This is a genomic window from Pseudomonas sp. LS2P72, from assembly GCF_054897865.1.
This window is the reverse complement of record NZ_CM142708.1, coordinates 1,020,906-1,078,576: the sequence shown is the minus strand read 5'-3', so window position 1 is coordinate 1,078,576 and position 57,671 is coordinate 1,020,906. Positions and strand designations below refer to the sequence as shown.

General features: G+C 59.7%; 50 protein-coding genes (2 of these 50 cut by a window edge). 24 read left to right on the top strand and 26 right to left on the bottom strand.

Features of this window, described 5'->3' with window-relative positions:
- The 4 genes from creD to rloA2 form a co-directional block, all read right to left on the bottom strand.
- Positions 1 to 921, bottom strand: partial view of a cell envelope integrity protein CreD gene (gene creD / locus ACYZUA_RS04895; protein WP_461962279.1) — the 5' portion only. Its footprint begins 450 nt before the window's first position; the window shows 921 of its 1,371 coding nt (coding positions 1–921); the start codon lies at positions 919 to 921; its stop codon lies beyond the left edge, outside the window.
- Positions 922 to 1,192: 271 nt separating this feature from the next.
- Positions 1,193 to 2,614 (bottom strand): two-component system sensor histidine kinase CreC, encoded by a 1,422-nt coding sequence (gene creC / locus ACYZUA_RS04890; RefSeq protein ID WP_461962278.1) that lies wholly within the window; start codon positions 2,612 to 2,614, stop codon positions 1,193 to 1,195.
- Complete coding sequence (gene creB / locus ACYZUA_RS04885) at positions 2,614 to 3,294, bottom strand: two-component system response regulator CreB (RefSeq protein WP_461962277.1); 681 nt, start codon at positions 3,292 to 3,294, stop codon at positions 2,614 to 2,616. The genes creC and creB overlap by 1 nt, the downstream gene beginning before the upstream one ends.
- Positions 3,295 to 3,368: 74 nt before the next feature.
- Entirely contained in the window at positions 3,369 to 3,875 is a 507-nt protein-coding gene (gene rloA2 / locus ACYZUA_RS04880; RefSeq protein ID WP_461962276.1) for a retropepsin-like aspartic peptidase RloA2, read from the bottom strand.
- Positions 3,876 to 4,168: 293 nt separating this feature from the next.
- Between rloA2 and ACYZUA_RS04875 the strand changes: the two genes are divergently transcribed.
- Positions 4,169 to 5,056 carry an acyltransferase gene (locus ACYZUA_RS04875; RefSeq protein WP_461962275.1) on the top strand — a complete coding sequence of 296 codons (888 nt, stop codon included), beginning with the start codon at positions 4,169 to 4,171 and terminating at the stop codon, positions 5,054 to 5,056.
- 1 nt (position 5,057) lies between these two features.
- On the opposite strand, the gene ACYZUA_RS04870 is transcribed toward ACYZUA_RS04875, so the two are convergent.
- Positions 5,058 to 5,618, bottom strand: a complete 561-nt coding sequence (locus ACYZUA_RS04870; protein WP_461962274.1) for a DUF2780 domain-containing protein — start codon at positions 5,616 to 5,618, stop codon at positions 5,058 to 5,060.
- A 215-nt stretch (positions 5,619 to 5,833) separates the two neighbouring features.
- Here ACYZUA_RS04870 and ACYZUA_RS04865 point away from each other — a divergent pair, with 215 nt between their 5' ends.
- Genes ACYZUA_RS04865 through ACYZUA_RS04855 form a run of 3 tightly spaced genes read left to right on the top strand, consistent with a single transcriptional unit; the run spans position 5,834 to position 7,783 of the window.
- A complete protein-coding gene (locus ACYZUA_RS04865) occupies positions 5,834 to 6,424 on the top strand; it encodes a fasciclin domain-containing protein (RefSeq protein ID WP_461962273.1) in 591 nt (196 codons plus the stop codon).
- A 52-nt stretch (positions 6,425 to 6,476) separates the two neighbouring features.
- Positions 6,477 to 7,112 (top strand): RNA polymerase sigma factor, encoded by a 636-nt coding sequence (locus ACYZUA_RS04860; RefSeq protein WP_461962272.1) that lies wholly within the window; start codon positions 6,477 to 6,479, stop codon positions 7,110 to 7,112.
- Entirely contained in the window at positions 7,109 to 7,783 is a 675-nt protein-coding gene (locus tag ACYZUA_RS04855; RefSeq protein WP_461962271.1) for an anti-sigma factor, read from the top strand. The genes ACYZUA_RS04860 and ACYZUA_RS04855 overlap by 4 nt, the downstream gene beginning before the upstream one ends.
- A gap of 266 nt (positions 7,784 to 8,049) precedes the next feature.
- Here the strand turns inward: ACYZUA_RS04855 and fdhA are convergent, their stop codons facing one another.
- The 8 genes from fdhA to ACYZUA_RS04815 form a co-directional block, all read right to left on the bottom strand.
- Complete coding sequence (gene fdhA / locus ACYZUA_RS04850; protein ID WP_007947729.1) at positions 8,050 to 9,249, bottom strand: formaldehyde dehydrogenase, glutathione-independent; 1,200 nt, start codon at positions 9,247 to 9,249, stop codon at positions 8,050 to 8,052.
- Positions 9,250 to 9,471: 222 nt separating this feature from the next.
- Complete coding sequence (gene purU, locus ACYZUA_RS04845) at positions 9,472 to 10,329, bottom strand: formyltetrahydrofolate deformylase (protein ID WP_283181956.1); 858 nt, start codon at positions 10,327 to 10,329, stop codon at positions 9,472 to 9,474.
- Positions 10,330 to 10,539: 210 nt separating this feature from the next.
- Entirely contained in the window at positions 10,540 to 11,172 is a 633-nt protein-coding gene (locus ACYZUA_RS04840; RefSeq protein WP_095127165.1) for a sarcosine oxidase subunit gamma, read from the bottom strand.
- Positions 11,173 to 11,322: 150 nt separating this feature from the next.
- On the bottom strand, positions 11,323 to 14,340 hold the full coding sequence (locus tag ACYZUA_RS04835; RefSeq protein ID WP_461962270.1) for a sarcosine oxidase subunit alpha: 3,018 nt from the start codon (positions 14,338 to 14,340) through the stop codon (positions 11,323 to 11,325).
- Entirely contained in the window at positions 14,337 to 14,666 is a 330-nt protein-coding gene (locus tag ACYZUA_RS04830; protein WP_123368610.1) for a sarcosine oxidase subunit delta, read from the bottom strand. Before ACYZUA_RS04830 ends, ACYZUA_RS04835 begins: the two co-directional genes overlap by 4 nt.
- Positions 14,667 to 14,680: 14 nt before the next feature.
- A complete protein-coding gene (locus ACYZUA_RS04825) occupies positions 14,681 to 15,931 on the bottom strand; it encodes a sarcosine oxidase subunit beta (RefSeq protein ID WP_007947735.1) in 1,251 nt (416 codons plus the stop codon).
- Between the two features lie 23 nt (positions 15,932 to 15,954).
- Positions 15,955 to 17,208 (bottom strand): serine hydroxymethyltransferase, encoded by a 1,254-nt coding sequence (gene glyA / locus ACYZUA_RS04820; protein ID WP_084318448.1) that lies wholly within the window; start codon positions 17,206 to 17,208, stop codon positions 15,955 to 15,957.
- Positions 17,209 to 17,493: 285 nt separating this feature from the next.
- Positions 17,494 to 18,213, bottom strand: a complete 720-nt coding sequence (locus tag ACYZUA_RS04815; RefSeq protein WP_461962269.1) for a TraX family protein — start codon at positions 18,211 to 18,213, stop codon at positions 17,494 to 17,496.
- Between the two features lie 132 nt (positions 18,214 to 18,345).
- On the opposite strand from ACYZUA_RS04815, the gene ACYZUA_RS04810 reads away from it, so the two are divergent.
- Both ACYZUA_RS04810 and ACYZUA_RS04805 read left to right on the top strand, forming a co-directional pair.
- Positions 18,346 to 19,386, top strand: a complete 1,041-nt coding sequence (locus ACYZUA_RS04810; RefSeq protein ID WP_461962268.1) for a threonine aldolase family protein — start codon at positions 18,346 to 18,348, stop codon at positions 19,384 to 19,386.
- 247 nt (positions 19,387 to 19,633) lie between these two features.
- The gene (locus ACYZUA_RS04805) at positions 19,634 to 20,458 is read left to right on the top strand and encodes an SDR family oxidoreductase (RefSeq protein ID WP_461962267.1); all 825 of its coding nucleotides are present in this window, start codon (positions 19,634 to 19,636) and stop codon (positions 20,456 to 20,458) included.
- A 221-nt stretch (positions 20,459 to 20,679) separates the two neighbouring features.
- Here the strand turns inward: ACYZUA_RS04805 and gbcB are convergent, their stop codons facing one another.
- Positions 20,680 to 21,780 carry a glycine-betaine demethylase subunit GbcB gene (gene gbcB, locus ACYZUA_RS04800; protein WP_461962266.1) on the bottom strand — a complete coding sequence of 367 codons (1,101 nt, stop codon included), beginning with the start codon at positions 21,778 to 21,780 and terminating at the stop codon, positions 20,680 to 20,682.
- 295 nt (positions 21,781 to 22,075) lie between these two features.
- Between gbcB and gbcA the strand changes: the two genes are divergently transcribed.
- Positions 22,076 to 23,371 carry a glycine-betaine demethylase subunit GbcA gene (gene gbcA, locus ACYZUA_RS04795; RefSeq protein WP_056739087.1) on the top strand — a complete coding sequence of 432 codons (1,296 nt, stop codon included), beginning with the start codon at positions 22,076 to 22,078 and terminating at the stop codon, positions 23,369 to 23,371.
- 957 nt (positions 23,372 to 24,328) lie between these two features.
- Here the strand turns inward: gbcA and ACYZUA_RS04790 are convergent.
- The 7 genes from ACYZUA_RS04790 to ACYZUA_RS04760 form a co-directional block, all read right to left on the bottom strand.
- A complete protein-coding gene (locus ACYZUA_RS04790) occupies positions 24,329 to 24,895 on the bottom strand; it encodes a GNAT family N-acetyltransferase (protein ID WP_461962265.1) in 567 nt (188 codons plus the stop codon).
- A gap of 145 nt (positions 24,896 to 25,040) precedes the next feature.
- Entirely contained in the window at positions 25,041 to 25,811 is a 771-nt protein-coding gene (etfB, locus tag ACYZUA_RS04785; RefSeq protein WP_461962264.1) for an electron transfer flavoprotein subunit beta, read from the bottom strand.
- Positions 25,812 to 25,826: 15 nt separating this feature from the next.
- A complete protein-coding gene (etfA, locus tag ACYZUA_RS04780; RefSeq protein WP_461962263.1) occupies positions 25,827 to 27,047 on the bottom strand; it encodes an electron transfer flavoprotein subunit alpha in 1,221 nt (406 codons plus the stop codon).
- Positions 27,047 to 28,996, bottom strand: a complete 1,950-nt coding sequence (dgcB, locus tag ACYZUA_RS04775; RefSeq protein WP_461962262.1) for a dimethylglycine demethylation protein DgcB — start codon at positions 28,994 to 28,996, stop codon at positions 27,047 to 27,049. Before dgcB ends, etfA begins: the two co-directional genes overlap by 1 nt.
- Before the next feature lie 175 nt (positions 28,997 to 29,171).
- Entirely contained in the window at positions 29,172 to 31,232 is a 2,061-nt protein-coding gene (gene dgcA, locus ACYZUA_RS04770; RefSeq protein WP_461962261.1) for a dimethylglycine demethylation protein DgcA, read from the bottom strand.
- Between the two features lie 15 nt (positions 31,233 to 31,247).
- On the bottom strand, positions 31,248 to 31,778 hold the full coding sequence (locus ACYZUA_RS04765; RefSeq protein ID WP_008033249.1) for a DUF5943 domain-containing protein: 531 nt from the start codon (positions 31,776 to 31,778) through the stop codon (positions 31,248 to 31,250).
- 214 nt (positions 31,779 to 31,992) lie between these two features.
- Positions 31,993 to 32,970: a dipeptidase gene (locus tag ACYZUA_RS04760; RefSeq protein WP_128874053.1), complete on the bottom strand. Its 978-nt coding sequence runs from the start codon at positions 32,968 to 32,970 to the stop codon at positions 31,993 to 31,995.
- A gap of 236 nt (positions 32,971 to 33,206) precedes the next feature.
- On the opposite strand from ACYZUA_RS04760, the gene ACYZUA_RS04755 reads away from it, so the two are divergent.
- The gene (locus tag ACYZUA_RS04755) at positions 33,207 to 33,608 is read left to right on the top strand and encodes a lysozyme inhibitor LprI family protein (RefSeq protein ID WP_461962260.1); all 402 of its coding nucleotides are present in this window, start codon (positions 33,207 to 33,209) and stop codon (positions 33,606 to 33,608) included.
- A 4-nt stretch (positions 33,609 to 33,612) separates the two neighbouring features.
- On the opposite strand, the gene ACYZUA_RS04750 is transcribed toward ACYZUA_RS04755, so the two are convergent.
- Entirely contained in the window at positions 33,613 to 34,851 is a 1,239-nt protein-coding gene (locus ACYZUA_RS04750) for a type II toxin-antitoxin system HipA family toxin (protein WP_461962259.1), read from the bottom strand.
- Between the two features lie 618 nt (positions 34,852 to 35,469).
- On the opposite strand from ACYZUA_RS04750, the gene ACYZUA_RS04745 reads away from it, so the two are divergent.
- The 3 genes from ACYZUA_RS04745 to ACYZUA_RS04735 are packed head-to-tail and all read left to right on the top strand — an operon-like array spanning position 35,470 to position 36,480.
- Entirely contained in the window at positions 35,470 to 35,724 is a 255-nt protein-coding gene (locus ACYZUA_RS04745; RefSeq protein ID WP_461962258.1) for a type II toxin-antitoxin system RelE family toxin, read from the top strand.
- Positions 35,708 to 36,031 carry a helix-turn-helix domain-containing protein gene (locus tag ACYZUA_RS04740; protein ID WP_033060738.1) on the top strand — a complete coding sequence of 108 codons (324 nt, stop codon included), beginning with the start codon at positions 35,708 to 35,710 and terminating at the stop codon, positions 36,029 to 36,031. Before ACYZUA_RS04745 ends, ACYZUA_RS04740 begins: the two co-directional genes overlap by 17 nt.
- Before the next feature lie 32 nt (positions 36,032 to 36,063).
- On the top strand, positions 36,064 to 36,480 hold the full coding sequence (locus tag ACYZUA_RS04735; protein WP_461962257.1) for a DUF3010 family protein: 417 nt from the start codon (positions 36,064 to 36,066) through the stop codon (positions 36,478 to 36,480).
- Between the two features lie 138 nt (positions 36,481 to 36,618).
- On the opposite strand, the gene ACYZUA_RS04730 is transcribed toward ACYZUA_RS04735, so the two are convergent.
- A complete protein-coding gene (locus ACYZUA_RS04730; RefSeq protein ID WP_461962256.1) occupies positions 36,619 to 37,578 on the bottom strand; it encodes a GlxA family transcriptional regulator in 960 nt (319 codons plus the stop codon).
- 207 nt (positions 37,579 to 37,785) lie between these two features.
- On the opposite strand from ACYZUA_RS04730, the gene choX reads away from it, so the two are divergent.
- The 6 genes from choX to ACYZUA_RS04700 all read left to right on the top strand — a co-directional run bounded on the left by choX (position 37,786) and on the right by ACYZUA_RS04700 (position 43,250).
- Positions 37,786 to 38,730 carry a choline ABC transporter substrate-binding protein gene (gene choX, locus ACYZUA_RS04725; RefSeq protein WP_461962255.1) on the top strand — a complete coding sequence of 315 codons (945 nt, stop codon included), beginning with the start codon at positions 37,786 to 37,788 and terminating at the stop codon, positions 38,728 to 38,730.
- A gap of 74 nt (positions 38,731 to 38,804) precedes the next feature.
- Complete coding sequence (locus ACYZUA_RS04720; RefSeq protein WP_140674841.1) at positions 38,805 to 39,692, top strand: 3-dehydrocarnitine:acetyl-CoA trimethylamine transferase CdhC; 888 nt, start codon at positions 38,805 to 38,807, stop codon at positions 39,690 to 39,692.
- 144 nt (positions 39,693 to 39,836) lie between these two features.
- Positions 39,837 to 40,802 carry an L-carnitine dehydrogenase gene (locus ACYZUA_RS04715; RefSeq protein WP_461962254.1) on the top strand — a complete coding sequence of 322 codons (966 nt, stop codon included), beginning with the start codon at positions 39,837 to 39,839 and terminating at the stop codon, positions 40,800 to 40,802.
- A gap of 153 nt (positions 40,803 to 40,955) precedes the next feature.
- Complete coding sequence (locus ACYZUA_RS04710; RefSeq protein ID WP_461962253.1) at positions 40,956 to 41,432, top strand: thioesterase family protein; 477 nt, start codon at positions 40,956 to 40,958, stop codon at positions 41,430 to 41,432.
- Positions 41,433 to 41,446: 14 nt separating this feature from the next.
- On the top strand, positions 41,447 to 42,610 hold the full coding sequence (locus ACYZUA_RS04705; RefSeq protein ID WP_461962252.1) for a gamma-butyrobetaine dioxygenase: 1,164 nt from the start codon (positions 41,447 to 41,449) through the stop codon (positions 42,608 to 42,610).
- Positions 42,611 to 42,986: 376 nt separating this feature from the next.
- Positions 42,987 to 43,250 carry a hypothetical protein gene (locus tag ACYZUA_RS04700; protein WP_461962251.1) on the top strand — a complete coding sequence of 88 codons (264 nt, stop codon included), beginning with the start codon at positions 42,987 to 42,989 and terminating at the stop codon, positions 43,248 to 43,250.
- Between the two features lie 106 nt (positions 43,251 to 43,356).
- Here the strand turns inward: ACYZUA_RS04700 and gbdR are convergent, their stop codons facing one another.
- A complete protein-coding gene (gene gbdR / locus ACYZUA_RS04695; protein WP_046029844.1) occupies positions 43,357 to 44,460 on the bottom strand; it encodes a choline metabolism transcriptional regulator GbdR in 1,104 nt (367 codons plus the stop codon).
- Positions 44,461 to 45,018: 558 nt separating this feature from the next.
- Entirely contained in the window at positions 45,019 to 46,395 is a 1,377-nt protein-coding gene (locus ACYZUA_RS04690; protein ID WP_461962250.1) for an L-serine ammonia-lyase, read from the bottom strand.
- A gap of 437 nt (positions 46,396 to 46,832) precedes the next feature.
- On the opposite strand from ACYZUA_RS04690, the gene ACYZUA_RS04685 reads away from it, so the two are divergent.
- From ACYZUA_RS04685 to choV, 3 genes are all read left to right on the top strand, one after another.
- The gene (locus ACYZUA_RS04685; RefSeq protein WP_461962249.1) at positions 46,833 to 47,783 is read left to right on the top strand and encodes a choline ABC transporter substrate-binding protein; all 951 of its coding nucleotides are present in this window, start codon (positions 46,833 to 46,835) and stop codon (positions 47,781 to 47,783) included.
- A gap of 77 nt (positions 47,784 to 47,860) precedes the next feature.
- Positions 47,861 to 48,706 (top strand): choline ABC transporter permease subunit, encoded by an 846-nt coding sequence (choW, locus tag ACYZUA_RS04680; protein WP_461962248.1) that lies wholly within the window; start codon positions 47,861 to 47,863, stop codon positions 48,704 to 48,706.
- Entirely contained in the window at positions 48,703 to 49,881 is a 1,179-nt protein-coding gene (gene choV, locus ACYZUA_RS04675; RefSeq protein ID WP_309677858.1) for a choline ABC transporter ATP-binding protein, read from the top strand. Before choW ends, choV begins: the two co-directional genes overlap by 4 nt.
- 198 nt (positions 49,882 to 50,079) lie before the next feature.
- On the opposite strand, the gene ACYZUA_RS04670 is transcribed toward choV, so the two are convergent.
- Positions 50,080 to 52,029: a BCCT family transporter gene (locus ACYZUA_RS04670; protein ID WP_461963876.1), complete on the bottom strand. Its 1,950-nt coding sequence runs from the start codon at positions 52,027 to 52,029 to the stop codon at positions 50,080 to 50,082.
- A 379-nt stretch (positions 52,030 to 52,408) separates the two neighbouring features.
- Here ACYZUA_RS04670 and betI point away from each other — a divergent pair, with 379 nt between their 5' ends.
- The 4 genes from betI to ACYZUA_RS04650 all read left to right on the top strand — a co-directional run.
- Positions 52,409 to 53,002 (top strand): transcriptional regulator BetI, encoded by a 594-nt coding sequence (gene betI, locus ACYZUA_RS04665; protein ID WP_461962247.1) that lies wholly within the window; start codon positions 52,409 to 52,411, stop codon positions 53,000 to 53,002.
- Between the two features lie 108 nt (positions 53,003 to 53,110).
- The gene (gene betB, locus ACYZUA_RS04660) at positions 53,111 to 54,583 is read left to right on the top strand and encodes a betaine-aldehyde dehydrogenase (RefSeq protein ID WP_461962246.1); all 1,473 of its coding nucleotides are present in this window, start codon (positions 53,111 to 53,113) and stop codon (positions 54,581 to 54,583) included.
- 150 nt (positions 54,584 to 54,733) lie between these two features.
- Entirely contained in the window at positions 54,734 to 56,437 is a 1,704-nt protein-coding gene (betA, locus tag ACYZUA_RS04655; protein WP_461962245.1) for a choline dehydrogenase, read from the top strand.
- A gap of 291 nt (positions 56,438 to 56,728) precedes the next feature.
- On the top strand, positions 56,729 to 57,671 hold the 5' portion of the coding sequence (locus ACYZUA_RS04650) for a TldD/PmbA family protein (protein ID WP_461962244.1). Its footprint extends 500 nt past the window's final position; 943 of the gene's 1,443 nt are visible here — the first part of the coding sequence; its start codon is at positions 56,729 to 56,731; its stop codon lies beyond the right edge, outside the window.

Sequence of the window (57,671 nt, the reverse complement as noted above, 5' to 3'; positions counted from 1 at the left end):
GATCGCCCGATCGCTCTTCAGGTACTGATCCACCGGATCGATGAAACTCACGCCGAAACTGCGGCCGGTGTAGGCGTCGCAGTCGCCGCCGGACACGCAGCTGCTCAAGGCTTCTTGCAGGTTGGTGGAGAAAAACGAGGTCTGCCAATTGGCGGTGAAACCCTGATCGCTGACCTCACGCTGGGCCGGCAGGTAGTTACCGATGAAGCTCGGATGCGGCCAATTGGCGGCCAGCGATACTTTGCTGGTTTTGCCCACCGGAAGAATCTGCAACTGGCCAGTGCCTTGCAGACGCAGATCGAAACCAAAGGCCAGTTCCGTGGCTTGCTTCGCGTCGAGGGCCGGCAAGGTGACATGCACACCCTCCCCCAACCAGCCCACCTGGCTACCGGGAACGAAGTCGAGTTTCTGGCCATTGAGCTCAAGTTTCAGGGCGTTTTCGATGCCGCGAATGTCGCTGATTCCGACCGCCAAAAACGGTTGGTCGAATTGGTAATCGGCGAAGTCCTCCTTGATACCCAATTGAGCCGGAAGCGAGAAATGCCCGCTGATGCGGTTGTCCGCATGAAACAGACGCGCCTCATAAATGCCCCGGGAACGCAGTTCAGTCTGGACCTGGCCGTCGAGTTCGAAGCGCTCCGGGAGGAAATACAAACGGCCGCGTTCTTCACCCACTTCCTGGTAACGCTCGTTGGTTTTTTCGTTGAGTTTCCAGGTGCGCACCACTTTGCGATAGGGCACCACCATCAGCGGCCCGCTCAGTTGTTGGCTGTAGCTGGAACTGCGGGCGATGTCTTCGAGGACGCCGTCGCGCAGTTGCTGGCGGTCCTGGATCACGCCGTTAATCATCAGGAGCGGGATCAGCAACAACAGAATCAGAAGGGCAATTGCCCCGAGTTTTAGGGTCAGGCTGCGGTTCATGGGACTCTCCCTGTTTGGATGGGGCGAGTCTGGGATTTGTATGTGGAGGGTGTGTGGGAGGAATGTGGAGACTTTGTGGAGAGTGTTTTCGGCAGGGAATACCACCCCTCACCCTAACCCTCTCCCCAGGGGGTAGAGGGGACTGACCGAGGTGTTCCTGAGAAATTTTGCGACCGGGGAAATAGCGTCGAACTCAGGTTTTGAAAAGCTTGAAGATCGGCTCCCTTTCCCCCTCTCCCCTCTGGGGAGAGGGTTGGGGTGAGGGGTGGTTCTAAGCAGGTATACGCAATTTGACTTGAACACCACCGTCAACATTGCCGATGTTCAATGACCCACCATGCAACTTGACCACCTCTTCAACAAAGTTAAGCCCCAACCCCGTGCTCTTGCGCCCGCTGTCCGGGCGAGGCAATGAGTAAAACCGCTCGCTCAGTCGCGGCAACGCATAGTCGGGAATCGCCTCAGCCTGGTTGAACAGCCTGAACTCTATTTGCTCCCCAATACGTTCGGCACTGAATCGCAACAAACCCTGAGCCGCGGTGAAATCCAACGCATTCTCCAGCAAATTACCCAGCGCCTGACGCAACAGGAACGGTTCACCGATCAGCACCAGATCCGCTGCAATGGTTTGTTCCACGCGCAACTGCTTGCCTTCGATGCGCGCCGCCTGAGCGCTCAGTAATTCATCGACCAACTTCGCCAGTGGCACCGCCACCCGTTCCTCCAGCCCTTGGCGTTGCTCGACCAGGGCCAGGTTCAACAGGCGTTCGATCAACTGCTGCATCCGCGCACTTTCGCTGTCGATGTTGCTGACAAAACGCTGCTGCTGAGCCAGCGGCATCTCACCTTGCAGCAACTCCGCCGCGCCGCGAATCGCCGCCAATGGGCTTTTCAGTTCGTGGGTCAATGTGTGCACGTAACGCTCGACGTAGGCTTTGCCTTCGAGCTGTGTGCGCATCTGCTCCACCGCCGTCGCCAGTTGTTCCAGTTCGCCGCCACGGTAGTGTGGAACCTCCACCCGCCGGCCTTCACTGACGGCCTGCGCATAAGCCGTCAATCGTCGCAACGCCGCGCTCAGCCACCACGACAGCAACGCGCCAAACAGTAGACCGAGGCCGATCAACCCGGCCCCCCAGGCAAGCAATCGCCGCTCAGTGCGATCGACGTATGGCTGCAACGAGCTGTTGGGTTTGGCGACGGTAACCACGCCGATAATGTGGCCGTTATCGCGAATCGGGGCGCCGACGTGCATCACTGAGGAGTTCGGATCGTTCGGATCGCTGCGGCTGGAACGAGCGCCGTATTCGCCCCGCAGGGTCAGTAAAACGTCGTTCCAGCGCGAGTAATCCTGCCCCACTGCCACACCGCTGGAGTCCAGCACCACAACGCCCTTGGCATCGGTAACGTAGATCCGGTGGTTGACCTGGTTCTTCGGCAATCCCCAGATGCTCGCCTTCGGTTGCCGTTCGCCATAAGCCTTGAGCAGCTCGGGCCAGCGGTTCTGATTCAGGGTGCCGGCCTTGAAGTCGTCGCGCAGGATTTCGGCCATGAGATTAGCGGTGTCGACCAGCGTTTCTTCGGTGGACTGGCGCACGCCGGGACGAATTTCTTCCATCACGGTGTTCAGCACGAAGTAACCGGTCAGGCCGATAAACAGCACGTAGACCAGGAATATCCGGATCCCCAGAGGCATCAGCTACGCCCCGGGCTGTAGCTGTATCCGAGGCCGCGATGGGTCTGGATCGGTTCTGCGTCGGCTTCCACCTGGCGCAGTTTGGCGCGCACGCTCTTGATGTGGCTGTCGATGCTGCGCTCGTACCCGGCATCGGCGGCGACGCCCAGCGCATCGAGTAGTTGCTCGCGGCTGAAGACGCGTTCGGGTTGGTCCAGCAGGCATTGCAGCAGACGGAACTCATGGCGGGTCAGGGTCAGAAGCTGACCGCGATAGCTGATTTGCACCCGTTCACTGTCAATGCGAAACAGCGCCGATGCCACCTCGGCGGTCGCTCGCGGTGCCATCCGTTTGAGAATCGCCCGGACCCGCGCCGCCACTTCCCGTGGGCTGAACGGCTTGACCACGTAATCGTCGGCACCGATTTCCAGGCCCACGACGCGATCGATTTCGGCATCACGGGCGCTGAGGAAGATCACCGGCACTTCGCTGAAACGGCGCAATTGCTTGCAGGTCTCAAAGCCGCTGATGTCCGGCAGACCGATGTCGAGAATGATCAGGTCGGCCGGGGTCTGGCGCTGATGCTCAAGCGCAGCGGCGCCAAGGCTCAGCCAGGTGGTGGTGAAGCCCTCGCCCTGCAAGGCGAAAATCAGGGTGTCGGCAATCGCCGCTTCGTCTTCGACAATCAGGATATGAGGCATGGCGTCCGAGCCCAGGAGTTAAGTGGGCGAACGGTGCCCCAAGGCTCACGTCACGTCAATGAGACCACTTGAAATCAGCAATCGGGTTTGTCCGCGGTAAAGCGCCGTGCCGGGTTCACCGCCGCGCCGAACTCACGCAAGGCTTTGGCACCGATCAACAATGGGTAGTTGAAGCTGCTGCGGTCGGTGAGGTTGACCTCAACGGTGCGCTTGACGTTGCCCAGGCACAGTTCCAGATCGACCACCGGACGCTTGGTGGGTTCGACCGCTTCGCTGTCGTCCTCGTCTTCTTCGGTACGGGTCTTGATCTTGCTGATCCGCGCGACCTTGTGTTCGTAGACCTTGTTGCTCGCGCCTTTGGTGGCGAGGCGGAAACGCACCCACTCGTCGCCATCGCGGGTGAAGGTTTCAATGTCTTTGGCCGACAGCGACGCGGTCAGGGCGCCAGTGTCCATTTTGGCCTTGAGGACTTCGCCACCGATTTCCGGTAGCGCGATGTATTCGTAACGCCCGTACAGGGTCGGCTCAGCGGCCAGGACCGGCAGGGCTATGAGGGAAAGCAGTGCAAGGAGGGATTTCACGTAATGGGCTTCCTTGAAGAGTGGGCAGCGGGATTTTAGACCGTCAGTGAGCAATTCGTTCGTTCTTGAAATCGCTTCGCGGGCAAGCCACGCTCCCACAGGGATCTCTATTGTTCACAGTTCATGTGTTCAACACACAAATCCTGTGGGAGCGAGCCTGCTCGCGATGGGGCCGGAATGATCACGACAGGACCAGCATAACCACGTAAAGGTGAAACATTTGTCGTCACCGATTTGGCCTGCCGTCCGAAGCTGCTTATCATTGCGCGCCCAAAGGCTTTCAAGAGTTATTTATGCGCCGCCTGCTCACCGGCTGTTTCGTTACCCTGCTGCTGTTGCTCAACACCCTGGTCCTGTTCGGGCCGCTGATGGTGTTCGCCTTGCTCAAACTGGTCCTGCCCGGGCGCTTGCGTGATTACGCCTCATGGACGGTGATGGGGATCGCCGAAACCTGGGCCGAAATCGACAAGCTGATTTTCCACCTGTGCATCCCCACGCAATGGGACATCCGTGGCGGCGATGACCTGCGGGTCGACACGTCGTATCTGGTGATCAGCAACCATCAATCCTGGGTCGATATCCCGGCGCTGATCCAGACGCTGAACCGACGCACGCCGTTCTTCAAGTTCTTCCTAAAGAAAGAGCTTATCTGGGTGCCGTTCCTCGGGCTGGCGTGGTGGGCGCTGGATTACCCGTTCATGAAACGCTACACCAAGGCATTCCTGGCGAAGCACCCTGAGCTGGCGGGCAAAGATCTGGAGATCACCCAAGCGGCGTGCGAGTTGTACAAGCGTCAGCCGGTGACGGTGGTCAATTACCTGGAAGGCACCCGCTTTACCGCCGCGAAACGTGCCCGGCAGCCATCACCCTTTACCCACCTGCTCAGGCCCAAGGCTGGCGGCGTGGCGTTTGTTCTGGCGGCAATGGGCGAACAGCTGGACGCCGTCCTGGATGTGACGGTGGTGTATCCGCAGCAGACGATTCCGGGGTTCTGGGATTTGCTCAGCGGCAACGTGCCGAGAGTCATCATCGACATCAAGACCCGCGAACTCGACCCGGCGCTGTGGCAGGGCGATTACGAAAACGATCCGCAGTTTCGCGAGACCATCCAGAACTGGGTCAACCAGCTCTGGATCGAGAAGGACCTGCGCATCGACGCGTTGCGCGCCGAGCGCCGCTGAATCAGGTGCCCGTGCCTGCGCCCCAGATCCCGCCCAGGTTTGTCAGCAGCGACCCGCCGACGCCCTGCTGACCGAAAAATTGCAGAAGCACGGGGGCAAACAGGCCGATCATGCCAGTGTCCATGCCCAATGCGCTGAAGGCACTGTTCAGGTCGTTGGTGTTACTCACGTTGCCCAAGACGTTGCCCAGACCTGCCGCTTGACCGGACGAGCCCAGCAAGCCGCTGAGGAGGCCCAGTTCACCGCCACCGGACAACAAGTCGATTCCGGGCACGCTTTTGGACAACTCCGAGTAGTCGGTCGAACTCAATTGATTCTTCGCCAGACCGAGCATCGCCCCGGCACCGCCAATGGCTTGTTCTGGCGTCACGTTTAACTGGCTGAGGGCACTCAGCAGACCGGCCGTCTGCGCGGTCGTCGCAGTCGGCGCGGACGCGGCGGCGTCATCGCCCTGCGTGCCGGAGAGGGCATTGGCCGCATCGAACAGGCTGAACTGAGCAAAGACCGGACTGGCCGCCAGACACATCAGCGAAGCCAGTGCAAAACCGCGTGAAATCTTCATCCAGACATCCTCATGTGCCATGAAAACCGCCCGGCAATGGACGGCGAAAAACCGTGTGTTGGACTGGCATGCAGGGGGATTGTTCCGAGTCTTGGCGAGCCTCCGACGAACAGTCGAAAAAGAATTGAGCGGCGCTGCATCCAGTCTGGCCTCGCCCGCGTATATCAAGCACGGACAGACATCCCTGGCCGATTCCCTGCACGAGGATCATTACCATGAAACGCACTTCGATCAAAACGCCGTTGATTGCCAGCCTGCTGAGCCTGGCCCTTGGCGGCGGATTCGTCCTGAACACTGTGCAAGCGGCAGACACGAGCCAGGCGGTCATCGTCGGCGGCCAAAGCATGTTGCCGAGCAAAGACATCATCGATAACGCGGTGAACTCCGCCGACCACACCACCCTGGTCGCCGCCGTGAAAGCCGCTGGTTTAGTGGACACCCTCAAGGGCAAAGGCCCGTTCACCGTGTTCGCCCCGGTCAACTCGGCCTTCGCTGCGCTGCCGGCCGGCACTGTCGATACCTTGCTCAAACCCGCCAACAAGGCGACCCTGACTCACGTCCTCACCTACCACGTGGTCGCCGGGAAACTCGACATGATGACCCTGGCCGAGAAGATCAAGGCCGGTGGCGGCAAAGCCGAACTGACCACCGTCGCAGGCGGCAAGCTGTGGGCAATGATGAATGGCCCGCACAACATCACCATCAAGGATGAAAAAGGAGACGTCGCTGACATCACCACCTATGACGTGTACCAGTCCAACGGTGTGATTCAGGTCATCGACAAAGTACTGATGCCGAAAAGCTGAGGCGTGCCGCCGACCCTGCGCATCAGGGTCGGCGTTTCCGAGGTGGCCGCCCATGAATGGAACTACCGCGCACCGTGAACTAACCTCTGCCTGCAACCGTTGCCTCACCCAGCCCACTTCGATTGCCCGGAGAACTGCCATTCCCATCGCCGACGCCGATCAGCTCAGGCAGCTTCTGGCCCAGTGTTCACTGGGCGACCGCCGCGCTTTCGAGACGCTTTACCGCAGCGTCGGCCCACGGCTGCATGGCGTAGCGCTGCGCTTCATGGGGCGGCCGGATCTGGCTGAAGAAGTGTTGCAGGAAACCTTCGTGCGCATCTGGAACAACGCCTCGCGCTATGAGGCGCACCTGTCGGCGCCGCTAACCTGGATGATCAACATCACCCGTCATCAGGCCATCGACCAGTTGCGCAAACACCGCGACCGGCCGTTGAGCGACCTTGAAGAACAAGCGCTGGTGGATGAAAGCCCATCGGCCCACGAACAGCTAAGCAGTGCTCGTGAGGCCAAGGCCTTGAACCGCTACCTGGAAAGCCTCGACGGCATGCAGCGCCAATCGATCACTGTGGCTTACTTTCAGGGGTTGTCCTGCTCTGAGCTCGCCGAACACCTGGCCGCGCCGCTGGGCTCGGTGAAATCCTGGATCCGCCGCGGTATGGAGCGACTGCGCAGGTGCCTTGAATCATGAACTATCAAACCCCGACCCTGCGCCGCGCCCTCGCCGCCGATTACGCCATTGGTTTGATGCCTTCTGCCGCTCGTCGGCGTTTCGAACAGCTGTTGCTGGAAGACGCGGCGCTTCGTGCGGAATTGGCGCAGTGGCAGGAAAGCCTGGTCAGTTTGACCGAGGCGCTGCCCGAGCAGTCGGTGCCGGAGCGGGTGTGGCAGGGCATTACGGCGCGGATTGAGCCGCAAGTGCTGCACATGCCGGAAAAACGTCCATTCTGGAGCTGGTTGCGAGTGACGGCTGCGGTTTGCTCGCTGGTGATCGCCGTGACGTTGGGTGTGATCTATAACCGCGACAACGCGCGTTACAGCGCCACGTTGCTGACGGCAGACGCGCAGCCTGCGCTGAAGGTTGAAGCGCATGAGGATTATTTGAACGTTGAGCCGCTGACGCTGGCGGCGGTTGATCCGGGGCGAAGTCTGGAGTTGTGGGCGATTCCGGCGGATGGCAAACCGATTTCCCTTGGGGTGATTCCGGCGGGCGGCAAGGGGCGCGTAGAGCTGAGCGATACGCAGAAGACGTTGATCGGCAAGGCGATTGCGTTGGCAGTGAGTCTTGAACCGAAGGGTGGTTCGCCGACGGGACAACCGACGGGGCCGGTGTTGTATCAAGGGGCGTTGGCAGCGTTGTGATCAGTTGAAAACCGCCCCCTCACCCTAACCCTCTCCCCAGAGGGGCGAGGGGACTGACCGAGTTGTTCTTTCGATGTACATCGACCTGAAAATCCGAGTCGAACTCAGGATTTGAAAGGCCTGGAGATCGGCTCCCTTTCCCCTCTCCCCCCTGGGGAGAGGGCTGGGGTGAGGGGTGGATTTCGAATACGACAAACATCTCGATCTGCCAACATCAAAAACACAAAAAAGGCGACCCGAAGGTCGCCTTTGTTTTGCCTGAAGCCTTACGCCGCACTAAACAGTTTGTGCGGATCGATCACAAACTTCTTCGGCACGCCCGCATCGAACTCGCCATAACCACGTGGCGCGTCATCCAGGCTGATCACCTCGACACCAACGATGTCGGCAATGTGGATACGGTCCCACATGATCGCCTGCATCAGCTGGCGGTTGTACTTCATGACTGGCGTCTGGCCAGTGTGGAAGCTGTGGGATTTGGCCCAGCCCAGACCGAAGCGGATGCTCAGGCTGCCCATTTTCGCGGCTGCGTCGACTGCACCTGGATCTTCAGTTACGTACAGGCCAGGGATACCGATTTTGCCAGCAACCCGAACCACGCCCATCAGCGAGTTGAGCACTGTGGCCGGAGCCTCGTGTTTCACGCCGTCATGGCCATGACCGCGCGCTTCGAAGCCCACGGCGTCGACGGCGCAATCCACTTCTGGCTCGCCCAGCAGTGCAGCGATCTGTTCGTGCAGCGGGGTGTCCAGGGACAGGTCGGCGATTTCGAAACCCTGAGCCTTGGCGTGCGCCAGGCGGACGGTGTTGACGTCACCGATGATCACCACCGCTGCGCCCAACAGGCGAGCGGAAGCGGCAGCAGCCAGACCGACAGGACCGGCACCAGCGATGTACACGGTGCTGCCCGGGCCAACGCCGGCCGTCACTGCGCCGTGGTAACCGGTCGGCAGGATGTCGGAGAGGCAGGTCAGGTCGCGGATCTTTTCCATCGCGCGATCGCGATCCGGCAGTTTCAGCAGGTTGAAGTCGGCATACGGCACCATCGCGTATTCAGCCTGACCGCCGGTCCAGTCGCCCATGTCGACATAACCGTAAGCACCGCCCGGACGCGCCGGGTTAACGCTGAGGCAAACACCGGTGTGCATTTCCTTGCAGGAACGGCAGCGCCCGCAAGCCACGTTGAATGGCACGGACACCAGGTCGCCGATTTGCAGGTTTTCGACGTCGCTGCCCTTCTCGATCACTTCACCGGTGATCTCGTGGCCCAGTACCAGGCCGGTTTGAGCGGTAGTACGGCCACGCACCATGTGCTGGTCGGAACCACAGATGTTGGTGGAAACCACACGCAGGATGACAGCGTGGTTAATCTTCCTGCCGCGCGGGTCCTGCATTTTTGGATAGTCGATTTTCTGTATTTCGACTTTGCCATTGCCGAGATACACCACACCACGATTGCCAGACATGCTTTCACCTCGCTGTTGTTTTTATGTAGCGGTCGCGTCGCCATGGAACGGCGGCGCGTTGATTGCTCGGGTTATTGCTTGTGTGTCTTGTGTTGTCTGAGAGGGCCTCTTCGCGGGCAAGCCTTGCTCCTACAGGATTGAGGTTGTCTCCATTTCCGCGATCGACCTCGATCCCGTAGGAGCAAGGCTTGCCCGCGATGGGCTGCGAAGCGGCCCCAAAATCTAAAGAACGACCGTGCGATTGGCGTTCAAAAACACGCGTCGTTCAATGTGATAACCCACCGCCCGCGCCAACGTCAGCCCTTCAATATCCCGCCCCTTGGCGATCAGATCTTCCGGGTAATGACTGTGGTCCACAGCCTCTACGCCCTGGGCGATGATCGGGCCTTCGTCCAGGTCGTTGTTGATGTAGTGCGCCGTGGCGCCGACCAGTTTCACGCCCTTGTTGTAGGCCTGGTGATAGGGCTTGGCGCCCTTGAAACCGGGCAACAGGGAGTGATGGATATTGATCGCCTTGCCGTCGAGTTTGCGGCACAGCTCTGGCGACAGGACTTGCATGTAGCGGGCAAGGATCACCAGTTCGGCACCAGACTCTTCGATCACCTGCCAGACCTGACGCTCCTGGGACGGTTTGTCGTTCGGGTCCAGCGGGAAGTGGTAATACGGAATCTGATGCCAGTCCGCCAACGGCTTGAGGTCCGGGTGGTTCGAAACCACGGCGGCCACGTCCATCGACAATTGGCCGATGCGCTGGCGGTAGAGCAAATCGTTGAGGCAGTGATCGGCCTTGGAGACCATGATCACCACTTTTGGTCGATGGTGCGGCGGTGTCAGTTCGAAGATCATGCCGAAGGCTTGGCCGCGTTCTTCGAGGCCAGCGCGGAAGGCTTGTTCGTCGAAGCCGTCGGGCTGACGGAATTCCACGCGAATGAAGAAACGGCCCGAAAGCCGATCATCGAAGGAATGGTGTTCGGTGACGTAGCAGCCCTGCTCGAACAGAAAGCGGGTCACCGCGTCCACGGTGCCGAGAACGCTTGGGCAGTCGGCGGTCAGAATCCATGTGTCTGGGGCGCGGCTCATAGTGCGGTGACTCCTGTTCATTGTGCTGGGTGTCAGGGAAATCCACCCCTCACCCTAGCCCTCTCCCAGAGGTAGAGGGGACTGACCGAGTTGTTCTTGGAGCTACATCGACCTGAAACATCAAGGTGAACTCAGGTTTTGAAAACGATAGAGATCGGCTCCCTTTCCCCCTCTCCCCCTTGGGGAGAGGGCTGGGGTGAGGGGTCGATCTCAAGCCTGAACACTAAGCCCATACTCAGCCGCCGCATCCTGCAACCACAACCACCAGTAATCCGAGAAGCTGCGACGAATCAGCAGTTCCCAAGTGTCTTCGGCGGTGTGGCGGATCACCAGTTGCGACTTCGCAAACACGGTGCCCACAGCCTTGCCGACCGGGAAGCTGTTCGGGTGCACGTCGTAGCTGGTGGACTTCATCAGCACTTGGCGCACGTTCGGGCCGCTCAGTTCGAGGAGCTGTTGGCCGCCGCTGACGTTGGTGATCGCGATGTGCAAATCACCCAACGCTTCGCGCAGTTTTTTCTCGGCGGCGAATTCTTCACCGGTCGGCACGATCAGCAGCCATTCATCCGGCCCCATCCATTGCAGGCTGGTTTCGCCTTTGACGATTACGGTCAGCGCACCCGGCAATTCGATACCGAGGGCTTTGTGCACCCCGGCAGCGAACGCAGCATCATGGCCATCTCCACGAATGGTCAGATGGCCGAGGAGTTTTTTCTCACGCACGATCACGCCGGCGCTTTTGCGGCCCTTGCCCACCAGGCTGGCGAGGTCGGCGTGATGCAACGACGACTCGGCCTTGGCCCCAGTGGTTGGGCGTTGTTGGTAAACATTGGCTGCGGTCATAAAGCACCTGTTCCTGAATTCTGTTGGTTCCTGTGGTGGCTGCACTGCCGCCATCGCTAGCAGGCTAGCTCCCACATTCGACCGCGTTCCCCTGTGGGAGCTAGCCTGCTAGCGATAGCGGTAGCAGACTCTCCACAGGACCCGAGGCCACTAGACGTTCTGGCGATCACCCTTTGGATCGAAGAACACCGAAGAAACGATTTCCGCCTCGATCACGCTGCCATCGGCCAGCGGTGCGAACACACGCTCACCCATGCGCTTCAAGCCGCCCTTGACCACACCCATGGCAAACGAATAACCGAGGGAGTTGTGCAAGTAGCTGGAAGTGACGTGACCGACCATGGTCATCGGGATCGTCTGCTTGGTGTTGAACACCAGTTGCGCACCTTCCGGCAGCCATTTGGTCGGATCGATCGGCTTCAGGCCGACCAACTGTTTGCGTTGATCACGCACGCAGTCTTCGCGGTTCATGCCACGCTGGCCGATCCACGAGAACGGTTTGGTGCGACCGACGCACCAGCCCATGTTCAGGTCGTCCGGGGTCATCGAGCTGTCAGTGTCCTGACCGACGATGATGAAGCCCTTCTCTGCACGCAATACGTGCATGGTTTCGGTGCCATATGGCGTCAGGTTGTACTGCTTGCCGGCCTCGACGATTTTCTCCAGCACGCCCATGGCGTAGTCGGCTTGCACGTTGACTTCGTACGACAGCTCACCGGTAAACGAAATCCGGAACACCCGCGCTGGCACACCGCCGACCAGGCCTTCTTTCCAGGTCATGAACGGGAAGGCTTCATTGCTCAGGTCGATGTCGGTGACTTCGCTGAGCAGCTTGCGGCTGTTCGGCCCGGACAGGGTCATGGTTGCCCAGTGATCCGTCACGGAAGTGAAGTACACCTTCAGGTCTGGCCATTCGGTCTGGTGGTAGATTTCCAGCCATTGCAGCACGCGTGCAGCGCCGCCGGTGGTGGTGGTCATCACAAAATGGTTGTCGGCGAGACAGGCGGTTACGCCGTCGTCGAAGACCATGCCGTCTTCTTTGCACATCAGGCCGTAACGGGCCTTGCCCACGTCGAGCTTGGTCCAGGCGTTGGTGTAGATGCGGTTGAGGAACTCACGCGAATCCGGGCCCTGGATGTCGATCTTGCCCAGGGTCGAAGCATCCAGCAGGCCAACGCTGTCGCGCACGGCTTTGCATTCGCGTTTCACGGCGGTATGCAGGTCTTCACCGTTTTTCGGGAAGTACCAAGGACGCTTCCACTGACCGACGTCTTCGAACTCGGCGCCGTTCTTCACGTGCCAGTGATGCAGCGCGGTGAAACGCACCGGCTCGAAGATGTGCCCACAGTGACGGCCGGCTACAGCACCGAAAGTCACCGGCGTGTAGTTCGGACGGAACATGGTGGTGCCCATCTGCGGGATGGTCACGTTCAGCGAACGGGCGGCGATGGCCAGACCATTGACGTTGCCGAGCTTGCCCTGGTCAGTGCCGAAGCCCAGTGCGGTGTAGCGTTTGACGTGCTCGACCGACTCGAAGCCTTCGCGAGTTGCCAGTTCGATGGCGGCCGCGGTGACGTCGTTTTGCAGGTCGACGAATTGCTTCGGCGCACGTGCGGTGTTCTTTTCGTGCGGCACCTGGAACAGCGCCAGTGTTGGCTCTTCCAGACGGCTCAGGGCTTTAGGCAGTACGCCTTCGACCGTTTGGAACCCGGCTTCGGCTGCGGCGCGAGCACCGCCTTCAAAACCATCGGCCAGGGAATCGCCGAGACCGTACACACCGTTGATGCCACCGACGCACACGCGTTTCTGCGGTGCCTCGCCCGGTACGAAACCGAGAATGTCTTCACGCCAGATCGGCTTGCCACCCAAGTGCGACGCCAGGTGAACCACCGGGCTGTAACCGCCGGAACTGGCAACCAGGTCGCAATCAAGCCACTCACCCGGGCTGGTCACGGTGTGCGCTTTGACATCGATCGCGGCAACGCGAGCGGCGGTCACGTGCTTGCTGCCACGCGCCTCGATCACGGCGCTGCCGGTCAGGATGCGGATGCCTTTGGCGCGCGCTTCTTCAACCAGCGCACCGCGCGGATTGCTGCGGGCATCGGCGATGGCGACGACTTGCAGGCTGGCGTCGAGCCAATCCAGCGCCACGCGGTAGGCGTGATCGTTGTTGGTCGACAGCACCAGTTTTTTGCCCGGTGCCACGCCGTAACGACGCACGTAAGTCGACACAGCGCCGGCGAGCATGTTGCCCGGCACGTCGTTGTTGCCGTAAACCAGCGGACGCTCGTGAGCACCGGTCGCCAGCACTACACGCTTGGCGCGAACCCGGTGGATGCGCTGACGCACCTGGCCAATCGGGGCGCGGTCGCCGAGGTGATCGGTCAGGCGCTCGTGAATGGTCAGGAAGTTATGGTCGTGGTAACCGTTGACCGTGGCGCGCGGCAACAGCAGCACGTCCGGGGTGTCCTTGAGCTCGGCGATGACGCTGGCGACCCATTCGGCGGCCGGTTTGCCGTCGAGGCTTTCGCGGGAATCGAGCAGGCTGCCGCCGAACTCTTCCTGTTCATCGGCGAGGATTACACGCGCACCGCTGCGGGCAGCCGCCAGTGCAGCGGCCAGGCCAGCAGGGCCACCGCCGACGATCAGCACGTCGCAGTGCTGGTTCATGTAGTCGTAGGTGTCCGGATCGTTCTCGGTCGGCGAGCGGCCAAGACCGGCGGCTTTACGAATGTACTTCTCGTAAGTCATCCAGAACGATTGCGGGTACATGAAGGTTTTGTAGTAGAAGCCCGGCGGCATCAGCTTGCCGCCGACCTTGCCGAGAATCCCCATCATGTCGTTGTTCACGCTCGGCCAGCCGTTGGTGCTGGTGGCGACCAGACCTTGATACAGCGCTTGTTGCGTGGCGCGTACGTTCGGGATCTGCGTGGCTTCGGTCGCGCCGATCTGCAGCACGGCGTTCGGTTCTTCGGCACCGGCAGCAAAGATGCCGCGCGGACGGGAATACTTGAAGCTGCGACCGATGATGTCCACACCATTGGCCAGTAAGGCAGCGGCCAGGGAATCGCCCTCAAAGCCTTTGTACGTCTGGCCGTTGAAGGTGAAGTTCAGCACTTTGTTGCGGTCGATCCGTCCACCGTTGGACAGGCGATTGATCTGGCTCATACCTTCTCTCCCAGAGCCGTGGCGGCCGCTTTCGGGCTATCGGTCTTGTCGGTGAACTGCGGCTTGGCGCCGATCTTGTAAGTTTCGAGAATCTCGTAGGTCACGGTGTCACGGGTGGCATTGAAGTACTGACGGCAACCGGCGACGTGATCCCACAGCTCGTGGTGCAGACCGCGAGGGTTATCGCGGAAGAACATGTAGTCGCCCCACTCCTCGTCGGTGCAGTTGGTCGGATCCAGTGGACGCGGGATGTGCGCCTGGCCGGATGCGTGGAATTCCTCTTCGGAGCGCAGTTCGCCGCAGTGAGGACAGAAGATATGCAACATGGGGATTTCTCCTGTTAGTGGGCAACCGCAGCAGCGCCGTGTTCATCGATCAACGCACCGTTGTGGAAACGGTCGATGGAGAAAGGTGCAGCCAATGGGTGCATTTCACCCTTGGCCAGACTCGCGGCAAACACGTTGCCCGAGCCAGGTGTTGCCTTGAAGCCACCAGTGCCCCAACCGCAGTTGAAGAACATGTTCGGGACCGGGGTTTTCGAGATGATCGGGCACGCATCCGGCGTGGTGTCGACGATGCCGCCCCACTGACGGTTCATGCGTACGCGGGACAACACCGGGAACATCTCGACGATGGCCTGAATGGTGTGCTCGATCACCGGGTACGAACCACGCTGGCCGTAGCCGTTGTAGCCGTCGATACCGGCACCGATCACCAGGTCGCCCTTGTCGGACTGGCTGATGTAACCGTGAACGGCGTTGGACATGATCACGCTGTCGATAATCGGCTTGATCGGCTCGGACACCAGCGCTTGCAGCGGGTGCGATTCGATCGGCAGACGGAAACCGGCGAGTTTGGCCATGTGCCCGGAGTTACCGGCGGTCACCACACCGACGCGCTTGGCGCCGATGAAGCCCTTGTTGGTTTCAACACCGATGCACACGCCGTTTTCCTTGCGGAAGCCGATCACTTCGGTCTGCTGGATCAGGTCCACGCCCAGTGCGTCAGCGGCACGGGCAAAACCCCACGCCACGGCATCGTGACGGGCCACGCCGCCGCGACGCTGGACCGTAGCGCCCATCACCGGGTAGCGAGTGTTTTTCGAGCAGTCGAGGTACGGAATCTCGTCGGCTACTTGTTTGGCATCGAGCAGTTCGCCATCGACGCCGTTGAGGCGGTTGGCGCTAACCCGACGCTCGGAATCACGGATGTCTTGCAGGGTGTGGCACAGGTTGTAAACGCCGCGCTGGGAGAACATCACGTTGTAGTTCAGGTCCTGGGACAGGCCTTCCCACAATTTCATTGCGTGTTCGTACAGGTGCGCCGACTCGTCCCACAGGTAGTTGGAGCGAACGATGGTGGTGTTGCGCGCGGTGTTACCGCCGCCCAGCCAGCCTTTCTCGACTACGGCCACGTTAGTGATGCCGTGCTCTTTGGCGAGGTAGTAGGCGGTCGCCAGACCATGCCCGCCACCGCCGACGATGACCACGTCATAGACCTTTTTAGGGGTCGGCGTGCGCCACATCTTCTGCCAGTTTTCGTGATGGCTGAGGGAGTGTTTGAAGAGGCCGAAGCCCGAGTAGCGTTGCATAGTCATTTACTCCAAAACCGCGCTCAGCGATAAACCGGGAAGTCCGCGCACAGGGCCGAAACTTGCTGCGCAACATTGGCCTCGACATCGGCGTCGCCGAGGTTGTCGAGGATGTCGCAGATCCAGCCGGCAAGCGTGACGCACTGGGTAACCTTGAAGCCGCGAGTGGTCACCGCCGGGGTGCCGATGCGCAGGCCGGAGGTCACGAACGGCGACTGTGGATCGTTCGGGACAGCGTTCTTGTTCACGGTGATGTGGGCGCGACCGAGTGCTGCATCCGCCTCTTTGCCGGTGAGGCCCTGACGGATCAGGCTGACCAGGAACAGGTGGTTATCGGTACCGCCGGACACTACATCGTAGCCGCGTTTGATAAATACGCCGGCCATGGCCTGGGCGTTGTCGATCACTTGTTGCTGGTAGGCTTTGAAACCTGGCTCCAGCGCTTCCTTGAAGCACACCGCTTTGCCAGCGATCACGTGCATCAACGGGCCGCCCTGGGCACCCGGAAACACTGCGGCGTTGAGCTTTTTCTCGATCTCTTCGTTGGCCTTGCACAAGATCAGGCCGCCACGTGGACCGCGCAGGGTCTTGTGGGTGGTGGTGGTCACCACGTCGGCGTACGGCAGCGGGTTCGGGTACAAACCAGCAGCGACCAGACCGGCGACGTGGGCCATGTCGACGAACAACAGCGCACCGACCTTGTCGGCAATCTGACGGAAGCGTGGGAAGTCGAGGGTCTTGGAGTAGGCCGAGAACCCGGCAACGATCATCTTCGGCTTGCATTCGACGGCCAGGCGCTCGACTTCGTCGTAGTCGATCAGGCCGGTTTTGGTGTCGATGCCGTACTGCACGGCGTTGTACAGCTTGCCCGAGGACGACACTTTGGCGCCGTGGGTCAGGTGACCGCCGTGGGCCAGGCTCATGCCCAGAATGGTGTCGCCGGCTTGCAGCAAAGCCAGGTACACGGCGCTGTTGGCCGAGGAACCGGAGTGCGGCTGCACGTTGGCGTAATCAGCACCGAACAGCTGCTTGGCGCGTTCGATGGCCAGCGCTTCAACTTTATCGACGTGCTCGCAGCCACCGTAGTAGCGCTTGCCCGGATAGCCTTCGGCGTATTTGTTGGTCAGGCCACTGCCTTGCGCTTCCATGACGCGTTTGCTGGTGTAGTTCTCTGACGCGATCAGCTCGATGTGATCTTCCTGGCGTTGCTCCTCGGCATTCATCGCCGCCAGCAGTGCATCGTCGTAACCCTTGATCTGGTCTTGCTTGCTGAACATCGCGTCTCTCCCAGCGGCATCTATGCGCCATTCGTCTCGGTAAGGCACTGGTGTTTCGACAGTGCCCTTTGAATGCGATGGTATGACCGGCGCAGACAGGCCAAATGCCTACGGACGCCACGCAAAGGTGCGTTTACGACATGGCGGGAAATGGCATGCCGAACACACTCTCCAAACCAGCAGAGATCCCCTGTGGGAGCGAGCCTGCTCGCGATGACGGTGAGTCAAGCAACATTGATATCGCCTGACACTTCCTCATCGCGAGCAGGCTCGCTCCCACAGGGGTTAGGCGATGATCTGTCGCACTGCGAGCAGAAGTAAAAAATGCAGCGGATAGAGCGCGTACGCCCAGCGACGCATCGGTGGCGGAGGTTTGAACCGGCCGGCGTGACGCAACAAAAGCAGGCCGGCCAGTGGCGCGATCAGACAAGTGGCGATGCCGAGGATGGCTTCACTGTTATGAAACTGCGCGGAGGAATACAGCACTTGCCATTGATTGGCTGCCAGACAGACCAATCCCGGCAACAGGCTGAAATACCAGGGCTGCCCGATCACCAGCAACATCGCCAGCGGCAACAGCACGCCGAAGAAGCCGAACATCAGTCGCTCCGAAAACAGCGCCGCCAGCAGCAAGGCGCCTGCCGCCAACAGTCGCGCTTGCAGGATTCGGTTCTGCCAGCCACGGGCCACCAGCAACCCGAGCGCCAACGTGGGCAGCACGTTCAAGGTGCCGGGATCAGGAATGAACATGCGATACGGAATTTCACTGATGGCGCTAAACAGCAGCAACCAGCCCAGATAACGCCACTGGCCGTCGATCGTCACGACGCGAGTCCGCGCCAGGTTTGCCGCCATCGCCAGACAGAACCACGGGAAGGCCAGCCTACCCGGTACATACAGAATATCGACGGAATAACCGACATATCGCAGGTGATCGAGCACCATGCTCAACAGCGCCAGCCACTTGAGCAGATCCAGTGCCCCATCCCTTTGCGTCATGTGCATAATCGCCCGTCGTCTTTGTATTTTTCTGACAGCATCATCCCGTGTGCGCTCCTGACAATCTTGGGTAAAGTGCGCACCATCATTGACCACGGAACTCTTCACCATAAGAGCCCCCGAACACGGAAGCCGGCCATGACCGATAAGAGCCAACAATTCGCCAGCGACAACTATTCCGGTATCTGCCCTGAAGCCTGGGCCGCCATGGAACAGGCCAACCACGGCCACCAACGCGCCTATGGCGACGACGAATGGACCGCACGCGCGTCCGACGATTTCCGCAAACTGTTCGAAACCGACTGCGAAGTATTCTTCGCCTTCAACGGCACCGCGGCCAACTCCCTGGCCCTGTCGTCGCTGTGCCAGAGTTACCACAGCGTGATCTGCTCGGAAACCGCCCACGTCGAAACTGACGAATGCGGCGCACCGGAATTCTTTTCCAACGGCTCCAAGTTGCTCGTCGCCCGCACTGAAAACGGCAAGCTGACCCCGGAGTCGATCCGCGAAATCGCGCTCAAGCGCCAGGACATCCACTACCCGAAACCGCGCGTCGTGACCCTGACCCAAGCCACCGAAGTCGGCAGCGTCTATACCCCGGAAGAAATCCGCGCCATCAGCGCCACCTGCAAAGAGCTGGGCCTGAACCTGCACATGGACGGCGCGCGGTTCTCCAACGCCTGCGCTTTCCTCGGCTGCACGCCGGCCGACCTGACCTGGAAGGCCGGCGTCGACGTGTTGTGCTTCGGCGGCACGAAAAACGGCATGGCGGTGGGTGAAGCGATTCTGTTCTTCAATCACAAGCTGGCCGAAGACTTCGACTACCGCTGCAAACAGGCCGGGCAACTGGCCTCGAAAATGCGTTTCCTGTCGGCGCCGTGGGTCGGGATTCTCGAAAACGACGCCTGGCTCAAATACGCCCGCCACGCCAACCACTGCGCGCAGCTGCTGGCGGAACTGGTGTGCGACATTCCAGGTGTGGAACTGATGTTCCCGGTGCAGGCCAACGGCGTGTTCCTGCAACTCTCGGAACCAGCCATCGCTGCACTGACGGCCAAGGGCTGGCGCTTCTACACCTTCATCGGCAACGGCGGCGCACGCTTCATGTGCTCCTGGGACACCGAAGAAGAACGCGTACGGGAATTGGCGGCGGATATTCGCGAAGTCATGTCCCGCTAAGCAGCAACCCGATCCCCTGTGGTGAGGGGATTTATCGGAACGCCGCACCGCCCCGTTCGGCTGCGAAGCAGCCGTAAATCCAGACAACTTAGTCTGTCTGAAAGGACGCTGGGGCCGCTTCGCGGCCCAACGGGGATAAATCCCCTCGCCACAAGGTTCACGTCCACCCCACCCTCCTGCGTTTGCTCCATCGTCTACATTGTTTGTCGAGCCCTCCGCTCAGACAATAACAATCAGGAGCGTACGCATGTCACTGAAAGGCAAAACCCTGTTCATCACCGGCGCCAGCCGTGGGATTGGTCGTGAGATCGCGCTGCGGGCCGCACGCGATGGTGCCAACATCGTGATTGCCGCTAAAAGCGCCGAGCCGCACCCCAAGCTACCGGGCACGATTTTCAGCGTGGCCAAGGAAGTCGAAGCCGCGGGCGGCAGGGCGTTGGCCTTGCAGGTGGATGTGCGTGATGAAGTCGCGGTGCGCGAGGCACTGGCCAAGGCCAACGAGCATTTCGGCGGCATTGATGCGCTGATCAACAACGCCGGGGCGATCAAACTGACCGGGGTTCAACACATCGAACTCAAGCGCTTCGACCTGATGCACCAGATCAACACCCGCGCCGTGCTCCTGTGCAGCCAGGCTGCCCTGCCTTATCTGAAGAAAAGCGGCGGACATATCCTCAGCCTTTCCCCGCCACTGAATCTGGCGACCAGGTGGTTTGCTCAGTACAGCCCTTACACGGTGACCAAATACGGCATGAGTATGCTGACATTGGGCATGAGTGAAGAGTTTTCGGCCTATGGCATCAGCGTCAATTCGTTATGGCCGCAGACTATGATTGCGACCGCAGCGATCGAATTTCAACTCGGATCACGCGAGTCGTTCAAGCATGCGCGCACGCCCGCGATCATGGCCGATGCCGCCCATGTGATTCTGAGCAGCAGCGGTCGCAGCATTACCGGGCGGCTGCTGATTGATGAGGAAATTCTGGGTGAACACGGGGTGACAGATTTTGAACGGTATCGGTTTGCGCCTGACACAACCGACCCGCTGATGCCGGATTTGTTTGTCGACTGAGTGGGTTAGGGTGTCAGTAAAATCCGCCCCTCACCCTAACCCTCTCCCCAAGGGGGCGAGGGGACTGACCGAGTTGTTCTTGGAGTTACATCGACCTGAATTTCCGAGTCGAACTCAGGTTTGAAAAGCTTGAAGATCTGCCCCCTTTCCCCCTCTCCCCACTGGGGAGAGGGCTGGGGTGAGGGGTGGATCTTGAAGTTAATTAACCTTCCAGCCTCACATCAAAACTCAATCCGCACGTCACCCTTCGGCACGCTGCAGCACGAAAGAATGAACCCTTCCGCTTCGTCTTCCTCGGTGATCCCGCCGTTGTGGTCCATCTCGACCTCGCCACCCAGCTTCATAACCTTGCACGTCCCGCAGATCCCCATCCCGCAAGCCTTCGGAATCAACAGCCCCAACTTGGCAGCCGCCGCATGAACGGTTTCCCCCGGCGCCACACGAATGCTTTTCCCGGACGCGGTGAATTCCACCTGGTGCAGGTCCGCTGCGTCGATGTCCGGTGCGTCTGCGGCGATTTCGGCTTGCTCCACCGCATCGGCACGGGCTTCCGGTGGTGTAGCACCGAAGGATTCCTCGTGATAACGCGCCATGTCGAAGCCGACCGCTTCCAGCATGCGCTTGACCGCAGTCATATACGGCGTCGGGCCACAGCAGAAGACTTCGCGCTCAAGGAAGTCCGGCGCCATCAGCTCCAGCATCTTGTGGTTCAGGTAACCGCGATAACCGGCCCACGGTTCGCCCAGACCATGCTTCTCGCAGATCAGGTGCAGGCTGAAGTTATCGATCCGCGACGCCATGTGTTCCAGCTCGCGGTGGTAAATGATGTCTTTGGGCGAACGGGCGCTGTGGATAAACACCATGTCGACGTTGCCGTTGGTGTCGTAGAACCAACGCGCCATCGACATGACCGGCGTGATGCCCACGCCGCCGCTGAGGTAAAGCACCTTCGGCGCAGTGAAATCCATGGCGTTGAACAGCCCGACCGGCCCGTGCACCGCCAGCTCCTGGCCTTCGTGCAGGGTGTCGTGCAGCCAGTTGGAGACCTTGCCGCCCGGGACGCGCTTGATCGTTACGGAAAAGCTGTACGGCACCGATGGCGAGCTGGAAATGGTGTAGGAGCGCATGATCGGCACGCCTTCGATTTCCAGCTCCAGGGTGACAAACTGCCCCGGCTTAAAGAAGAACAGGATTGGCTGGTCGGCCATAAAACAGAAGGTGCGCACATCCCAGGTTTCCTGGATGACTTTGACGCAACGGACGATGTGTCGACCATTGGCCCAGGTCTGGGTGGTTACCGGATTCAGGAAGCTGTTGGACATGCTGTTCTCCACCGCCGATGGTCGGCCTTATGTTGGCGATTCTGCGTAACGTGCGATCCACCCATTTACCTATCTGCGACATTCACATACTTATCGCGACCAGCCTGCATCTACCGGGGGTTGCGCGTCGGGAACAGAGTGGGCCATGTCGCTCGTGGATAAGGTTCTGGCGAGCGCCGGCCCCACACTCGCCCCATACCAATACACAATCTTTACACCTTGCGTAGCACCCTGAGCAGCACACCTGATTAGCCACTTTCGCCGGCCACACAGAATGGCCTTGAGGATCAAATCGATGGACGTCACCGCAAAAATCAGCCTGGGCGATCCGCTGGAACCCGCACGCAAGGCCACCGCGCAGATGCTGCAAGAGCGCGAGCGCACTTTCTCGCTGCCGCAACCGTTTTACTCTGACGAGCGGCTGTTTGATATCGACATGCAGGAGATCTTCCAGAAAGAGTGGTTGATCGCCGGCATGACCTGCGAAATCCCGACCAAGGGCAACTACCTGACCCTGCAAGTCGGCAAGAACCCGATCATCGTGATTCGCGGCGCCGACGGCGTGGTCCATGCGTTCCACAACGTCTGCCGTCACCGCGGTTCGCGGCTGTGCACCAGTGAAAAAGGCAAAGTCGCCAAACTGGTCTGTCACTACCACCAATGGACGTATGAGCTGGACGGTCGCCTGCTGTTCGCCGGCACCGAAATGGGCGCCGACTTCGACATGAAGCAGTACGGCCTCAAACCGGTGAACGTGAAAACCGCTGGCGGCTACATCTTCATCAGCCTGTCGGAGAACCCGCCAGCCATTGATGACTTCCTGTCGACGCTGAACCATTACATGGAACCGTACGACATGGAGAACACCAAGGTGGCGATCCAGACCACTTTGTTCGAAAAAGCCAACTGGAAACTGGTGCTGGAAAACAACCGCGAGTGCTACCACTGCAACGCGTCGCACCCGGAACTGCTGAAAACCCTGCTGGAATGGGACGACGTCACCGACCCGCGTGCCGACCAGGCCTTCAAGGACCACGTCGCCGACTCAGCCGCTGCCTGGGAAGCCGAGAAGATCCCTTACGCCCACGCCAGCTTCGGCCTGCGTAACCGCATCGTGCGCATGCCGCTGCTCAAAGGCACCGTGTCGATGACCCTGGATGGCAAACAGGGCTGCGCCAAACTCATGGGCCGAATCAAAAACCCGGAGCTGGGCTCGATGCGCATCCTGCACCTGCCGCACTCATGGAACCACTGCATGGGCGACCACATCATCGTCTTCACCGTGTGGCCGATCAGCGCGCAGGAAACCATGGTCACCACCAAGTGGATCGTCCACAAGGACGCCGTCGAAGGCGTGGACTACGACGTGGAGCGCATGCGCCAGGTGTGGGATGCGACCAACGACCAGGACCGTCGCCTGGCCGAAGAGAACCAGCGCGGCATCAACTCCACGGCTTACCAGCCAGGCCCTTACTCCAAGACTTATGAGTTTGGCGTGGTGAACTTTGTGGATTGGTACAGCGAGCGTTTGCTGAACAACCTCGGAGCTGAACCTGCGCCGTACCTTAAAGGTGTACCTGTTCAAGGCTAAGACAAAAGCATCGCGAGCAGGCTCGCTCCCACAATGGATCGGTGAAAACCCGACCATGTGGGAGCGAGCCTGCTCGCGATGGCGCCCTCCCAAACAACACATCCACCCCTGATCCCCCTCCCCCTTTTCAGAACTGTACGAAATATGACCTATTACGTTCAGGCCTAGACACCGCGTGGCTCCCAGCCTTTAGCAAACAAGTTATCCACACCTCCACCCACAGCTAATGGGGACAAGTGTGGATTTCGTGGAAACTTTCTCCACAGAAACTGAATAAAATCCGTGACTTATCCAGAAGCAGGGTTTTGAGTAACGATTGGTTGTTTTTTGATCTAAAGCTTGGAAGGCACGTTATACGTGGCTTGCAGAGGATCGCGAACACCTTATCCACAGAAGCGCCAACAGACTTTGGGGGCAACTTGAGCGGATCTGTGGAAAACCGTTGCGAGCCGCGATAAATCAGGGTTTTCGCGACGTTCATCGATCTAAAACGACGATTTGATCGTTTTTTGATCATTCGCCTGATAAGCCCGGTTTACATGGCCTGTAGAGGACAGCGAACATCTTATCCACAGATGCGCTAACAGAGATTGGGGGCAAGTATTGGCTCGCGTACAAACTTATCCTCTGGAAAAAGCCCGAAAAAACCGCGAGTTAGGTTGGTTGTTTTTTGCACGAAGGATTGCAGGGCTTGATTTGTATGGGGTGTAGCGAAGGGCGAACATGTTATCCACAGAAGCGCTAACAGGGATTGTGGGTAACAAGCGAAGGCACGTACTGACCTAGCAACACCTCGTGCCGCTTCGCTCTAGTCACCGAAAAATCGCCGACCGCCCGCTGGGTCGCAGACATGTCTTGCGCCGACTGACCTCCCTCATGCTCAACCCATTCTTGAAAACGAGTTTTATGAACTAGCGCTGCGGCAACCCTGAGCAGCTCCTGGAGAAATGTAGCTCACTAGGGCCGATACATCAGATAGGCCTCGCCCGTGACCCGAATCATCGGATGGGGAGTGATCTGGCAGGTATCGACGATACGAAAACCATGTCGCTCGTAAAACCGGCGAGCGCTGGTATTCACGGCGTAGTCGATCAGGCTCAAGCCATTGAGCCCCAGCTGGTTGGCACGGTCGTAAGCGTAGGCGAGGAATTGTTTGCCCAGGCCCTGGTTTCGCCAGCCTTCATGCAGTGCCAGACTGGAAATATAGAGGGTGTCGGGGATTTCCATCTTGGCGTACGGCGCCAGGACTGGATCGGTCACGGGCTCCGCCAGTGGATCGTGACGCATCACGTAGCTGTGCATCATGCCGATGACGTTGCCATCGGCCTCGGCGATCAGACAGTTCTGATAAGAAAAATCGACGTCGTCGCGGGCGTAACGGCTGGCGCCGACGTCCAGCAGATCCTGCCCGGGCTGGGCCAGTTGGCTCCAGATGTAATCGGCAGCCCCCTCCGAGGTGATTTGAAACAGACGCGCAATCTCTCGCGCATCCGCGCGCACTGCCGAACGAAATTCAACAGCCATTGTTCCCCCATAAATGTCGGTAACACGAACTTCCTGTGGGAGCGAGCCTGCTCGCGAAAGCGGTGGGTCAGTCGCCGGAGATGTTGACTGACCCACCGCTTTCGCGAGCAGGCTCGCTCCCACATTAGATTTGTGTTGATACCTGTTAGCGGACCACGCCTTCTTCGATCAGTAACCTGAGAATCGCCTCGGCCCCCGCCTCGGCACTCAACCCTTTAAGTACCTGCCCGCCACCGCCACTGGCCTTGGCCGTCGCGGCTTTCATCCGGTCCGCGCCGCTCTTGGCCTTGATCACCTTCAAGCGCTTAGGCCGTGGCTTGGCCGGTTGCAGCGTGGCGACCGCCAGCAGTTGATCGTCGATCACTTCGACTTCATCAGCCTGCAACACGCCGCGTCGGGCCGGGCCGTAGGCGCTCTGCCGAGGCTTCGGTGCGGCGTTATCCACAGTCGCGAGAAACGGCAGTCGCACTTTCAGGCGACGGCGCTGACCGCGAGGCAAGGCTTGCAGCACCAGTGCTGAATTACCGTCGATGGATTCAACTTGAGCCAGCCCGACGACCAGCGGCCAGCCCAGACTTTCCGCCAGTAGAAAAGGCAACATGCCCGAGCCTTCACCGGTTTCCGCCTGGCTACCGGTCAGCACAACCTGAGCCCCGGCGTCACGCAAATACGCGGTCAATGCCGGCAGTGCATCGGCGCCTTCCGGTTGCTCAAGCACATGCAACTGTTCCAGGCCCATGCCCAGATACGCACGCAACGCCGGCTCCGCGACGTCGCCGGCATGCAGCACTTGCAGGTTATTCCCAGCGAGTTGCAGGCCCAGCTCCACCGCCCGCGCATCCTGCTCCGCGCGACGTGGCCGGCCGGAGGTCGGGTGGGCGCCGATGGACACCAGGCTGATGATTTTCGTGCTCATAACCCTTTCCTTTCCTTAAGCCGCATCGCGCTTGGCTTCGTTGCGGTAAGCCTCTACCGCATCGATCAAGGCTTGAAGAATCTCGGCGCTCTCGCCGATCACCGACAGGTCGGCGCGTTTGATCATGTCGCAGCCAGGGTCGAGGTTGATCGCCACCACCTTGTCGCAGGCACCGATGCCTTGCAGGTGCTGGATCGCCCCGGAAATCCCCACCGCCACGTAAACCCGCGCGGTGACCCAGGTGCCGGACGCACCGACCTGACGGTCGCGGGCCATAAAGCCATCGTCCACCGCCACTCGGGACGCGCCTTCGGTAGCACCCAGCGCTTCGGCGGTCCTGTGGAAAAGTCCCCAGTCCTTGACCCCGTTGCCGCCGGAGAAGATGAACTCGGCTTCGGCCATCGGAATCGCCGCCGGATCGACCGCCACCGCGCCCAAATCCTCGATGCGCGAGAGACTGCGGGCAACCGCTGTGGATAACTCTACTGGCAAGGCTTCGTGACGGGTTTCGCTGACCGGTTCGGCGCATTCCACGGCAGCCAGAATCAAGCGTGCCACCGGGCGCGCAAGGTCTTGCAAACCGGCACCGGCGCGACCGATGCACTCCTGATCCTTGACCTGCCAGACCCGCGTGGCCGGGCGTTCGCCCAGCGCGGCGGCAAAGCGTCGACCCAATTCACCACCGCCGCTGCGGCTGTCCGGCAGCAGCCAGTGACGCGGGCTGAACTGGTTATCCACAGCCCGCAGGCCCTGAACCCGTTGTTCCGGTGCATAACCGTTGAATTCTTCACCGTCGAGCACCAGCAAGCGATCGACGCCAGCGGTGGCGAAGGCGTTTTCTTTGTGTTCGCCGAAGACCACGGCCAATACCGCGCCGTCCTTGCCGGCCAACTGGTGAGCCAGACCCAGCAAATCGCGGTCGTGGCTGCTCAAGCGGCCGCCGACCATGTCCGGCACCACGCTGATGTAAAACGCAGGTGCAGGCACTTGATGCAGTGGCAATTGCACTTCAACCGCAGCCGAGCGTTTGCTCGCCCCACCCTGTTGAGCGCCGCTGCGGTCGATCCGTTTGATCCCGTTGGGACCGATAAAACCGATGCCGTGGGGATTTTTGCGGATGACGCCGTTAGGCCCCATCCAGCTGTGTTGCGCCGGTTGCATCGCTGCGTGTAGCGGGTGCAGACGGTTGCGGGCGATCCATTCGGCGCGTGGGTCGCGGCGGATAATGTCGCTCATCAGTGGGCCTCCGCAGGTTCACGTTGGGCCGGTTTGGTCGGCTTGCTCGGGGCAGCGTCTTCGAGCAACGCGTCCGCCACCAGTTCGGCGATGTCCTTGATCAGCGGCCGGGGTTCGACCACGCCTTCGAGCATCGCGGTGCACTGTGGACAACCCACGGCCACCAGTTCGGCGCCGGTTTCGCGGATGTCTTCCATGCGCATGTCAGGGATCCGTTGCTTGCCCGGGATGTCGGTGATCGGCGCACCGCCGCCACCGCCGCAGCAGCGCGAGCGGAAACCGGAGCGTTGCATCTCTTTCACTTCAATCCCGAGGGCGCGCAGCACTTCACGCGGCGCCTCGTATTCGCCGTTGTAGCGGCCGAGGTAGCACGGATCGTGATAAGTCACGCTGCTGCCTTTGTGCTGACCGAGGTTCAGAGCGCCAGCGTCGATGATTTCCGCCATGTAGGTGCTGTGGTGCTGCACGAGGTAGTTGCCGTCGAAGGCGCCGTACTCGTTTTTCAGCACGTGGAAGCTGTGCGGGTCGCAGGTGACGATGCGGTTGAAGCTGTACTTGGCCAGGGTCTGGATGTTGCGTTTGGCCAACAACTGGAAGGTGGCTTCGTCGCCCAGACGTCGGGCCACGTCACCGCTGTCACGCTCTTCGAGGCCCAGCACCGCGAAGTCGACCTTGGCCGCTTTCAGCACTTTGACGAAGGCGCGCAGGGTGCGCTGGTTGCGCATGTCGAAGGCACCGTCGCCGACCCAGAACAGCACGTCGACGGATTTCTTCTCGCTCATCAGATTGAGGTTCAAGTCCGCCGCCCAGTTCATCCGCCCGCCCGGGGCGAAGCCGCCAGGGTTGTCGGTGGCGATCAGGTTTTCCAGGACTTCGGCGCCCTTGTTCGGGGTTGCGCCTTTTTCCAGCGTCAGGTGACGGCGCATGTCGACGATGGCATCGACGTGCTCGATCATCATCGGGCATTCCTCGACGCAGGCACGGCAAGTGGTGCAGGACCACAGGGTTTCAGCGTCCACCAAGCCGTTGACGATCGGTTGATGCGGGTTGCCAGCGTGTTCGCCAATCGCTTTGCCTGGATACGGGCTGCCGGCGAACTTGGCGTCGGTGCCACCGGCAAGGCCGACGACCATGTCTTGAATCAGTTTTTTCGGGTTCAGCGGCTGTCCGGCGGCGAACGCCGGACACGCGGCTTCGCATTTACCGCACTGCACGCAGGCGTCGAAACCAAGCAGTTGGTTCCAGGTGAAATCCTTGGGTTTTTCCACGCCCAGTGGCGCGGTTGGATCGTTCAGGTCCAGCGGTTTCAAACCGGTGGAACGGCCGCCACCAAAGCGTTCGGCGCGACGGTGCCAGGCCAGGTGCAAAGCACCGGCGAAGGCGTGCTTCATCGGCCCGCCCCAGGTCATGCCGAAGAACAGTTCGCTAACGCCCCACAGCACACCGACGCCGAGGATCGCCGCCACCACCCAACCGCCGAAGTTTTCCGGAAGGATGCCGGCGACCGGCAGGGTCAACAGGAAGAAACTCGCAGAGAACGCCAACAGGCTTTTCGGCAGACGCATCCATGGCCCTTTGGAAAGGCGAGCCGGTGGGTTGCGACGACGCAGGAACATGAAAATCGCACCGACGAACATCACCGCCGAGGCAATCAACAGGGCAACACCGAGAATGCGACTCTGCAGGCCGAAACCGTGAACCAGGATCGCCAGCACAATCGATGCCACCGCACCGCCAGCCGTGGCGACGTGAGTGTTGGCGATGTATTTGTCTCGCGCGACCACATGGTGCAAGTCGACCATGTAGCGTTTAGGCATGGCGAACAGGCCGCCGATCAGGTCGACTTTCGAAGCCCGGCCTCGGCGCCACATAGCCACCCGCCGCAACGCGCCGAGGACAGCAAGGCCCAGGGCGACGAACAACAGGATTGGAAGAAGGGTGTTCAACATGGTGGAGCTCCCAAAGACCTCGGGGTCTTGCAGGCCTGACGACCTGGATGCCTTGCTCGAATCCCTGTAGGAGCAGAGCTTGCTCGCGATGGCGGTATTCCTACCGCCAGGAATGCATCGGATGTTCCAACGCTATCGCGGGCAAGCCTTGCTCCTACGGGTTATCCACAAGCTCTTAGAAATCCTTGCACAACCGCAACGCGTCGTAGATCGCCGCGTGGGTGTTGCGCTGCGCCACGCAGTCGCCGATGCGGAACAGCAAGTAGCCGTCGCCCGCCTGGCTCAGTGAAGGTTGCGGCTTGATCGCGAACAGGGCTTCGATGTCCATCTGGCCTTTGTTGCGCGAGCCTTCCTTCAGGGCGTAGTAGATTTCTTCGTCCGGACGCACGCCGTTTTCGACGACGACCTGATCCACCACCCGCTCCTCTTTGGCGCCGGTGTATTCGTTTTCCAGCACCGCCACCAGCTTGTCGCCTTCGCGGTAGACCTTCTCCAGCATCATGTCCCCGGTCATGATCACTTCTTTGGGGTACATGCTGCGGTAGTACGTCGGGAACGAGGTGCCGCCAATCGCCACGCCCGGTTTGATGTCGTCGGTGACGATCTCGACCTGGCTGCCCTTGTCGGCGAGGAAGTCGGCCGTCGACATCCCGGTGAACTCGCAAATGGTGTCGTAGACCAGCACGTTCTTGCCTGGTGCAACCTTGCCGTCGAGGATGTCCCAGCTGCTGACCACCAGGCCTTCAGCCGCGCCCCAGTGCTCGTTCTGCTCCAGGAATGGATGACCGCCGACGGCGAGCACGACCACGTCCGGACGCAGGTCGAGAATGGTTGCCGCATCGGCCGCCACGCCCAGGCGCAGGTCGACTTTCAACCTCGCTAACTCAAGCTGGAACCAGCGAGTGATACCGGCGATCTGGTCACGTTGCGGGGCTTTCGAGGCGGTGGTGATCTGCCCGCCGATAAATTCTTTCTTCTCGAACAGGGTCACGTCGTGGCCACGTTCGGCCGACACGCGAGCCGCTTCCATCCCGGCAGGACCGGCACCGACCACCACAACCTTGCGCTTCACACCGGTCGATTTCTCGATGATGTGCGGCACGCCCATGTATTCACGGGAGGTCGCGGCGTTCTGGATGCACAACACGTCCAGACCCTGATATTGACGGTCGATGCAGTAGTTGGCGCCGACGCATTGTTTGATCTGGTCGACCTGACCCATTTTGATCTTGGCGATCAGGTGCGGGTCGGCGATGTGGGCGCGGGTCATGCCGACCATGTCCACGTAACCGCCTTCCAGAATACGGGTTGCCTGGTTCGGATCCTTGATGTTCTGCGCGTGCAAAATCGGAGCCTTCACCACTTCCTTGATACCGGCGGCCAAGTGCAGGAATGGCTCCGGTGGATAACTCATGTTCGGGATAACGTTGGCCAGGGTGTTGTGGGTGTCGCAACCCGAACCCACGACGCCGATGAAGTCGATCATGCCGGTGTCGTCGTAGTACTTGGCGATCTGTTTCATGTCCTCGTGGGACAAGCCATCCGGGTGGAACTCATCACCGCACAGACGAATGCCGACACAGAAATCCGGGCCGACTTCAGCCCGCACAGCCTTGATCACTTCCAGGCCGAAACGCATGCGGTTCTCGAAGCTGCCGCCCCATTCGTCGGTACGCTTGTTGACCCGCGGGCTCCAGAACTGGTCGATCATGTGCTGGTGCACGGCGGACAGCTCGACGCCATCCAGGCCACCGGCCTTGGCCCGCGCGGCGGCGCTGGCGTAGTTGCCGATTACCCGCCAGATTTCTTCAGGCTCGATGGTTTTGCAGGTCGCACGGTGCACCGGCTCGCGGATGCCCGACGGCGACAGCAGGGTTGGCCAATGCTCGCCGTCCCAACGGGAACGACGACCCATGTGGGTAATCTGGATCATGATCTTGGCGCCATGCTTGTGCATGGCGTCGGCCAGGTTCTGGAAGTGCGGAATGATCCGGTCGTCGGCCAGGTTGACCGACTTCCACCAGCCTTGCGGGCTGTCGATGGCCACACTGGAAGAACCGCCGCAAATCGCCAGGCCGATCCCGCCCTTGGCTTTCTCTTCGTAATACTTGACGTACCGGTCGGTGGTCATGCCGCCGTCGGTGGCATAGACCTCGGCGTGCGCGGTGCTGAGCACGCGGTTGCGGATGGTCAGTTTGCCGATCTGGATCGGCTGGAACATTGCTTCGAAAGCCATGGCGGGTTCCTCGACTTACAACGGCTTGACGGTGAACAGGCCGTCGTCGTGGCCTTCTTCGGAGCCACCGTAAACCTGTTCGGCAACGGTGCGGATCTTGCTGCCACGGGCTTGCAGAATCTGGTCCATGGCACCGGCAAACCAGCCAGTGAACATGTAGTCGACCTTGCGCCCGACCTTGCCGTACACGTAGACGAACGCCGAGTGTTCGAGCTTGACGCTGGCGGTGCCTTTGTCGAGGTCGATGTCCTGGATCTTGAACAGGCCCCAGCCGCGTTGCGACAGGCGTTTCATGTAGTGCTCGAATACCGCAACGCCTTCCAGGCCGTGGCATTCAGCTTCTTTCTCACACCAGTGCCAGGCGGATTTGTAGCCGGCCTTGTAGAGGATTTCAGCGTAGGCGTCGGCGCCCAGCACTTCCTCGATGCCCATGTGGTTGTTGACGAAGAAATGACGCGGTACGTACAGCATTGGCAGGGCGTCGGAGGTCCAGACACCGGTTTCGCTGTCGACTTCGATTGGCAATTGCGGGGCGATCTTGGCCATGGAAACTTAACTCCAGAAAAATTCGTGGTCAGTGCTTAGCAAAGCTTTTGCTTTGCTCTTATAAACAAGCCGTGTGAATGACTTTGGAGCCGTAGCGAGCACGTCGAGAGCAAGGAAGGACCGGAGCGACAAGCGAGACAGTACGGGACGTACGGCGAGCTTGGCGCGAGGACCTGACGCAGCTATCGGCGAGCGGAGTAGGCTCCAGAGTTATTCACTCGCCCCAGACGTCCTTCAGGACGCTCACCCAGTTCTCGCCCATGATCTTGCGGACCACGCGCTCGGAATGGCCGCGCTTGAGCAGGGTTTCGGTCAGGTTCGGGAACTCGCCGACGGTGCGGATGCCCAGCGGGTTGATGATCTTGCCGAAGCTGGTCAGGCGGCGGGCGTAGCCCTTGTCATGGGTCAGGTATTCAAAGAAGTCCTGGCCATGGCCCTGGGTGAAGTCGGTGCCGATACCGATGGCGTCTTCGCCGACGATGTTCATGGTGTATTCGATGGCTTCGGCGTAATCGTCGATGGTCGAATCGATGCCCTTGGCCAGGAACGGCGCGAACATGGTCACACCGACGAAACCGCCGTGATCGGCGATGAACTTCAGTTCTTCATCGGATTTGTTGCGCGGGTGAATTTTCAGACCCGACGGCAGGCAATGGGAGTAGCAGACCGGTTTCTTGGATTCGAGGATGACTTCTTCGGAGGTTTTCGAACCGACGTGGGACAGGTCGCACATGACGCCGACGCGGTTCATCTCGGCGACGATTTCGCGACCGAAACCCGACAGGCCGCCATCACGCTCGTAGCAACCGGTGCCGACCAGGTTCTGGGTGTTGTAGCACATCTGCACGATACCGACGCCCAGCTGCTTGAAGACCTCGACGTAGCCGATCTGGTCCTCAAAGGCGTGAGCATTCTGGAAGCCGAACAGGATGCCGGTCTTGCCCTGCTCCTTGGCCTTGCGGATATCGGCGGTGGTGCGCACTGGAATCACCAGGTCGCTGTTTTCGCGGATCAGCTTCTGGCTGGCGGCGATATTGTTGACGGTGGCCTGGAAGCCCTCCCACACCGACACGGTGCAGTTGGCCGCAGTCAGACCGCCCTTGCGCATGTCTTCGAACAGCTCACGGTTCCACTTGGCAATAATCAGACCGTCGATAACGATGCTGTCGGCGTGCAATTCGGCTGGGCTCATCAGGCTGTCCCCTATTAGCGATTCATGCGCCGAATCGTGTGCCGGCGCTTTGGGGCCAGCATATGCCTGAGGGAGGGGGCAGCCGGGTGCAAAAACGACAGGGGGTTTGCCGAAAGCGTCAATCCGCGACAAAGGGTCGGCGCCGGACGTCATGAGGCACCTGTTCAAGGGCCTGCGCATGGGCCAGAATTCGCGCCACTACTGGATGCTTTATTGAAAAAAGGGGCGGCGGCGCAATGAAATCGATCTTCCTGGCATTGGCACTGATAGCGACCGGCGTACACGCGGCTGAAGAGGCCGACGACAACCCCTGCGACAAAGTCGAAAACGAAGTCCAGACCCTGGAATGCTCGGTCTACAGCAGAACCACCGCCGAAGACCTGCTGAAAGCCAACTACCAAAGCCTGACCGAGCGCATGCAAATGCTCTACGACAAGAACCCGGCGCAACTGACCGACATCACCACCAAGCTCAAGGCCGCTCAGCAGCAATGGCTGAAGACCCGGGATGCGGATTGCGCGGTTGAAGCGTTTCCGGCGACGAGCGGTAGCAAGGCATTCACGATTGCGCAGAATGATTGCGTGGCGCGGATGAGTGATGAGCGGTCGGAGTTTTTGGAGTCGATTGGGCAGGAGTGAGGCGTCAGAGCGCCTGCCACACTGACTCGAGAGCGGTCAGCATTTTTTTGCTCGCCGCTTTATCGATCTCCAGATCATCGCAACAGATAACCCACCCGGAAAAAGCATCCAGCGTCTGTTCGATGTAGCGTTCAGGCTCCAGGAAACTGAAGGTTTTGCACACCTCAATAAGAGCCTTGCGTGTGGGTATGCCTTTTCCCGCGAATGCAGTGGTGTGTTCATTGCCGCGTCCTGCGGTACTGGAAAAGGTCAGATCGTAAGCCGGAGCCATTTTCCAGCCGTCCTTGCCGCCAAAAAACGAGAAGTTCTTCGCGTGATCGTCGTGGTTATGAGCGAGAGCGTTGAAGACCATCAATCGGGCCATTTTCTCGACCTCGGTCGCATCCTTGGTCATTGTCCAGGTCGCTCGCAGTAAATCACTGTAATCGAGGCTTGGCGCACGGAAGTCAGCATATAGAATCGCCGCAGCGGTAAGCATGTGGCGCTTGGAACCTGCTTCTCGATCGAAACGTTTCGTGGCGAAGAATTGCTCGACCCCCTTCGTGGTTTCTACCTGAAACAGTTTCGACTCGGAAATTTCCACCCCTGCCCGATGGGCCATCAGAGCATAGGCCTGCTCAATAGCGCCGCTATCACGATGCTCTTCTTCGCAGCGAAATTTGATCAACCAGTGCTCATAACCCTTGGGCATTTCACCGAATGACGAAACAGCGCGGTATTTGTCCGGCGACAGGCCAATCACTGCTTTGGGTCGAGCACCACCGGGGGACCCTCCCGCCAGGCGCAGGGATGTGATGACCTCGTCAGCACTGCCTGAAAGTATCGTTTGTGATGCCTCATAGAGCGCGGCCAGATCGAGGTCTTCGTCTGTGTCAACGGTTTCGAACATCGGCACGTATTCAAGCGCGCCCATGCTTCGATTGCCCATATAGGCCAGACGATCCAGCGGGCCGATTGCGTGGCGCTCGATTCCCAGCTGACTTCGGAAAAATCGATCCATGAGCAACAACCCCCAGCCATCGGGCAACGAATCGCTGAAAGCACCGTGCAGGCCATCAAACAGCAGCGCATCGGCAGCCTTCTGGGGAGTGATAGAGAAATCCATGTGAAACGGAGCGAGGTTAAATCCTTTCGCCAGCCACCCAGGATCATAGGAAAAAAACAGGCCTTGACGAGAAATCGCAACCAATTCGCCGACCCTTGATTCCTGAAGCATGACGCTGAGTGCCTTAACGGATTTCATTGTCGGCCACGAGCCCTTTCGAAGTTTTTCAGTTGTTCGAGTGTCAGCGATTGAACCGAGACGAACAGATTTGTCAGTGGTTCTTCTGCCCCGAGGCAGATCGCTATCAGTAACAAGCCATCCAGAGAGATTTTGCCGGTGGTTTCAAAGCGCTTGATATTCGACTCGGGGACGCCTGACTTTTGCGCGAGCGTGCGCCGCGAAAGGTTTTTGCTGAGCCTCAGACGCTTGGCATTCCCGGCTATCTGTAAAGCGACCTCTCCGGGGGAGTAGAGGATATGGGTAAGGGCCACGAGTCGACCTCAAGAGGAATGTGAGCAAGTGTAGCAGCACTAGAAAAAAACAGATTTTTAAAGACAATATTTAAACTATTAAATTAATTTTTTCTATTTAAAAGACAACATAATGACTTTTATAAAAAACTAAATATTGCTCAGATAAACATCGGCACTGAAAAAATGCTGTTTCCTACACACCTGACTGACTGTACCTACAGAATTCCAACACCTCGAAGCCGACCCTGTCAGTCAAGGCAACATCCCGACATGCTTCGTTAATTGGCCGAGAGAGAAATATAAGTAAAGATTGGAAATTCTTATAAAAGACTTATATTCTCCCATGAACAGCATTCACTGGACTCGAAAGGCCGTTAAGCAGCTTCTGAAATTGCATTCCGCTCACCAGATCCAGGTTCGTGATGCCATCACGGTGCTTGTTGGAATGCCGGATGTGGGCAATGTCAAAGCACTGACTGGTCATGGCTACGTCTATCGGCTACGAGTAGGTAACTATCGGGTCATGTTCGACTGGGATGGCGCAATCAAAGTGGTCAGTATTCAAGAGGTCAAAAAACGCGATGAACGCACCTACTGACGTTCAGATCATCAATGACGCAGATGGAAACCCCGCCTTCGTGGTTATTCCATACGCGCAATACGTGGCGCAAAAAATCGAGCCTGACTTGATCCCTCACGAGGTGGTCAGCCGCATCGTCGACGGCGCGACGCCTATTCGTGCCTGGCGTGAACACTTGAACCTTACACAGGATGAAGTGGCCAAACGTATGGGCATTTCCCAACCGGCCTTCGCCCAGCAGGAGACTGTTGCCAAGCCCCGCAAAGCGACTCGCGAAAAAATCGCCGCAGCTTTTGGCATCAAACCCAATCAACTCGAGCTGTAAGCTGCACTCCACCAACAAGGAAAGGGATTTACATGAAAATCTGCGGCATCGAAATCAAAGGCAGCGAAGCCATCATCGCCGTGGCCTCTCTCGACGGTCAGGCGCTGAGCCATGTCGCCCTGGCCACCAAGAAAATCGCCCTCGACGATGACGACGAAGCCGCGAACGTCAAAGTGTTTGCTGCTCAGGTGGCGTCGTTTGTGCGCGAGAACTCCATCGATCGGATTGCGATCAAGAAGCGCAGCAAGAAAGGCGAGTTCGCCGGTGGGCCGACCACGTTCAAGATCGAGGGTGTTTTCCAGTTGCTGGAAAATTGCGAGGTCACGCTGCTGTCGCCACAGACCATCAATGCGCAGAACAAGAAATTCGACTTCGAACTGCCGGATACGCTGAACAAGTATCAGCATGAAGCGTTTAAAGCGGCCTGCTCTGCGTTGATGAGAAAGTAAGGCCCACAGCAGATCAAAACTGTGGGAGCGAGCCTGCTCGCGATAGCGGTGGATCAGTCGACATCAACTTGAATGACAGACCGCCATCGCGAGCAGGCTCGCTCCCACAGGGTTCTCTGGTGTTGTCAAAACTTAAGTTCAGACCAGCTCCCGCCCATCCCCCAGCCGTCGGCGGTCTTCCCGCGGACACCGCGCAAATCGAGCCCGATAGCTGCGGGTGAAATACGACGGCGATTCAAACCCGCAAGCAATGCTTACCTCCAGCACGCTCATATCGGTCTGGCGTAGCAACTGCCGCGCCTTCTCCAGGCGCAGGCGCAGGTAGAAATTGCTTGGAGTGTCATTCAGGTGCAGGCGAAACAGGCGTTCCAGCTGACGGCGGGTGACTTTGATCGACTCCGCTAACTCAAGCGTGCTCAGCGGCGGTTCGCTGTGCTGTTCCATCTCCCCAATCACATGCACCAGTTTCTTGTTACTGATGCCATAACGCGTGGCGACTTCCATGCGCTGGTGGTCTTTGCGCGGGCGGATGCGGCCGAGCACGAATTGCTCGCTGACCTGGATCGCCAGTTCCGGGCCGTGGGCCTGGCTGATGAGGTCGAGCATCAAGTCGATGGACGCGGTGCCGCCGGCAGAGGTAATGCGCCGACGGTCGATCTCGAACAGCTCCTGGGTGACGCTGAGTTGCGGATAGGACTCTTTAAAGGCGTCGATGGCTTCCCAGTGCAGGGTCAAGCGGTGGCCGTCGAGCAGGCCGGCCTCGGCGAGGATGAAGCTGCCGGTGTCGATGGCGCCGAGGGTCACGCCTTCGTTGTCCAGGCGGCGCAGCCAGTGTTCCAGCGCCGGGGTGGCGAATTTCAGCGGTTCGAAACCGGCGACTACCAGCAGGGTTGCACCTTTCTTCAGTGGTTCCAGCGCCGCGTCGGCGTTGACCGACATGCCGTTGCTGGCCAATACCGCGCCGCCGTCGGCACTGAGCACATGCCAGCGGTAGAGCTCGCCACGAAAGCGATTGGCGACCCGCAGCGGCTCGATGGCCGAGATGAAACCGATGGCCGAGAAACCCGGCATCAACAAGAAGTAGAAATCCTGGGACATGGAGCGCACTCGATGGCAGGTAGCGAGAAGGCGGGAAGCGTGTGGACGTTGATACGCCACTTGCACGCGCCATTCAAGAGCGCAGGTCGCTGCAGTGCAAGAGCTGGTCGCCGCAGTGCGCTTTAGCGGGCCTTAAGCTGCGTAACTTGGCATCACCGGCGCACAAAGATGCCGGAACCCACAATAACGTCTGCCGAGGAACCTGAGATGAAACGACTGATCAGCAGCTGTGTTCTTGCACTCAGCGGTACCGCTTTCCTGAGCGCCAGCGTCATGGCGGCCGAACCTGCTTCATGCCAGAACGTGCGCATGGGCGTTGTGAACTGGACCGACGTGATCGCGACCAGTGCCATGACCCAAGTCCTGCTCGATGGCCTCGGCTACAACACCAAACAAACCAGCGCTTCCCAGCAAATAATCTTCGCCGGGATCCGCGACCAGCGCCTGGACTTGTTCCTGGGTTACTGGAACCCGCTGATGACCCAGACCATCACCCCGTTCGTCGCGGCCAATCAGGTCAAGGTTCTTGAGGCGCCAAGCCTGAAAGATGCCCGCGCCACACTCGCGGTACCGACTTACCTCGCCGACAAGGGCCTGAAAACCTTTGCCGACATCGCCAAGTTTGAAAAGGAATTGGGCGGCAAGATCTACGGCATCGAGCCAGGTTCGGGCGCCAACACCCAGATCAAGGCGATGATCGCCAAGAACCAGTTCGGCCTCGGCAAGTTCCAGTTGGTCGAGTCCAGCGAGGCCGGCATGCTCGCGGCGGTGGATCGTGCCGTGCGACGCAAAGAGGCCGTGGTGTTCTTCGGCTGGGCGCCGCACCCGATGAACGTCAACGTGCAAATGACTTACCTCACCGGCAGCGAAGACGCTCTCGGCCCGAACGAAGGCATGGCCACGGTCTGGACCGTCACCGCGCCGAAATACTCCGAGCAATGCCCGAACATCGGTCGTTTACTGAGCAACCTGACCTACACCGCCGAAGACGAGAGTCGGATGATGCAGCCGCTGCTGGATCACAAGGACGCCTTCGAATCGGCCAGGCAATGGCTGAAAGATCACCCGCAAGACAAGCAACGCTGGCTTGAAGGCGTGACCACCTTCGATGGCAAACCGGCGGCTGACAACCTGAAACTGACCACCAAATAAACCCGATTGAGCCACCGACTCGCAGCCCGACCGGGCTGCGAATCGACTAATCACGCCTGCAAGGAACCCGCCTCATGAACCACGACGTCATCATCACCTGCGCACTCACCGGTGCTGGCGACACGACCAGCAAAAGCCCACACGTGCCGGTCACCCCGAAACAAATCGCCGCGGCCGCCGTGGAAGCCGCCAAGGCCGGCGCCACGGTCGTTCACTGCCACGTGCGTAACCCCGAAACCGGCAAATTCAGCCGTGATGTAGCGCTGTATCGCGAAGTGATGGAGCGCATCCGCGAGGCGGACGTCGACATCATCGTCAACCTCACCGCCGGCATGGGCGGCGACCTGGAAATCGGCGCGGGCGAGAACCCGATGGAGTTCGGCCCGAACACTGACCTGGTCGGCCCGCTGACCCGTCTGGCCCACGTCGAAGAACTGCTGCCGGAAATCTGCACCCTCGATTGCGGCACCCTGAACTTCGGCGACGGGGACACCATTTACGTTTCCACCCCGGCGCAGCTACGTGCTGGCGCCAAACGCATTCAAGAGCTGGGCGTGAAGGCCGAGCTGGAAATTTTCGACACTGGTCACCTGTGGTTCGCCAAGCAGATGATCAAGGAAGGCTTGCTCGACGACCCGCTATTCCAACTCTGCCTGGGCATCCCGTGGGGCGCGCCGGCCGACACCACCACCATGAAAGCCATGGTCGACAACCTGCCCGCCAATGCGGTCTGGGCCGGTTTCGGCATCGGTCGCATGCAAATGCCGATGGCTGCGCAAGCGGTGTTGCTCGGCGGCAATGTGCGGGTCGGACTGGAAGACAATATCTGGCTGGACAAGGGCGTACTGGCGACCAACGGCCAACTGGTCGAACGCGCCTCGGAAATCCTCAGCCGTCTCGGCGCCCGTGTTCTGACCCCGGCGGAAGGCCGGGCAAAAATGGGCCTGACCAAGCGCGGTTGACCCCACCTCACCTCTTTCCACTGTGGGAGCGAGCCTGCTCGCGATGACGTCAGTACATCCAACGCATTTTCTGCGGCAGGAATACCGCCATCGCGAGCAGGCTCGCTCCCACAAGGGATCACCGAATTCTTTTAGGACGTCGCTATGAGCTTTATCACTGAAATCAAAACCTTCGCAGCCCTGGGCAGCGGTGTCATCGGCAGCGGTTGGGTGTCCCGCGCCCTCGCCCACGGCCTCGACGTGGTGGCCTGGGACCCGGCGCCCGGTGCCGAAGCCGCGCTGCGCAAACGCGTCGCCAATGCCTGGGGCGCGTTGGAGAAACAGGGCCTTGCGCCCGGCGCATCGCAGGATCGGCTGCGCTTTGTCGCCACCATTGAAGAATGCGTTCGCGACGCGGATTTCATTCAGGAAAGCGCCCCTGAGCGTCTGGACCTGAAACTGGAGTTGCACAGCAAAATCAGCGCAGCGGCCAAGCCCGATGCCTTGATCGGCTCCAGTACTTCCGGCCTGTTGCCGAGCGAGTTCTACGAGAGTTCAATGCACCCGGAACGCTGCGTGGTCGGGCACCCGTTCAACCCGGTTTATCTGCTGCCGCTGGTGGAAGTGGTTGGCGGTAAAAACACCGCGCCGGAAGCTGTTCAAGCGGCCATGAAAGTCTACGAATCCTTGGGCATGCGTCCGCTGCATGTGCGCAAGGAAGTACCCGGTTTTATCGCCGACCGCTTGCTCGAAGCGCTGTGGCGTGAGGCGCTGCACCTGGTTAACGACGGCGTGGCGACCACCGGTGAAATCGACGATGCGATCCGCTTTGGCGCAGGCCTGCGATGGTCGTTCATGGGCACTTTCCTGACGTACACCCTGGCGGGTGGCGATGCGGGTATGCGGCACTTCATGGCGCAATTCGGGCCGGCGTTGCAGTTGCCGTGGACGTATCTGCCAGCACCGGAACTGACCGACAAGTTGATCGATGATGTGGTGGATGGCACCAGTGATCAGTTGGGCACGCACAGCATTTCGGCGCTGGAGCGCTATCGTGATGATTGCTTGCTGGCGGTGCTGGAGGCGGTGAAGACTACCAAAGAGAAGCATGGGATGGCATTCAGCGAATAATAAGCCAGCAGGATCGGCCCCATCGCGAGCAGGCTCGCTCCCACAGGGAATTTGCTGGGTGACACAGTTTAAGTTCACACCTCAAATCACCTGTGGGAGCGAGCCTGCTCGCGATGAGGGCAGCCCAGTCACCCCACATTCTGGATCCTCATCATGCCCACCCTGACCACCTACCAAACCAAAATCACCCCCGACTGGGTCGACTACAACGGCCACCTGCGCGATGCCTTCTACCTGCTGATTTTCAGCTACGCCACCGACGCGCTGATGGATCGCCTGGGCATGGACAGCAACAACCGCGAAGCCAGCGGCAACTCGCTGTTCACCCTCGAACTGCACCTCAATTACCTGCACGAAGTGAAGCTCGACGCCGACGTCGAAGTACACACCCAAATCATCGGCCACGACAGTAAACGCCTGCACCTCTATCACAGCCTGCATCAGGTCGGCGATGACAAGGAACTGGCGGGCAACGAACAAATGCTGCTGCACGTCGACCTCGCCGGGCCGCGCTCCGCACCGTTCAGCGAAGACACCTTGAGCAAGCTGCAAGCCATCGTCGCCGAGCAAACCGACCTGCCCGCCCCCGCCTACATCGGCCGAGTGATCGCATTACCCCCTAAAAAATAACAAGGAGATCGCCATTGAACACCGCCGCCGCTTTTGCCGACTTCCGTACCTACCCGTTGATCAGCGCGTTGACCGCCGTACACACCCTGACGGACCGAGTTCAAGTGAAGTGGGCCGATGACCGTGTCAGCCCGTTTCATCATCAGTGGTTGCGGGACAACTGTCCGTGCCCGCTGTGCGTCTACACCGTCACCCGCGAGCAAGTGCTGGAAATCGTCGACGTCGCCGAAAACCTGAAGCCCTCGGACGTCAGCATTGATGCCGAAGGCTGCCTGCGTGTCGATTGGCAGGACGGTCATCTCAGCCGCTTCGATCCTGGCTGGTTACGGGCTCACGCCTACGATGATGAGTCCCGCGCCGAACGCCGGGCCGCCAAGCCCAAAAGCCAGCTCTGGAACAGCAACCTGAAGCTGCCGGTATTCGAATACCAGGCGTTGATGAGCGACAACGACGCCTTGCTGCAATGGCTGCTGGCCGTGCGCGATCTCGGCCTGACTCAGGTCCGCGGCGTGCCCACCGAGCCGGGCTCGTTGAAGTTGATCGCCCAGCGGATTTCCTTCATCCGCGAGAGCAATTTTGGCGTGCTGTTCAACGTGCAATCCAAGGCCGATGCCGACAGCAATGCCTACACCGCGTTCAACCTGCCGCTGCACAGCGACCTGCCGACCCGGGAGTTGCAACCGGGGCTGCAGTTTCTGCATTGCCTGGTGAATGACGCCGACGGTGGCGAGAGTATTTTCGTCGACGGTTTTGCCATTGCCGAAGCCTTGCGCGATGAAGATCCCGAGGCGTTCAAAAGCCTTTGCGAAATCCCTGTGGAGTTCCGCAACAAAGACCGCCACAGCGACTACCGCCGTCTCGCGCCGATCATCGCGCTGGATACCTTGGGGCAGGTTTCGGAAATCCGCATGGCGAACTTTCTGCGCGGTCCGTTCGATGCGTCGGTCGAACAGATGCCCGCTCTCTATCACGCCTACCGCCGCTTTATTGCGATGACCCGGGAAACACGATTCCGCGTGATGACGCGGTTAAACCCCGGCGAAATGTGGTGTTTCGACAACCGCCGCACCCTCCACGCCCGCAACGCCTTCGACCCCGCCACCGGCGCCCGGCATTTTCAGGGTTGCTATGTCGACCGTGATGAACTGTTGTCGCGGATATTGGTGCTGCAACGCTAGACCGCGTCATCGTTCATCGCGGGCAAGCCTTGCTCCTACAGAGGTACGAGCCGATATCCTGTAGGAGCAAGGCTTGCCCGCGATGGCGCCAGTCCATACACCTCATATATTCCTGATTCACAGGCAAAAAAAACCCCGATCAAGCCGTGACAGGATCGGGGCAGAGGTGGGTAACTGTTGAGGAGCCGTTGCGCGAGGGTGACCAAACCTTCGTGAAGCCAGCTGATCCCAGTGTGCCCACTCTCTTCCTGCACAAGTTAGCCGAAAACGACCTGTTCATAGGTATTGCGGCCATTGCGACAAATCGTCCTTGCCGCCACTCCGTACCCCTATGAGAATCGAACCACGACACCGTTCCCTGAAGAAGGATTGCGTCATGATGCACGCCGATTTGATTGACCAGGAAGACCTGTTGGGCCAGCTGAAATCGTTGGGTTTTCAAGTACCGAGTGGCGCTACAGCACAGCAGGCTTGCGAATGTGCAGTGCGAGGCTTGAACGATGAACGGGCGATGACGCTGCGGACCATGGTCAAGCAGATGTACACCAGCAGCGCGACCATTCTGCCGGCCGTGCGCCAGGCCATCGACAAGCAATTGCTGCCAGCGTTGGCGGAGTATCAGCAAAGCCGTAGCGCCTGATAAACCGCTTTCGCGAGCAGGCTCGCTCCCACAGTTGACCGACTCCTCTCGGAGGAACGCGATCTAATGTGGGAGCGAGCCTGCTCGCGAATGAAGGCGCCACGGTTTAAAGCCTTACGCTGGCAAACGTCGACTCGTTCCGCGCCTGACTCAACGCCGACAACGGCCCGGACAACGGTGACAACACCAGTGCTTGCGGCAGCGGCATCATCGCCACTTGTTGCGTGGTGTTAGAACCTACGCGCTCGTCACGCGGCGGAATGCCGAAGTATTCGCGGTAGCACTTGGAGAAGTGCGGCGTGGACACGAAACCACAAACAGACGCCACTTCGATGATCGACATCGGCGTTTGCTTGAGCAGCTGCCGGGCGCGGATCAAGCGCAGTTTCAGGTAATAACGCGACGGCGAGCAGTGCAGGTATTTCTGGAACAGCCGCTCCAGCTGACGACGCGACACGGCGACATACACCGCCAGTTCGTCGAGGTCGATCGGCTCTTCGAGGTTGGCCTCCATCAGCGCGACGATTTCCTGCAACTTCGGCTGGTTGGTGCCGAGCATGTGCTTGAGCGGCACACGCTGGTGATCCTGCTCGTTGCGGATGCGCTCGTAGACGAACATTTCCGAGATCGCGGCCGACAGTTCACGACCGTGATCGCGGCTGATCAGGTGCAGCATCATGTCCAGCGGCGCGGTGCCACCGGAGCTGGTGAAACGGTTACGGTCAAGGGTGAACAGACGGGTACTCATGGCCACACGCGGGAAAGCTTCCTGCATCGAGGCCAGGCATTCCCAGTGCACGCTGCAATCGAAACCGTCCAGCAGGCCGGCGCACGCCAGGGCCCAGCTGCCGGTGCAGACCGCACCGAGACGACGGGACTGACGCGCCTGGCTTTGCAGCCACGAAACGTGTTCACGGGTAACAGTGCGCTGGATGCCGATACCGCCGCAGACAATGATGGTGTCCAGGGCGGGTGCTTTGTGCATGGAGCAGTCGGGGGTGATCTGCAGACCGTCACTGGCCCAGACCTGACCGCCGTCGACTGTGATCGTGGTCCAGCGATACAGCTCACGACCGGACAACTGGTTGGCCATACGCAGGGGTTCTACTGCGGAGGCCAAAGAAATAAGCGTGAAATTGTCCAGCAGCAAAAAGCCGATGGATTGAGGCGCACGGTTCTGGGGTTGGGCCCCGGAGTTGAACGTCGTCATCGCGGTATCTCCTCACACAAAGCGGGTGATGGCCTCAGGCGGAGGCTCTTGTTATTGCCATCGTTCTCGCGTGGGAGACGGGCTTTGTAATGACAGAGCAAATGCCATGCCTAAAGTTGAATGGCCGTTCAATAACTCCTGAAAACGACGTCGCGCCGCGTCTATATAAGCCGTGCCGGGAGTAGGGGTTATAACTGCCATTATCGGCGGGAAGCGCTCTGCCCCGTTGGGCGTGAGCAAATCGGTAGCACTTGTGGGAACAGGGCTACAGCGACCTGGTGAAGAGTGTCACCGCAAGCACAGATGACAGGCGGTAATGGCCAACTTGGATCCCGGATCTTGGGCAAGTCGCTTATCTGTAAGCGACGCGCCAAAACGTGGCGCGTTTTGAACCGGGTGTTCACTTTGCGCGCAGTTTTGACTGGTCTGGTGTGGTGCTATGTGGCCTGTTGTGGCGAGGGGATTTATCCCCGTTGGGTCGCGCAGCGGCCCCAAAATCTTTACGACTGCTGCGCAGCCGAACGGGGATAAATCCCCTCGCCACAGGTCAACCCGGTCTCAGCACTCAACCGCGCTAACCGCCAACCCACCGCGCGATGTCTCTTTATATTTGTCATGCATATCGGCGCCAGTATCACGCATCGTGCGGATCACCCGATCCAGCGAGATAAAGTGCTGACCGTCGCCCCGCAACGCCATCTGCGCCGCGTTGATCGCCTTCACCGCCGCAATCGCATTGCGCTCGATGCACGGCACTTGCACCAATCCGCCCACCGGGTCGCAGGTCAGTCCGAGGTTGTGTTCCAGACCGATTTCCGCCGCATTACACAGCTGCTCCGGTGTCGCCCCCAGAATCTCCGCCAGCCCGGCCGCCGCCATGGCGCAGGCCGAACCGACTTCGCCCTGGCAACCGACTTCGGCACCGGAAATCGAAGCGTTCTTCTTGCACAGAATCCCTACCGCCGCCGCACTGAGGAAATAGTCGACCACGTTGGCGTCGGTCACCACCTCGCTGAACTTCATAAAGTAATGCAACACCGCCGGAATGATCCCCGCCGCGCCATTGGTCGGTGCAGTCACCATGCGCCCACCCGCGGCGTTTTCTTCGTTGACCGCCAGGGCGAACAGGTTGACCCACTCCATGGCGCTCAAGGTCGAGCCGATCACATTGGGCTTGTTCAGTTCTTGAAGGCTGCGGTGCAGTTTGGCCGCGCGACGACGCACGTTCAGGCCACCGGGCAAGATGCCTTCGTGCTTGAGGCCTTGTTCCACGCAATCCTGCATGGCATGCCAGAGCGTCATCAGGCCGGCGCGGATGTCCTCTTCGCTGCGCCAGACCTTCTCGTTGGCCAGCATCAACTCTGCAACGCGCAAGTTGTGCTGCTTGCAGAGGTTGAGCAGTTCGGCGGCACTGGAGAAGTCGTAAGGCAGTACGGTGCGATCCAGATCGACCACGCCGCTGGAAGCCTGTGCCTCATCAACGACAAAGCCGCCGCCGATGGAATAGTAGGTGTCGCGATGCAGCTCGCCGTCATCGCCTTCGACGATCAGCGTCATGGCGTTAGGGTGGAACGGTAGGTTCTCGTCGATCAGGCGCATGTCCCGGGCCCAGATGAACGGGACCGACAAACGACCGTCGAGCAACAGCGTGTGGGTTTCGCGCAGGGTTTCGATGCGAATGCCGATTTGCGACGGATCGATCGCGTCCGGCCACTCGCCCATCAGGCCCATGATCACTGCGTTGTCACTGCCGTGACCGATGCCGGTGGCCGACAACGAACCATAAAGCTGAACTTCGACGCGCCGTACTTGCTCCAGAAGACCCTGCTCACGCAAACCTTGCACGAACAACGCCGCGGCGCGCATAGGCCCCACGGTGTGCGAACTGGAAGGGCCGATGCCGATTTTGAACAGGTCGAAAACACTGATAGCCATTACTGCCGAACTCCTGGATGTGCCAACTCCAGACGCAAAAGCGCCCAGTGACGGAGCTGCTACGCTCAAGCTGCAATCCGCCGAGATGGCCGCATCATCAGGCTTTTGTCATGTCGTTCGACGTCTCACACCGACGCACTCATGCCCACTAACGCCGCGTGTCTTTTACGTCGCGTTTTCGCCGTTTTTTTGCGGATCAGAGAGGCAAAGAGGGCCGAAAAAATCTGTAAACGACGTCACCGACACTGGATGCGACCATCCCTGTACTGGTTACGACGCCCCCTGTAGGCGTCAGATTTTCACTGGTACATGATCGTATCGACTCGATTGCAAGGCACCGTGGTAGAGATGTCTCCAAAACGCCATCCAACCGCAACCTATAAGTGCGGTGGTCCAGTCGGAACACTGCCAAAAAAAACACCAAGGAGTCGCCCCTTATGAAAGGTTCCCCGTCGTTGTTGTTGGCCGCCATGCTGAGTCTGCCGTTACTGGCTCAAGCCGCCGAACCGGCTCAATGCAGTACCGTAAACTTCTCCGATGTCGGCTGGACTGACATTACCGTCACTACCGCCACCACCAGCGTCGTTCTCGATGCCCTCGGCTACAAGACCAAAACCACGATGATTTCCGTACCGGTGACCTACAAGTCCCTGGCCGACGGCAAGAACATGGACGTATTCCTGGGTAACTGGATGCCGACCATGGAAAACGACATCAAGGCCTACCGCGATGCCGGCACCGTGGAGACCGTGCGCGCCAATCTGGAAAACGCAAAATACACACTCGCGGTGCCCGAAGAGTTGTATAACAAAGGTCTGAAAGATTTCGCCGATATCGCCAAGTTCAAGAAAGAACTCGACGGCAAGATCTACGGTATCGAACCAGGCAACGACGGCAACCGCCTGATCCAGAGCATGATCGACAAGAACGCCTTCGGCTTGAAAGACGCCGGCTTCAAGGTGGTCGAGTCCAGCGAGGCCGGCATGCTCTCGCAAGTCGATCGCGCCCAGCGCCGCAACACCGCCGTGGTGTTCCTGGGCTGGGAACCACACCCGATGAACACGCGTTTCAAGATGAAGTACCTGACCGGCGGCGACGATTTCTTTGGCCCCAACTTCGGTCAGGCAACCATCTTCACCAACACCCGCAAGGGTTACGCTCAGGAATGCAGCAACGTAGGACAGTTGCTGAAAAACCTGGTGTTCACCCTCGACATGGAAAGCACGCTGATGGGCAACGTCCTGGACGACAAAATGAAGCCTGACGCGGCCGCCAAGGCCTGGCTGAAAAAGAATCCACAGGTGCTCGATACCTGGCTCGCTGGCGTGACCACCATTGACGGTAAACCAGGCCTGGAGGCCGTGAAAACCAAGCTCGCGCAGCCTTGAATTAGGAAGCATCGCTTACGCCGGGCGAGTTCGCTCGCCCGGGCTGTTTATTTCCTTGCATGCGGACGTTCACTACCATGCTGATTGATCAGAAAATACCTTTAGGCCAGTACATCGCGGGCTTCGTTGAATGGTTGACGCAAAACGGCGCCAACACCTTCGACGCAATCGCCGTGTCACTGGAAACGATGATCCACGGCGTGACTTTTGCGCTGACCTGGTTCAACCCGCTGGCATTGATCGGCCTCATCGCGCTACTGGCACACTTCATTCAACGAAAGTGGGGCCTGACCGTTTTTGTCATCGCCTCCTTCCTGCTGATCCTCAATCTGGGGTACTGGCAGGAAACCATGGAAACCCTCGCCCAGGTGTTGTTCGCCACCCTGGTCTGCGTGTTGATCGGCGTGCCGTTGGGCATCGTCGCCGCGCACAAACCGATGTTCTACACAGTGATGCGGCCGGTGCTCGATCTGATGCAGACCGTGCCGACCTTCGTGTACCTCATTCCTACCCTGACCCTCTTCGGTCTGGGTGTGGTCCCGGGTCTGATTTCTACGGTGGTGTTCGCGATTGCCGCACCTATCCGCCTGACTTACCTGGGTATTCGCGATGTTCCGCAGGAACTGATGGACGCCGGCAAAGCCTTCGGCTGCTCGCGCCGTCAACTGCTTTCACGGATTGAACTGCCCCACGCCATGCCAAGCATCGCGGCCGGTATCACCCAGTGCATCATGCTGTCGCTGTCGATGGTGGTGATCGCGGCACTGGTGGGCGCTGACGGCCTGGGCAAACCCGTGGTCAACGCACTGAACACTGCTGATATCGCCCTGGGCTTCGAAGCGGGCCTGGCGATCGTACTGCTGGCGATCATGCTCGACCGTATCTGCAAACAACCCGAAGCCAAAGTAGGGGGTGACGCATGAGCATTATTCGCTTCGAAGACGTCGACGTAATCTTCTCCAAAGACCCGCGCGAGGCCTTGAAACTCCTCGACCAGGGCATGACCCGCGACCAGATCCTGAAAAAGACCGGGCAGATTGTTGGCGTCGAAAAGGCCAGCCTGGATGTCGAAAAAGGTGAAATCTGCGTACTGATGGGCCTGTCCGGCTCCGGCAAGTCCAGCTTGCTGCGCTGCATCAACGGCCTCAACACCGTTAGCCGCGGCAAGTTGTTCGTCGAGCACGAAGGCAAGCAGATCGACATCGCTTCCTGCACCCCGGCAGAACTGAAAATGATGCGCACCCAGCGCATTGCGATGGTGTTCCAGAAGTTCGCCCTGATGCCTTGGCTGACCGTTCGCGAGAACATCAGCTTCGGTCTGGAAATGCAGGGTCGTCCGGAGAAGGAACGGAAAAAACTGGTCGATGAAAAACTTGAGCTGGTGGGCCTGACCCAGTGGCGCAACAAGAAGCCGGACGAGCTCTCCGGTGGTATGCAGCAACGTGTGGGCCTGGCCCGCGCGCTGGCGATGGATGCCGATATTTTGCTGATGGACGAACCGTTCTCGGCCCTCGACCCGCTGATCCGCCAAGGCCTGCAAGACGAACTGCTGGAACTGCAAAGCAAGCTGAACAAAACCATCGTGTTCGTGAGCCACGACCTCGATGAAGCGCTGAAACTCGGCAGCCGTATCGCGATCATGAAAGACGGCCGGATTGTTCAGTACAGCAAGCCAGAAGAGATCGTGTTGAACCCAGCGGACGATTACGTGCGGACCTTTGTCGCCCACACCAATCCGCTGAACGTACTGTGCGGCCGCAGCCTGATGCGCACCCTGGACAACTGCAAACGCATCAACGGTTCGGTATGCCTCGATCCGGGCGGTGATTCCTGGCTGGACCTGGCCGAAGGCAACACCATCAAAGGCGCACGCCAGAACGGCGCGAGCCTGGACTTGCAGAACTGGATTCCCGGGCAAGCGGTTGAAGGCTTGGGTCGTCGTCCAACACTGGTGGACTCGAACATCGGCATGCGCGATGCGCTGCAGATTCGATATCAGACGGGTAATAAGCTGGTCCTGCACGACAACAACAAGGTTGTCGGGATTCTGGGTGACAGCGAGCTGTATCACGCACTGCTCGGCAAGAACCTGGGGTAAGGCAACACACACAAAAACGCCGCGAGATGATCGCGGCGTTTTTGTTTATCGAGATATCGGGTCGAATGTGTATCGACCCTGGTGGCCCCATCGCGAGCAAGCTCAGCTCCTACAGGTGTTGCGCCGTTCCTGTAGGAGCAAGGCTTGCCCGCGATGAACGCGACGCGGTGTCACTGAAACACCGCATCACCTCAATTTTCAGCTATAAACCCGGCCAAGGAGCTGCCGATGGCTTTCAAACTGATCGAGCACGTCACGGGTGATCTGATCCTGAGTGAAGCCCATCAAGTCGTAGTCCTGGCTGCCGTTATGCAGGTACACCTCGGCGCGGTAGTAACGTGCGCGCGGTTCATCAGCGCTTTCAGCAGACACCGTGTCACTCGCCGCCGCCAGATAACCGTCCAGGCTCACTTCGTAGACAAAAGGGTTGCCCTCTTCCATCTCGATCCGCACGCCCATGCAGCGTTTCGACTTGCCCAACAACGTCTGCACATCCAGACCCTGAGTGCGCAATTGCACAGCTGCATCTTCCAGTGCCGGGCTGACTTGCTTGTCCATGAAACGCTGAACAATCGACTGATTCGGCTGCAAGTCCAGCTGCGTCAAACGCTCGCTGAAACCACGACGACCACGGGCTGCGAGCTCCGCTTGTTCCTGTTCGATTTGCACGTCCTGGCGCATCGCCTTGTGCAAGCCGAACATGAAGAACACCAGCACCACCGAGAACGGCAGACCGGCCAGCACCACCATGGTTTGCATGGCTTCGAAGTTACCGGCGAACAGCAGGCCGATGGTCACCAGCGTGATCACCGCCGACCAGAAGATCCGCAGCCAGTTCGGGGCGTCTTCGTCGACGTTACCGCCCTTGCACGAAAGGTTGGCCATCATCACCGCGCCGGAATCCGCCGGGGTCAGGAACAGCACGAAACCGACAAAGATCGACACGCCGATCACGATCTTCGACGCCGGGTAGTGCTCAAGCAGTTGGTAGATCGCCATCGACGGCTGTTCCAGCGCCGTTTTGCCGAGTTCCACCGCCCCGTGGTTCATCACCAGGTCCAGGGCCGAGTTACCAAAGATCGACAGCCACGCCAGGGTGAAGCCCAGCGGAATCAGCAGCACGCCGGCCACCAGTTCACGCACCGTGCGACCACGGGAAATACGCGCGATGAACATACCTACGAATGGCGCCCAGGAAATCCACCAGGCCCAGTAGAACAGGGTCCACAGGCCCAACCAGCGTTCGGATTTGGCGTTGTCGGCTTCATACACATAGAGGTCGAAAGTCTTCAACACCACGCCGTTCAGGTAGTCACCGATGTTCTGCACGAAGCCGTTAAGCAGGTGCAGGGTCGGGCCGAACAGCAGGACGAAAATCAACAGACCACTGAACAGCACAATGTTCAGGTTGGACAGACGGCGAATGCCGTTTTCCACGCCGGACACGGCAGCGATGGTCGCCACGGTGCTCATCACGATGATCACGATCAGCAGGTTGGTGTTGTTGTGTTCCATGCCGAACAGGTTTTCCAGCCCCGACGACACTTGCAGCGAACCAATCCCCAGGTTCGTCACCAGACCCAGCAGGGTCACGAACATGCCGAAGCCGTCCACCGCATGACCGGCCGCGCCTTTGACCCAACGCTCGCCGACCAGCGGATACAGCGCCGAACGCAACGCCAGCGGCTGGTTATGACGGTAAGCAAAATAAGCAACGGCCAGGCCGACCAATGCGTAGATCGCCCAGCCATGCAGGCCCCAGTGCAGGAACGTCAGCTGTACAGCCTGACGTGCGGCAAGGTTGCTGCCGGCCACGCCTTCCGGCGGATTGAAGTAGTGGTCCAGCGGCTCGGAAGCACCGAAGTACAACAACGAGATGCCGATACCCGACGAGAACAGCATCCCCGCCCAGGCGCCGTAGCTGAAGTCCGGGGTGTCGTCCTTGCTGCCCAGTTTGAGCTTGCCGTAGGACGAAAACGCCAGGCCAACCACAAAAACCAGATAAGCGGCGATCACCACCATGTAGTACCAGCCGAAGCTGCGGGACAACCAGGCCTGGGCAATACCGAGCAATCTGCCGGCCTCTTGCGGGGCGATGATCAGAATGGCGGTCAACAACAGGATCAACGCGGTAGAGGTGTAGAACACCCAACCGTTGACCGTCACCTTCTCGGGTGGGGTCTTTATTAGAGAGGCAGAACTCATGGCACAGATGCTCCAGGCAGTGCGAGAGAAAAACACAAGGCAACGCGTTACCCGACCAATCGCTTAGTTGGCAGCCGACCAGCGGGTGATATAAAGACAGCCCGAAAAAAGCCCGAAGCCCGGGAGCGCCAATGCGCGTGGGTTTCGAGCGTTTTCGGATGTCGTTTTTCCGCCAACTACATGTAGGAAAAACCTGTAGGCAGCGACGAATTGTCGCAGATCTTATTCTTTGTTGATTGAACGTTCAATCAAAACAAAATAGACTGGCCTTCAATCCGATAGACGTTTCACGTCCGCCGGAAGGCCTAAGGAGATGTGCAAGATGCCCAAGGTCGGTATGCAACCCATCCGCCGCCAGCAATTGATCGAAGCCACATTACTGGCCGTCGATCAGGTCGGCATGGGGGACGCCAGCATTGCGCTGATCGCCCGTTTGGCCGGTGTCTCGAATGGCATCATCAGTCACTATTTTCAGGACAAGAACGGCCTGATCGCTGCCACGGCGCAGTATCTGATGAGTGTCCTCAGCGAGAACGTCACCGCGCGCCGTCAGGCGCTGGAGGACAGCAGCCCGCGGGCGCACCTCCAGGTGATTATCGAAGGCAACTTCGACGCCAGCCAGGTCAATGGCCCGGCAATGAAAACCTGGCTGGCCTTCTGGGCCACCAGCATGCACCACCCGTCTTTGCACAGGTTGCAGCGGATCAACGATCACCGTCTGTATTCCAACCTGTGCTGCCAGTTCCGCCGTGTATTGCCGCTCGAAGACGCGCGCAGTGCAGCCCGCGGTCTGGCAGCCCTCATCGACGGTTTGTGGTTGCGCGGCGCGCTGTCGGGAGATGCTTTCGACACCGGGCAAGCGCACCAGATCGCTTACGAATACATGGATTTCCAACTGGCCAAGCAGGTGAGTTAGAGCACACAGAACCGCTCAGCACCTGAACTGCCACTGACCAGCGTTGCCCAAGCTATAAGGCACGCCCGGTGGTTACCGCCAACCAACTTATGCTCTTGCGAGGACTATATGGCCCGTTTCGAACTGCAAAAACTTTACATCGATGGCGGCTACAGTGACGCCAGCAGCGACGCCACCTTCGAAGCCATCAACCCGGCTAACGGTGAAGTCCTCGCAACCGTACAACGTGCGACCCAGTCAGACGTTGAGCGCGCTGTAGTCAGCGCCGAAAAGGGCCAGAAAATCTGGGCCGCAATGACCGCCATGGAGCGTTCGCGCATCCTGCGTCGTGCCGTCGACATCCTGCGCGAGCGCAACGATGAACTGGCTGCCCTGGAAACCCTGGACACCGGCAAGTCGTTCTCCGAAACCAAGTACGTCGACATCGTCACCGGCGCTGACGTGCTGGAGTATTACGCAGGTCTGGTGCCGGCCATCGAAGGCGAGCAAATTCCGCTGCGCACCACTTCGTTCGTCTACACCCGTCGCGAGCCGCTGGGCGTCGTGGCCGGTATCGGCGCGTGGAACTACCCGATCCAGATCGCCCTGTGGAAATCCGCACCTGCCCTGGCGGCCGGTAACGCGATGATCTTCAAGCCAAGCGAAGTCACTTCCCTGACCACGCTGAAACTGGCCGAGATCTACACCGAAGCTGGCGTTCCGGCTGGCGTGTTCAACGTGCTGACCGGCAGCGGCCGTGAAGTCGGTACCTGGTTGACCGAGCACCCACGCATCGAAAAAATCTCCTTCACCGGCGGCACCGACACCGGCAAGAAGGTCATGGCCAGCGCTTCCGCCTCGTCGCTGAAAGACGTGACCATGGAACTGGGCGGCAAATCCCCGCTGATCATCTTCGACGACGCCGACCTCGATCGCGCCGCCGATACCGCGATGATGGCCAACTTCTACAGCTCCGGTCAGGTCTGCACCAACGGCACTCGCGTGTTCGTGCCGAGCCACCTGAAAGCCGCTTTCGAAGCCAAGATCGTTGAGCGCGTTGCGCGCATCCGCGTCGGCAACCCGGAAGATGAGAACACCAACTTCGGACCTCTGGTCAGCTTCGCCCACATGGAAAGCGTGCTGGGTTACATCGCCAAAGGTAAGGAAGAAGGCGCTCGCGTTCTCTGCGGCGGCAGCCGTCTGACCGAAGGCGAATTCGCCAAAGGCGCGTTCGTGGCACCGACCGTGTTCACCGACTGCACCGACGAGATGAACATCGTTCGCGAAGAAATCTTCGGCCCGGTGATGAGCATCCTGACTTACGAAACCGAAGAAGAAGTGATCCGTCGTGCCAACGACACCGAGTTCGGTTTGGCGGCTGGTGTTGTCACCAAGGACTTGAACCGCGCTCACCGCGTGATTCATCAACTGGAAGCCGGTATCTGCTGGATCAACGCCTGGGGCGAATCCGACGCCAAGATGCCGGTTGGCGGCTACAAGCAATCGGGTGTTGGTCGTGAGAACGGCATCAGCTCGCTGAACAACTTCACACGCATCAAATCGGTACAGGTCGAACTGGGCGATTACGCCTCGGTTTTCTAAGGCGATATCCGCTTCGCCTGCGAGGCCGTCATCGCCAGCAGGCTGGCTCCCACAGGAGTACGCATTCCAATGTGGGAGCCAGCCTGCTGGCGATCGAGTGCGCAGCACTCGTCAGGCCTGACCTGACCAACTTCAAAGAGGGTGCATTCAATGTCCCAAGAATTCGATTACATCATCATCGGTGCCGGCTCGGCCGGTAACACCCTGGCGACCCGTCTGACTGAAGACGAAGGCGTCACCGTCCTGCTGCTCGAAGCAGGCGGCCCGGACTACCGTTTGGACTTCCGCACGCAAATGCCGGCTGCTTTGGCGTTCCCGCTGCAAGGTCGTCGCTATAACTGGGGCTACGAAACCGATCCAGAACCACACATGGACGGTCGCCGGATGGAATGCGGTCGCGGCAAGGGCCTGGGTGGTTCCTCGCTGATCAACGGCATGTGCTACATCCGCGGCAACGCGATGGACTACGACAACTGGGCCAAACTGCCAGGTCTGGAAGACTGGGATTACCTGAACTGCCTGCCGTATTTCCGCAAGGCTGAAACCCGCGACATCGGCCCGAACGACTATCACGGTGGCGAAGGTCCGGTCAGCGTGACCACGCCAAAAGCCGGCAACAACCCGCTGTTCAACGCGATGGTTGAAGCCGGCGTTCAAGCCGGTTACCCGCGTACCGAAGACCTGAACGGTTACCAGCAGGAAGGTTTCGGTCCGATGGACCGCACCGTGACGCCGAACGGCCGCCGCGCCAGCACCGCTCGCGGTTACCTGGACATCGCCAAGAAGCGCTCGACCCTGACCATCGTCACCCACGCCCTGACCGACAAGATCCTGTTCGAAGGCAAGCGTGCGGTCGGCGTGCGTTACCTGATCGGCGCCGCTGAAGAGCGCGTTGAAGCCCGCGCCCGCAAAGAAGTGCTGCTGTGCTCCGGCGCCATCGCTTCGCCGCAGATTCTGCAACGCTCCGGTGTCGGCCCGGCCGAACTGCTGAACAAGCTCGACATCCCGGTGGTCCACGACCTGCCAGGCGTCGGCGAAAACCTGCAGGATCACCTCGAGCTGTACCTGCAATACGCCTGCACCCAACCGGTCTCGCTGTACCCGTCGCTGCTTTGGTACAACCAACCGGCCATCGGCGCCGAGTGGCTGTTCAACGGCACCGGCATCGGCGCCAGCAACCAGTTCGAAGCCGGCGGTTTCATCCGTACCCGTCCGGAATTCGATTGGCCGAACATCCAGTACCACTTCCTGCCGGTCGCAATTAACTACAACGGCAGCAACGGTGTGAAAGAGCACGGTTTCCAGGCGCACATGGGTTCCATGCGTTCGCCAAGCCGTGGTCGGATTCAGGCCAAGTCGAAGGATCCGCGCGAGTACCCGAGCATCCTGTTCAACTACATGGCCACCGAGCAGGACTGGCAGGAATTCCGCGACGGCATCCGCCTGACCCGTGAAATCATGCAACAGCCTGCACTGGACGCTTTCCGTGGCCGCGAAATCAGCCCGGGCATCGACGTGCAAACCGATGAGCAGCTCGACACGTTCATCCGCGAACACGCCGAAACCGCGTTCCACCCGTCCTGCTCGTGCAAGATGGGCACCGACGAAATGGCGGTGGTTGACGCTGAAGGTCGTGTGCACGGCATGCAGAGCCTGCGCGTGGTCGATGCCTCGATCATGCCGATCATCACCACCGGCAACCTGAACGCGCCGACGATCATGATCGCCGAGAAAATCGCCGACAAGATCCGTGGTCGCAAGCCATTGCCGCGTAGCAAGGCCGCCTACTTCGTGGCCGGTGATGCTCCGGTGCGTGGCAAGCCGTTGCGTGATGTGAGCCTTACCGCTCAGTAAAACCGTTACACCGAGGCGCGGCCAATCGCGAGCAGGCTCGCTCCCACAGTAGATCTCCAGTGAACACAGCATTTGTGAACACCCAAGATCAACTGTGGGAGCGAGCCTGCTCCGGGCGGCGTTCCGACGATGGGGCCCTGACAAACACCACACATCTCTCGGCTTTCCTTTTTCCTACGCCGATCCAAGCTTGATCCTACCCCCCACGCAGGCCTAATCTAGCGCCACGCCAACGTTTCACCCCCCTCGCAACATCGATACACCGCCACTCCATACCAAGGAGGTTCCCGAATGTTCGATTTCCACCCCCAGCTCAAGCAGCGTTTTGCTGCTTTGCGCACGGGCGCTGAATTCTTTTCGCTGCGTTATGTGCGCGAGTCCGGCCAGTACCTGTCGGTGCGCAAGAATGTCGCCGAACCTCCCAGCCTGAGCCGTGACGAAGGCGCGATGCTGACCGTTCGGGTCAACGGCGTCGAAGCCTACGCCGCGACCAATGACCTGTCGCAATCCGGCCTGCAAGCGGCGCTGGAACGAGCCGAGCAGCAAGCCCGCCGACTCAAGCCCCACGCCCTGCTCGACCTGCGCGAGCAAGCCGTTTCCAGCGACCGCGCCGATTACTTTTCGCCGAACCTCGACCAGCCCTTCCCGTCCCTGAGTGATTGCTACCAACTGCTCGGTGCCGAATCCGCGTCCGTGCCCAAGGACGAGCGACTGGTGAACTGGCAGGTGAGCATCGGCATCACTAACGTCGAGCAGATCTACCTCAACAGCGCCGGCGCCGAACTGCGCCAGGCCCAGCGGTTCGTCTACCCGAGCGTGGACGTCACCGCCTACGACGGCAATGACAGCCAGACCCGTACCTTGGGCCGCGAAAATTTCGGCCAACAAGGCGGCTTCGATGTGATCAGCCGCTGCGGCCTGGTCGGCGCCGGTCCGAAAATCGCCGATCAGGCGCTGCAGTTGCTGCTGGCGCCGAACACCCCGCAAGGCCCGCGCGACCTCCTGTTGATGCCGGACCAGATGATGCTGCAGATCCACGAGTCCATCGGTCACCCGCTGGAACTGGACCGCATCCTCGGTGACGAGCGCAATTACGCCGGTACCAGTTTCGTCAAGACAGAAGACTTCGGCAGCCTGCAATACGGCTCCAAACTGCTGAACGTGACCTTCGACCCGGACATCCCCGAGCAGCTAGCCAGCTATGGCCATGACGACGACGGTACTGCCGCGAGCA

Coding starts and splice junctions, on each gene's coding strand:
- ACYZUA_RS04690 (WP_461962250.1), bottom strand. CDS start 46,395: ATGGCTATCAGTGTTTTCGACCTGTTCAAAATCGGCATCGGCCCTTCC.
- ACYZUA_RS04790 (WP_461962265.1), bottom strand. CDS start 24,895: ATGGCTGTTGAATTTCGTTCGGCAGTGCGCGCGGATGCGCGAGAGATT.
- ACYZUA_RS04860 (WP_461962272.1), top strand. CDS start 6,477: ATGAATGGAACTACCGCGCACCGTGAACTAACCTCTGCCTGCAACCGT.
- etfB (WP_461962264.1), bottom strand. CDS start 25,811: ATGAGCACGAAAATCATCAGCCTGGTGTCCATCGGCGCCCACCCGACC.
- dgcA (WP_461962261.1), bottom strand. CDS start 31,232: ATGGCTTTCGAAGCAATGTTCCAGCCGATCCAGATCGGCAAACTGACC.
- fdhA (WP_007947729.1), bottom strand. CDS start 9,249: ATGTCTGGCAATCGTGGTGTGGTGTATCTCGGCAATGGCAAAGTCGAA.
- dgcB (WP_461962262.1), bottom strand. CDS start 28,996: ATGTTGAACACCCTTCTTCCAATCCTGTTGTTCGTCGCCCTGGGCCTT.
- ACYZUA_RS04855 (WP_461962271.1), top strand. CDS start 7,109: ATGAACTATCAAACCCCGACCCTGCGCCGCGCCCTCGCCGCCGATTAC.
- ACYZUA_RS04810 (WP_461962268.1), top strand. CDS start 18,346: ATGACCGATAAGAGCCAACAATTCGCCAGCGACAACTATTCCGGTATC.
- ACYZUA_RS04715 (WP_461962254.1), top strand. CDS start 39,837: ATGAGCTTTATCACTGAAATCAAAACCTTCGCAGCCCTGGGCAGCGGT.
- creC (WP_461962278.1), bottom strand. CDS start 2,614: ATGCCTCTGGGGATCCGGATATTCCTGGTCTACGTGCTGTTTATCGGC.
- glyA (WP_084318448.1), bottom strand. CDS start 17,208: ATGTTCAGCAAGCAAGACCAGATCAAGGGTTACGACGATGCACTGCTG.
- choV (WP_309677858.1), top strand. CDS start 48,703: ATGAGCATTATTCGCTTCGAAGACGTCGACGTAATCTTCTCCAAAGAC.
- ACYZUA_RS04710 (WP_461962253.1), top strand. CDS start 40,956: ATGCCCACCCTGACCACCTACCAAACCAAAATCACCCCCGACTGGGTC.
- betI (WP_461962247.1), top strand. CDS start 52,409: ATGCCCAAGGTCGGTATGCAACCCATCCGCCGCCAGCAATTGATCGAA.
- gbcA (WP_056739087.1), top strand. CDS start 22,076: ATGGACGTCACCGCAAAAATCAGCCTGGGCGATCCGCTGGAACCCGCA.
- etfA (WP_461962263.1), bottom strand. CDS start 27,047: ATGAGCGACATTATCCGCCGCGACCCACGCGCCGAATGGATCGCCCGC.
- ACYZUA_RS04765 (WP_008033249.1), bottom strand. CDS start 31,778: ATGGCCAAGATCGCCCCGCAATTGCCAATCGAAGTCGACAGCGAAACC.
- ACYZUA_RS04750 (WP_461962259.1), bottom strand. CDS start 34,851: ATGAAATCCGTTAAGGCACTCAGCGTCATGCTTCAGGAATCAAGGGTC.
- ACYZUA_RS04835 (WP_461962270.1), bottom strand. CDS start 14,340: ATGAGCCAGATCAATCGCCTGTCCAACGGTGGACGGATCGACCGCAAC.
- ACYZUA_RS04745 (WP_461962258.1), top strand. CDS start 35,470: ATGAACAGCATTCACTGGACTCGAAAGGCCGTTAAGCAGCTTCTGAAA.
- ACYZUA_RS04870 (WP_461962274.1), bottom strand. CDS start 5,618: ATGAAGATTTCACGCGGTTTTGCACTGGCTTCGCTGATGTGTCTGGCG.
- ACYZUA_RS04685 (WP_461962249.1), top strand. CDS start 46,833: ATGAAAGGTTCCCCGTCGTTGTTGTTGGCCGCCATGCTGAGTCTGCCG.
- ACYZUA_RS04840 (WP_095127165.1), bottom strand. CDS start 11,172: ATGACCGCAGCCAATGTTTACCAACAACGCCCAACCACTGGGGCCAAG.
- ACYZUA_RS04815 (WP_461962269.1), bottom strand. CDS start 18,213: ATGCACATGACGCAAAGGGATGGGGCACTGGATCTGCTCAAGTGGCTG.
- ACYZUA_RS04755 (WP_461962260.1), top strand. CDS start 33,207: ATGAAATCGATCTTCCTGGCATTGGCACTGATAGCGACCGGCGTACAC.
- ACYZUA_RS04740 (WP_033060738.1), top strand. CDS start 35,708: ATGAACGCACCTACTGACGTTCAGATCATCAATGACGCAGATGGAAAC.
- purU (WP_283181956.1), bottom strand. CDS start 10,329: ATGAGCCGCGCCCCAGACACATGGATTCTGACCGCCGACTGCCCAAGC.
- gbcB (WP_461962266.1), bottom strand. CDS start 21,780: ATGTCCAACAGCTTCCTGAATCCGGTAACCACCCAGACCTGGGCCAAT.
- ACYZUA_RS04805 (WP_461962267.1), top strand. CDS start 19,634: ATGTCACTGAAAGGCAAAACCCTGTTCATCACCGGCGCCAGCCGTGGG.
- creB (WP_461962277.1), bottom strand. CDS start 3,294: ATGCCTCATATCCTGATTGTCGAAGACGAAGCGGCGATTGCCGACACC.
- ACYZUA_RS04700 (WP_461962251.1), top strand. CDS start 42,987: ATGATGCACGCCGATTTGATTGACCAGGAAGACCTGTTGGGCCAGCTG.
- betB (WP_461962246.1), top strand. CDS start 53,111: ATGGCCCGTTTCGAACTGCAAAAACTTTACATCGATGGCGGCTACAGT.
- betA (WP_461962245.1), top strand. CDS start 54,734: ATGTCCCAAGAATTCGATTACATCATCATCGGTGCCGGCTCGGCCGGT.
- gbdR (WP_046029844.1), bottom strand. CDS start 44,460: ATGACGACGTTCAACTCCGGGGCCCAACCCCAGAACCGTGCGCCTCAA.
- ACYZUA_RS04720 (WP_140674841.1), top strand. CDS start 38,805: ATGAACCACGACGTCATCATCACCTGCGCACTCACCGGTGCTGGCGAC.
- ACYZUA_RS04865 (WP_461962273.1), top strand. CDS start 5,834: ATGAAACGCACTTCGATCAAAACGCCGTTGATTGCCAGCCTGCTGAGC.
- choW (WP_461962248.1), top strand. CDS start 47,861: ATGCTGATTGATCAGAAAATACCTTTAGGCCAGTACATCGCGGGCTTC.
- choX (WP_461962255.1), top strand. CDS start 37,786: ATGAAACGACTGATCAGCAGCTGTGTTCTTGCACTCAGCGGTACCGCT.
- ACYZUA_RS04830 (WP_123368610.1), bottom strand. CDS start 14,666: ATGTTGCATATCTTCTGTCCTCACTGCGGCGAACTGCGCTCCGAAGAG.
- ACYZUA_RS04825 (WP_007947735.1), bottom strand. CDS start 15,931: ATGCAACGCTACTCGGGCTTCGGCCTCTTCAAACACTCCCTCAGCCAT.
- ACYZUA_RS04760 (WP_128874053.1), bottom strand. CDS start 32,970: ATGAGCCCAGCCGAATTGCACGCCGACAGCATCGTTATCGACGGTCTG.
- ACYZUA_RS04735 (WP_461962257.1), top strand. CDS start 36,064: ATGAAAATCTGCGGCATCGAAATCAAAGGCAGCGAAGCCATCATCGCC.
- ACYZUA_RS04875 (WP_461962275.1), top strand. CDS start 4,169: ATGCGCCGCCTGCTCACCGGCTGTTTCGTTACCCTGCTGCTGTTGCTC.
- ACYZUA_RS04730 (WP_461962256.1), bottom strand. CDS start 37,578: ATGTCCCAGGATTTCTACTTCTTGTTGATGCCGGGTTTCTCGGCCATC.